This window comes from Pseudomonas sp. MPB23, assembly GCF_046605395.1.
In the GTDB taxonomy this organism is placed as follows: Bacteria; Pseudomonadota; Gammaproteobacteria; order Pseudomonadales; family Pseudomonadaceae; genus Aquipseudomonas.
This window is the reverse complement of the sequence record NZ_CP176771.1, coordinates 4743104-4799431: the sequence shown is the minus strand read 5'-3', so window position 1 is coordinate 4799431 and position 56328 is coordinate 4743104. Positions and strand designations below refer to the sequence as shown.

The 56328-nt window shown below is 61.0% G+C and carries 56 protein-coding genes, 1 tRNA gene and 1 pseudogene (2 of these 58 only partly in view); 31 read left to right on the top strand and 27 right to left on the bottom strand.

Annotation, left to right across the window (positions count from 1 at the left end):
* The 3 genes from ACLH0J_RS21595 to ACLH0J_RS21585 form a co-directional block, all read left to right on the top strand.
* Positions 1-89, top strand: a tRNA-Ser gene (locus ACLH0J_RS21595); it begins 2 nt to the left of the window's first position.
* A gap of 383 nt (positions 90-472) precedes the next feature.
* Positions 473-892, top strand: coding sequence for a hypothetical protein (locus tag ACLH0J_RS21590; RefSeq protein ID WP_411388946.1), 420 nt, complete (start codon positions 473-475; stop codon positions 890-892).
* Positions 893-1186: 294 nt separating this feature from the next.
* On the top strand, positions 1187-2674 hold the full coding sequence (locus tag ACLH0J_RS21585) for a methyl-accepting chemotaxis protein (RefSeq protein WP_411388945.1): 1488 nt from the start codon (positions 1187-1189) through the stop codon (positions 2672-2674).
* Positions 2675-2699: 25 nt separating this feature from the next.
* On the opposite strand, the gene ACLH0J_RS21580 is transcribed toward ACLH0J_RS21585, so the two are convergent.
* From ACLH0J_RS21580 to ACLH0J_RS21540, 9 genes are all read right to left on the bottom strand, one after another.
* Complete coding sequence (locus tag ACLH0J_RS21580; RefSeq protein WP_411388944.1) at positions 2700-2807, bottom strand: hypothetical protein; 108 nt, start codon at positions 2805-2807, stop codon at positions 2700-2702.
* Between the two features lie 17 nt (positions 2808-2824).
* Positions 2825-3658: an ABC transporter permease gene (locus ACLH0J_RS21575; protein WP_411392873.1), complete on the bottom strand. Its 834-nt coding sequence runs from the start codon at positions 3656-3658 to the stop codon at positions 2825-2827.
* 40 nt (positions 3659-3698) lie between these two features.
* Positions 3699-4946 (bottom strand): ABC transporter permease, encoded by a 1248-nt coding sequence (locus tag ACLH0J_RS21570; RefSeq protein WP_411388943.1) that lies wholly within the window; start codon positions 4944-4946, stop codon positions 3699-3701.
* Positions 4947-5028: 82 nt separating this feature from the next.
* Positions 5029-6057, bottom strand: coding sequence for an ABC transporter substrate-binding protein (locus tag ACLH0J_RS21565; protein WP_411388942.1), 1029 nt, complete (start codon positions 6055-6057; stop codon positions 5029-5031).
* A 38-nt stretch (positions 6058-6095) separates the two neighbouring features.
* Positions 6096-7196: an ABC transporter ATP-binding protein gene (locus ACLH0J_RS21560; RefSeq protein WP_411388941.1), complete on the bottom strand. Its 1101-nt coding sequence runs from the start codon at positions 7194-7196 to the stop codon at positions 6096-6098.
* Positions 7197-7424: 228 nt separating this feature from the next.
* Positions 7425-8687: an aspartate aminotransferase family protein gene (locus tag ACLH0J_RS21555; protein ID WP_411388940.1), complete on the bottom strand. Its 1263-nt coding sequence runs from the start codon at positions 8685-8687 to the stop codon at positions 7425-7427.
* Entirely contained in the window at positions 8684-9748 is a 1065-nt protein-coding gene (locus ACLH0J_RS21550; protein ID WP_411388939.1) for a phosphotransferase, read from the bottom strand. Before ACLH0J_RS21550 ends, ACLH0J_RS21555 begins: the two co-directional genes overlap by 4 nt.
* Positions 9741-10475, bottom strand: coding sequence for an SDR family NAD(P)-dependent oxidoreductase (locus tag ACLH0J_RS21545; protein WP_411388938.1), 735 nt, complete (start codon positions 10473-10475; stop codon positions 9741-9743). Before ACLH0J_RS21545 ends, ACLH0J_RS21550 begins: the two co-directional genes overlap by 8 nt.
* 83 nt (positions 10476-10558) lie before the next feature.
* Positions 10559-11236, bottom strand: coding sequence for a GntR family transcriptional regulator (locus ACLH0J_RS21540; protein ID WP_411388937.1), 678 nt, complete (start codon positions 11234-11236; stop codon positions 10559-10561).
* A 514-nt stretch (positions 11237-11750) separates the two neighbouring features.
* Between ACLH0J_RS21540 and ACLH0J_RS21535 the strand changes: the two genes are divergently transcribed.
* Both ACLH0J_RS21535 and ACLH0J_RS21530 read left to right on the top strand, forming a co-directional pair.
* Positions 11751-12050: a hypothetical protein gene (locus tag ACLH0J_RS21535; protein WP_411388936.1), complete on the top strand. Its 300-nt coding sequence runs from the start codon at positions 11751-11753 to the stop codon at positions 12048-12050.
* Positions 12051-12291: 241 nt separating this feature from the next.
* The gene (locus ACLH0J_RS21530) at positions 12292-12525 is read left to right on the top strand and encodes a hypothetical protein (protein WP_411388935.1); all 234 of its coding nucleotides are present in this window, start codon (positions 12292-12294) and stop codon (positions 12523-12525) included.
* Between the two features lie 122 nt (positions 12526-12647).
* Here ACLH0J_RS21530 and ACLH0J_RS21525 read toward each other — a convergent pair whose 3' ends face one another.
* Positions 12648-12857: a hypothetical protein gene (locus tag ACLH0J_RS21525; protein ID WP_411388934.1), complete on the bottom strand. Its 210-nt coding sequence runs from the start codon at positions 12855-12857 to the stop codon at positions 12648-12650.
* Between the two features lie 752 nt (positions 12858-13609).
* Between ACLH0J_RS21525 and ACLH0J_RS21520 the strand changes: the two genes are divergently transcribed.
* Complete coding sequence (locus tag ACLH0J_RS21520) at positions 13610-14323, top strand: hypothetical protein (RefSeq protein WP_411392872.1); 714 nt, start codon at positions 13610-13612, stop codon at positions 14321-14323.
* Positions 14324-14336: 13 nt separating this feature from the next.
* Here ACLH0J_RS21520 and ACLH0J_RS21515 read toward each other — a convergent pair whose 3' ends face one another.
* Complete coding sequence (locus tag ACLH0J_RS21515) at positions 14337-14468, bottom strand: hypothetical protein (RefSeq protein WP_411388933.1); 132 nt, start codon at positions 14466-14468, stop codon at positions 14337-14339.
* A gap of 237 nt (positions 14469-14705) precedes the next feature.
* Here ACLH0J_RS21515 and ACLH0J_RS21510 point away from each other — a divergent pair, with 237 nt between their 5' ends.
* Together ACLH0J_RS21510 and ACLH0J_RS21505 are read left to right on the top strand one after the other, a co-directional pair.
* On the top strand, positions 14706-14975 hold the full coding sequence (locus tag ACLH0J_RS21510; RefSeq protein WP_411388932.1) for a hypothetical protein: 270 nt from the start codon (positions 14706-14708) through the stop codon (positions 14973-14975).
* Between the two features lie 187 nt (positions 14976-15162).
* A complete protein-coding gene (locus ACLH0J_RS21505; RefSeq protein ID WP_411388931.1) occupies positions 15163-17274 on the top strand; it encodes a TonB-dependent receptor family protein in 2112 nt (703 codons plus the stop codon).
* A gap of 55 nt (positions 17275-17329) precedes the next feature.
* Here ACLH0J_RS21505 and ACLH0J_RS21500 read toward each other — a convergent pair whose 3' ends face one another.
* Positions 17330-19144 (bottom strand): sigma-54-dependent Fis family transcriptional regulator, encoded by a 1815-nt coding sequence (locus tag ACLH0J_RS21500; RefSeq protein WP_411388930.1) that lies wholly within the window; start codon positions 19142-19144, stop codon positions 17330-17332.
* 257 nt (positions 19145-19401) lie between these two features.
* Here ACLH0J_RS21500 and ACLH0J_RS21495 point away from each other — a divergent pair, with 257 nt between their 5' ends.
* The 6 genes from ACLH0J_RS21495 (at position 19402) to ACLH0J_RS21470 (ending at position 25381) form a co-directional block, all read left to right on the top strand.
* Positions 19402-20496 (top strand): ABC transporter ATP-binding protein, encoded by a 1095-nt coding sequence (locus ACLH0J_RS21495; RefSeq protein ID WP_411388929.1) that lies wholly within the window; start codon positions 19402-19404, stop codon positions 20494-20496.
* Positions 20496-21593, top strand: coding sequence for an ABC transporter ATP-binding protein (locus ACLH0J_RS21490; protein WP_411388928.1), 1098 nt, complete (start codon positions 20496-20498; stop codon positions 21591-21593). Before ACLH0J_RS21495 ends, ACLH0J_RS21490 begins: the two co-directional genes overlap by 1 nt.
* Positions 21590-22456 carry a carbohydrate ABC transporter permease gene (locus ACLH0J_RS21485; protein WP_124363238.1) on the top strand — a complete coding sequence of 289 codons (867 nt, stop codon included), beginning with the start codon at positions 21590-21592 and terminating at the stop codon, positions 22454-22456. The genes ACLH0J_RS21490 and ACLH0J_RS21485 overlap by 4 nt, the downstream gene beginning before the upstream one ends.
* A gap of 10 nt (positions 22457-22466) precedes the next feature.
* Positions 22467-23267: a carbohydrate ABC transporter permease gene (locus tag ACLH0J_RS21480; RefSeq protein WP_003174634.1), complete on the top strand. Its 801-nt coding sequence runs from the start codon at positions 22467-22469 to the stop codon at positions 23265-23267.
* Positions 23268-23278: 11 nt separating this feature from the next.
* Positions 23279-23551, top strand: coding sequence for a DUF2160 domain-containing protein (locus ACLH0J_RS21475; RefSeq protein ID WP_010567825.1), 273 nt, complete (start codon positions 23279-23281; stop codon positions 23549-23551).
* Positions 23552-23638: 87 nt separating this feature from the next.
* Positions 23639-25381, top strand: coding sequence for an ABC transporter substrate-binding protein (locus ACLH0J_RS21470; protein WP_411388927.1), 1743 nt, complete (start codon positions 23639-23641; stop codon positions 25379-25381).
* Here ACLH0J_RS21470 and ACLH0J_RS21465 read toward each other — a convergent pair.
* From ACLH0J_RS21465 to ACLH0J_RS21455, 3 genes are all read right to left on the bottom strand, one after another.
* On the bottom strand, positions 25375-25527 hold the full coding sequence (locus tag ACLH0J_RS21465; RefSeq protein ID WP_411388926.1) for a hypothetical protein: 153 nt from the start codon (positions 25525-25527) through the stop codon (positions 25375-25377). The two genes, ACLH0J_RS21470 and ACLH0J_RS21465, sit on opposite strands and share 7 nt — an antisense overlap.
* 8 nt (positions 25528-25535) lie before the next feature.
* Complete coding sequence (gene potE, locus ACLH0J_RS21460; protein ID WP_411388925.1) at positions 25536-26858, bottom strand: putrescine-ornithine antiporter; 1323 nt, start codon at positions 26856-26858, stop codon at positions 25536-25538.
* Positions 26859-26953: 95 nt separating this feature from the next.
* Positions 26954-27385 carry a hypothetical protein gene (locus ACLH0J_RS21455; RefSeq protein ID WP_411388924.1) on the bottom strand — a complete coding sequence of 144 codons (432 nt, stop codon included), beginning with the start codon at positions 27383-27385 and terminating at the stop codon, positions 26954-26956.
* A 164-nt stretch (positions 27386-27549) separates the two neighbouring features.
* Between ACLH0J_RS21455 and ACLH0J_RS21450 the strand changes: the two genes are divergently transcribed.
* On the top strand, positions 27550-28551 hold the full coding sequence (locus ACLH0J_RS21450) for an ABC transporter substrate-binding protein (RefSeq protein WP_411388923.1): 1002 nt from the start codon (positions 27550-27552) through the stop codon (positions 28549-28551).
* Between the two features lie 55 nt (positions 28552-28606).
* On the opposite strand, the gene ACLH0J_RS21445 is transcribed toward ACLH0J_RS21450, so the two are convergent.
* Complete coding sequence (locus ACLH0J_RS21445) at positions 28607-29395, bottom strand: AraC family transcriptional regulator (protein ID WP_411388922.1); 789 nt, start codon at positions 29393-29395, stop codon at positions 28607-28609.
* A gap of 86 nt (positions 29396-29481) precedes the next feature.
* On the opposite strand from ACLH0J_RS21445, the gene ACLH0J_RS21440 reads away from it, so the two are divergent.
* The 4 genes and pseudogenes from ACLH0J_RS21440 (at position 29482) to glsB (ending at position 33487) form a co-directional block, all read left to right on the top strand.
* A complete protein-coding gene (locus ACLH0J_RS21440; protein ID WP_411388921.1) occupies positions 29482-30480 on the top strand; it encodes a bile acid:sodium symporter family protein in 999 nt (332 codons plus the stop codon).
* An 88-nt stretch (positions 30481-30568) separates the two neighbouring features.
* Positions 30569-31753, top strand: coding sequence for a sugar transporter (locus tag ACLH0J_RS21435; protein WP_411388920.1), 1185 nt, complete (start codon positions 30569-30571; stop codon positions 31751-31753).
* A gap of 141 nt (positions 31754-31894) precedes the next feature.
* Positions 31895-32322, top strand: a pseudogene (locus ACLH0J_RS21430) (hypothetical protein); the annotation flags it as partial.
* 256 nt (positions 32323-32578) lie between these two features.
* A complete protein-coding gene (gene glsB, locus ACLH0J_RS21425; protein WP_321144082.1) occupies positions 32579-33487 on the top strand; it encodes a glutaminase B in 909 nt (302 codons plus the stop codon).
* A 38-nt stretch (positions 33488-33525) separates the two neighbouring features.
* On the opposite strand, the gene ACLH0J_RS21420 is transcribed toward glsB, so the two are convergent.
* The 6 genes from ACLH0J_RS21420 to ACLH0J_RS21395 all read right to left on the bottom strand — a co-directional run bounded on the left by ACLH0J_RS21420 (position 33526) and on the right by ACLH0J_RS21395 (position 38468).
* A complete protein-coding gene (locus tag ACLH0J_RS21420; RefSeq protein ID WP_411388919.1) occupies positions 33526-33765 on the bottom strand; it encodes a DUF6124 family protein in 240 nt (79 codons plus the stop codon).
* A 329-nt stretch (positions 33766-34094) separates the two neighbouring features.
* On the bottom strand, positions 34095-34871 hold the full coding sequence (mddA, locus tag ACLH0J_RS21415) for a methanethiol S-methyltransferase (RefSeq protein ID WP_411388918.1): 777 nt from the start codon (positions 34869-34871) through the stop codon (positions 34095-34097).
* A 135-nt stretch (positions 34872-35006) separates the two neighbouring features.
* Entirely contained in the window at positions 35007-36275 is a 1269-nt protein-coding gene (locus ACLH0J_RS21410) for an NAD(P)/FAD-dependent oxidoreductase (RefSeq protein ID WP_411388917.1), read from the bottom strand.
* The gene (locus tag ACLH0J_RS21405; protein ID WP_411388916.1) at positions 36272-37024 is read right to left on the bottom strand and encodes an amino acid ABC transporter ATP-binding protein; all 753 of its coding nucleotides are present in this window, start codon (positions 37022-37024) and stop codon (positions 36272-36274) included. The genes ACLH0J_RS21410 and ACLH0J_RS21405 overlap by 4 nt, the downstream gene beginning before the upstream one ends.
* A complete protein-coding gene (locus tag ACLH0J_RS21400) occupies positions 37021-37689 on the bottom strand; it encodes an amino acid ABC transporter permease (RefSeq protein ID WP_411388915.1) in 669 nt (222 codons plus the stop codon). The genes ACLH0J_RS21405 and ACLH0J_RS21400 overlap by 4 nt, the downstream gene beginning before the upstream one ends.
* The gene (locus ACLH0J_RS21395) at positions 37686-38468 is read right to left on the bottom strand and encodes an ABC transporter substrate-binding protein (RefSeq protein WP_411388914.1); all 783 of its coding nucleotides are present in this window, start codon (positions 38466-38468) and stop codon (positions 37686-37688) included. Before ACLH0J_RS21395 ends, ACLH0J_RS21400 begins: the two co-directional genes overlap by 4 nt.
* 215 nt (positions 38469-38683) lie before the next feature.
* Between ACLH0J_RS21395 and ACLH0J_RS21390 the strand changes: the two genes are divergently transcribed.
* On the top strand, positions 38684-39463 hold the full coding sequence (locus ACLH0J_RS21390; RefSeq protein WP_411388913.1) for an IclR family transcriptional regulator: 780 nt from the start codon (positions 38684-38686) through the stop codon (positions 39461-39463).
* A 133-nt stretch (positions 39464-39596) separates the two neighbouring features.
* Here ACLH0J_RS21390 and ACLH0J_RS21385 read toward each other — a convergent pair whose 3' ends face one another.
* The gene (locus ACLH0J_RS21385; RefSeq protein ID WP_411388912.1) at positions 39597-40841 is read right to left on the bottom strand and encodes a saccharopine dehydrogenase family protein; all 1245 of its coding nucleotides are present in this window, start codon (positions 40839-40841) and stop codon (positions 39597-39599) included.
* A gap of 28 nt (positions 40842-40869) precedes the next feature.
* Positions 40870-41967 (bottom strand): carboxynorspermidine decarboxylase, encoded by a 1098-nt coding sequence (locus tag ACLH0J_RS21380; RefSeq protein ID WP_411388911.1) that lies wholly within the window; start codon positions 41965-41967, stop codon positions 40870-40872.
* Between the two features lie 253 nt (positions 41968-42220).
* On the opposite strand from ACLH0J_RS21380, the gene ACLH0J_RS21375 reads away from it, so the two are divergent.
* From ACLH0J_RS21375 to metE, 8 genes are all read left to right on the top strand, one after another.
* Positions 42221-43240, top strand: a complete 1020-nt coding sequence (locus tag ACLH0J_RS21375; protein ID WP_411388910.1) for a LacI family DNA-binding transcriptional regulator — start codon at positions 42221-42223, stop codon at positions 43238-43240.
* On the top strand, positions 43224-44228 hold the full coding sequence (locus ACLH0J_RS21370) for an ABC transporter substrate-binding protein (protein WP_411388909.1): 1005 nt from the start codon (positions 43224-43226) through the stop codon (positions 44226-44228). The genes ACLH0J_RS21375 and ACLH0J_RS21370 overlap by 17 nt, the downstream gene beginning before the upstream one ends.
* A complete protein-coding gene (locus ACLH0J_RS21365; RefSeq protein ID WP_411388908.1) occupies positions 44229-45047 on the top strand; it encodes an ABC transporter permease in 819 nt (272 codons plus the stop codon).
* The gene (locus ACLH0J_RS21360; protein ID WP_411388907.1) at positions 45044-45838 is read left to right on the top strand and encodes an ABC transporter permease; all 795 of its coding nucleotides are present in this window, start codon (positions 45044-45046) and stop codon (positions 45836-45838) included. The genes ACLH0J_RS21365 and ACLH0J_RS21360 overlap by 4 nt, the downstream gene beginning before the upstream one ends.
* Positions 45835-46866 carry an ABC transporter ATP-binding protein gene (locus ACLH0J_RS21355; protein WP_411388906.1) on the top strand — a complete coding sequence of 344 codons (1032 nt, stop codon included), beginning with the start codon at positions 45835-45837 and terminating at the stop codon, positions 46864-46866. Before ACLH0J_RS21360 ends, ACLH0J_RS21355 begins: the two co-directional genes overlap by 4 nt.
* A gap of 10 nt (positions 46867-46876) precedes the next feature.
* Positions 46877-47710, top strand: a complete 834-nt coding sequence (locus tag ACLH0J_RS21350; RefSeq protein ID WP_411388905.1) for a phosphodiesterase — start codon at positions 46877-46879, stop codon at positions 47708-47710.
* 139 nt (positions 47711-47849) lie between these two features.
* Complete coding sequence (locus tag ACLH0J_RS21345) at positions 47850-49169, top strand: OprD family porin (RefSeq protein ID WP_411388904.1); 1320 nt, start codon at positions 47850-47852, stop codon at positions 49167-49169.
* A 168-nt stretch (positions 49170-49337) separates the two neighbouring features.
* Positions 49338-51626, top strand: a complete 2289-nt coding sequence (gene metE / locus ACLH0J_RS21340) for a 5-methyltetrahydropteroyltriglutamate--homocysteine S-methyltransferase (RefSeq protein WP_411388903.1) — start codon at positions 49338-49340, stop codon at positions 51624-51626.
* Positions 51627-52552: 926 nt separating this feature from the next.
* Here the strand turns inward: metE and ACLH0J_RS21335 are convergent.
* Complete coding sequence (locus ACLH0J_RS21335; protein WP_411388902.1) at positions 52553-53707, bottom strand: DUF1624 domain-containing protein; 1155 nt, start codon at positions 53705-53707, stop codon at positions 52553-52555.
* 194 nt (positions 53708-53901) lie between these two features.
* On the opposite strand from ACLH0J_RS21335, the gene yfcF reads away from it, so the two are divergent.
* Positions 53902-54534, top strand: coding sequence for a glutathione transferase (gene yfcF / locus ACLH0J_RS21330; RefSeq protein ID WP_411388901.1), 633 nt, complete (start codon positions 53902-53904; stop codon positions 54532-54534).
* On the opposite strand, the gene ACLH0J_RS21325 is transcribed toward yfcF, so the two are convergent.
* Positions 54509-54778: a hypothetical protein gene (locus ACLH0J_RS21325; RefSeq protein ID WP_411388900.1), complete on the bottom strand. Its 270-nt coding sequence runs from the start codon at positions 54776-54778 to the stop codon at positions 54509-54511. The two genes, yfcF and ACLH0J_RS21325, sit on opposite strands and share 26 nt — an antisense overlap.
* Before the next feature lie 146 nt (positions 54779-54924).
* Here ACLH0J_RS21325 and ACLH0J_RS21320 point away from each other — a divergent pair, with 146 nt between their 5' ends.
* Together ACLH0J_RS21320 and ACLH0J_RS21315 are read left to right on the top strand one after the other, a co-directional pair.
* On the top strand, positions 54925-55569 hold the full coding sequence (locus ACLH0J_RS21320; RefSeq protein WP_411388899.1) for an ATPase: 645 nt from the start codon (positions 54925-54927) through the stop codon (positions 55567-55569).
* Between the two features lie 34 nt (positions 55570-55603).
* Positions 55604-55945 (top strand): hypothetical protein, encoded by a 342-nt coding sequence (locus tag ACLH0J_RS21315; protein WP_411388898.1) that lies wholly within the window; start codon positions 55604-55606, stop codon positions 55943-55945.
* Positions 55946-55963: 18 nt separating this feature from the next.
* Here the strand turns inward: ACLH0J_RS21315 and ACLH0J_RS21310 are convergent, their stop codons facing one another.
* A protein-coding gene (locus tag ACLH0J_RS21310; RefSeq protein ID WP_411388897.1) for a creatininase family protein crosses the window boundary here: on the bottom strand, positions 55964-56328 show its end. The gene runs 382 nt beyond the window's last position; the window shows 365 of its 747 coding nt (coding positions 383-747); the start codon falls outside the window, past its right edge; it ends in the stop codon at positions 55964-55966.

The window sequence follows — 56328 nt, the reverse complement described above, 5'->3', positions numbered from 1 at the left end:
GAAATTGGCAGAGTGGTTGAATGCACCGGTCTTGAAAACCGGCGAACGTTAATAGCGTTCCCAGGGTTCGAATCCCTGGTTTCCCGCCAAGATTCAAACGAAAGCCCCGCACTGCGGGGCTTTTGTGTTTCTAGGGTTAGGGTGGCGCACGACGGTTTTTGATAGGCGTCCGAAACTTTTCCTATTTGGAGGGTTTAGCGGTGGCGTCAATCCGCCTGTAAACCCGCTTGGTGATCTCCTGTTTGCTATGGCCCAGTAGTAGGCTTGCATCGCTGATATCGGCAATTTCCGATGCTGCCTTGGGCCGGATGTCACGAAACTGAAACCCTCCAATTTTTGCTGCAAGCATAGGGTCGCCCTGATCCAGCAGCGTTCTGCTGCGCCTCTTCCCCTGCCTTGTCCCTGCGCAGATAGGCCCTGTATACGTCCTGGTGGTACCTGCTAGAGTCGCCAAAACACATGGAGGCTTGATATGCGGAAAATACTCATCGCCATGGCACTACTTGTATTGGCGGGATGCGCAACATCGCCAGTTCCGATCACCAAGGCTAGAAGTGCTCCCGCAGATAGATTGCTCGCCTATCAATCTGAGCAAGTTGGCTCAGGCAAGATCATCGTAATCAGGGACAGTGGATTCCTCGGTGGAGGATGCTATGCGACCATTTTCCTTAACGGTGAGCGTGTCGCAAAGATCGACACAGAGGAAAAAGCGACCTTTATCCTACCGCCTGGCGAATGGGTGATCGGTGCAGCTCTAGAAGGTAGTGGCCTATGCGGCGCAAATGAGAAACGGACCGAGGCGGAGACGACATTGAAGCAAGGCCAGGTTAAGAGCTTCAGAGTGTTCTCATCGCCAGATGCAGGGCTAGATGTCAGGCCCACCACCCTATAACAGACAACCAATCTACATGACCGCCTACGGGCGGTTTTTTATTGCCCGGAGAAAAGTATGAGTGATGTAGTCAGCTATAAATCCATGGCTACCCACCGCGTGCGGGCTATTCACGTTAGGAGCTTGTATGCCAATTACTCAGCAGCAGTTGCTGCAGATCCTTCCGAACGCCGGCCGCCAAGGGTTTGCTTCCGATATCCGCCCAGCTTGGGGGGATGGCGCGAGATGAAGAGTCACAGCTAAACGACCAAGCTAGATCAGCTTTGTTTGATCGCTAGCAAACGGACCTTGGACATGGTGCGACCCGCGCATTGGGGTAGGGATTTTCCTATCCGGTTTTCCAGCATTCCTACCCCAGAACAGGGATGTATCACCATCACTACCGACGAACAGCAGCGTCAAACCCGCATCGCTTCGTTGAGCGGCTACCGCAGCACGTTGCAGAACACCATCATCCATTACGAACCCTTGGTTACCGGGCCGGCAGAGCGTGAGCTCTACCAGCCAGTGAGCGATGATGCGCAGCAGTATTTGAAGCTGGTGGATGAACTGGAGCCGTTGTTGCGAAGTGGTGATAACGCCGCAGCCATTACCCTGATCAATACCCGCATCAGCCCGATGACCAATACCCTGCAGGACAAGCTGAACAAGCTCTCGGACTTTAATGATGAGGGCGCTAAGCGTTCAGGTCTGGATGCTGCCGCTACGTACAGTAATGGTGTGACGCTGGTGGTCGGTCTGCTGGTGGTAACTGTCATCCTCACCGCGGTGCTGGCTGCGGTGTTGACCCGCAGCATTACGTCGCCGCTAAGCGATGCCCTGGCCGTTGCCGAGCGGATCGCCGGCAGCGACTTGTCCCGGGAAGTTGGGATCAGTGGCCGCGACGAGGCCGGTCGCTTGCTGGCTGCTCTGGCGAAGATGCAGAGCAACCTGCGGGAAACCATCGCCCATATCGCCGATTCCTCTACCCAATTGGCGTCAGCCTCTGAAGAAATGACCGCGGTCACTGAGGAGGCTAGCCGTGGGCTAGTACGGCAAAACGATGAGGTCAATCAGGCCGCCACCGCGGTGACCGAAATGAGCGTCGCGGTGGACGAGGTGGCACGCAATGCGGAAGCCGCCGCCCAATCTTCCCGCGAATCAATGGAGTTCACCCGCTCGGGTATCGAGAATGTGGCGCAGACCCTCATGGCCATCGAAAGTCTGGCCAGCAACGTGGCCAGCACTGGGGACCAGGTTAAGGCCTTGTCCGGCAAAGCCCAGGACATCAGCAAAGTAGTCGAGGTGATTCGAGCAATTGCCGAGCAGACCAACCTGCTGGCGCTGAACGCGGCCATTGAAGCAGCCCGCGCCGGGGAGCAAGGCCGTGGCTTTGCGGTGGTAGCAGATGAAGTGCGGGCCCTGGCCCACCGCACCCAGCAGTCGACCCAGGAAATCGAACAGATGATCAGCTCGATTCAGACCGACTCGACCCAGGCTGTGGGCGCCATGAACGTCAGCGCACAGATGGCCAGCAGCTCAATCTCCGTTGCGCAGAGCGCCGATCTATCGCTCAAGCAGATCGCCGAGGCCATCACCAAAATCAACGAGCGTAACCTGCTGATCGCCACAGCCTCCGAAGAGCAGGCTCAGGTGGCCCGCGAGGCTGACCAGAACCTTACCAGCATCCGCGAACTCTCAATCCAGAGCTCGGCAGGCGCCAGTCAGACCGCCAGCGCCTGCAGTGAGATGGCCAATCTGGCGATTGAATTGAATCACCTGGTGGCGCGCTTCAAGGTCTGACATGCGGCGTTGTCGGGGCCTGTACTTACCTTGGCTCCAGGCGGCAGATCCCTTGCTCTTCGCGCAGGCGCAGCAGGCTGCTCTGCTGGTAGACCGGAAAGTACTCGACCATGTTGCGCAGGGCCCGACCCAAGGTGGGCGAAGAGGTTGTCAGGTAGCCCAGCAGCCCCAGCGCCCCGGCAACGCCTGATTTCCAGGTCGATGACCTCGAATAGATTCGTTACGGCGTCGAAGGGCCTCCATGGCCAGCAGTAACAGTAACGCGCCCAGAACCATCATGGTCGCCGCGGCGGCGATGGTGGGATTGAGGTTCTCCTTGATGCCCGCGAACATTTGCATCGGCAGGGTACGTTGGGAGGGACTGGCTAGAAACAGCGTCACGACGACTTCATCGAATGACGTGGCGAATGCGAACAGTGCACCGCTCAGGACGCCCGGTGCAATGAGCTGTAGCGTCACTCGCTTGAACCCATACCAGGGCGTTGCGCCAAGGCTGGCGGCGGCGCGTGTGAAGTTGCGGTCATAGCCTTCCAGCGTTGCATTGACGGTGATCACGACAAAGGGCACCCCCAGGACTGCATGCGCAATCACCAGGCCGAGATAGCTATTGAGCAATCCCCAACTGGCAAAAAAGAAGTCCAACCCGACCGCTACGATGACCACGGGCGCGATCATCGGCGAAATGATGATCGCCATGATGACCGCCTTGCCGCGAAACTCACCGCGAGACAATCCGACCGAGGCGAAGGTGCCAAATACCGTGGCGAGCAAGGTCGCGGCCGGAGCGATCTTGAGGCTGTTCAGCAGCGCAGGCATCCAGTCGCCGGAGTTGAAAAACTCGTGGTACCAGCGCAGCGAGAGACCACTCAACGGGTAACTCAGAAAAGACCCTTCATTGAATGACAGCGGCACGATGACCAAAATCGGAATGATCAGGAACATCAGCAAGGCCAGACTGTAGAGGCTCAAGAAGGGGCGCAGCAGGCGTATTTCGAACGGTTCGACATGCTTCATTGCAGACCCCTCAGGCTGGTCGATTGGCGGGGCGCGAGACCTTGGCGTAGACCCAATAAAGCAAAATGACGATGAGCAGCAGTTGACTGCCCAGCGCCGTCGCCATGCCCCAGTTGATGGTGGTGTTGGTGTAGTAGGCCACGAAGTAGCTGATCATCTGATCGCCCGGACCACCCAGAAGGGCCGGGGTGATGTAGTAACCGATGGCCATGATGAACACCAGCAACGCACCTGCCGCCACGCCGGCAAATGTCTGCGGCAGGTAGACCCTTCGGAATGCAGTGAACGGGTGAGCCCCCAGAGAAATCGCCGCGCGTTCGTAGCGGGAGTCGATGCCTTTCATGACGGCATAGAGCGGCAGGATTAAAAAGGGCAGCAGAATGTGGGTCATCGATATCAATACGCCTGCGCGGTTGAAGACCAATTGCAATGGCTTGTCGAGCAGGCCTAGATCAATCAACGTGTTGTTGATCAGGCCACCGGATTGCAGCAGAACGATCCAACTGGCCGTGCGCACGATCAGTGACGTCCAGAACGGCAGCAGCACCAGGATCAGCAGCAGATTCGCGCGTCGGGCCGGTTGCCGCGACAGCCAGTACGCCAGCGGGTAGCCCAGCAGGACGCACAGGACCGTGACCAGCCCGGCGATGGTCAGGGAGCGTTTCAGTACGTCGAGGTACAAGGCTTTATCCGGCGCTACCGCGCGGATCTGGCCGGCGTCCATCTTCAGGTCGAAGGCGGCCAGCCAGTAGAAACCGGTGTAGGGTCGCCCAAGCTGTTTGAGGGTCGCCCAAGTCTTGATGTCGGCCAGCGTCGGCACGCCTTTTATCAGCGCGTCACGCACATTGACGCCGTCGGCCGGCAACCGCCCCAACACGGCGGTCGAGAGGCTGCGCAAGCCGGTGCTTTCGTAACCCAATCGCCGATTGAGGGCGAATAGCTGACCATTGCTGCGCGCACTGCGCAGGTCTTCACCGAGGGCGCTGAACACGGATTCATCCGGCAGTGTCTGGTCATCCCAGTTGACCAGCAAGGCGAGGGTCTTGGGCAGGGCGGTGGCCACTTCCGGGTTTTCCACGCTCTTGGTCAGCAGCGATCCGATCGGTGTTAAAAACCCCACAACCAGCAAAGCCAAGAGCGGCAGGATGAGCAGCATCGAACGTCGTAGGTAAGCCCGTTTGGTAGCCTGTAGTTGCCTGTGCAAGCGTTGCGTCTGAACCTCTGACGACGTGCGGGCAAGGGCGAGCGTTTCGGACATGGGAGTCTCCTTTCGTCAACACGGCCCGGATGTGCCGGCAGTCATCGCCGACGCTATCCGGGCAGTCTGTGCGGGTAAGCGGTCAGCGCGCTGCCCAGGCATTGAAACGTTGCTCCAGCTCTTCGCCGTGGTCGATCCAGAAGTTGGTATTCACTTGAAGGGCGTTCTCGAGGTTGGCCGGTGCCGTCGGCAGTTGCTCGCGGGTTTTGGCATCGATCAGTGCCAGCGTGTCCTTGTTGGTCGGCCCGTAAGGGATGTTTTGCGCGAAGACTTTCTGGTGTTGGGGCAGGTTGGCGAATGCAATGAATTGCTCACCCATCGCCTTGTTCGGCGAGCCTTTGACGATGGCCCAGTTGTCGATGTCGTACAGGCTCTGATTCCATACCATCTTGAAATCATGGCCCTCACCCTGGGCGGCGGACACTCGACCGTTGTAGGCCGACGTCATGACCACGTCGCCGGCGACCAGCCATTGCAGGGGTTGGGCGCCGGCTTCCCACCATTGAATATCAGGCTTGATCTGGTCGAGTTTTTTGAAGGCGCGGTCAACACCTTCGGGCGTGCTCAATACCTGATACAGCTCGGCGGGTTTTACGCCGTCGGCCAGCAGGGCGATTTCCAGGGTGAATTTGGCGCTTTTGCGCAGCCCGCGTTTACCGGGATAGGTCTTGGTATCCCAGTATGCTTCCCAGCCTTTCGGCGCGGATTTGAGTTTTGCGCTGTTGTACGTCAGGTTGGTCGACCAGAGAAAAATCCCCGCGCCGCATTCACTGACGGCGCCACTGACAAATTTGCTGGCATCGCCCAGTGTGCTCCAGTCGAGCGGTTCAAACAGGCCTTCGGCGCAGCCGCGAACCAGGTCGGGGCTTTCGACCTCGACCACATCCCAACTGACTTGTCCGGTTTCCACCATGGCGCGGATCTTGGCCATTTCGCCGTTGTATTCCCCGGCCTGGACGGCGCCTTTGCCGGCCGCCGTGAACGGTTGATAGAACGCTTTTTCCTGGGCTTCCTTGTTCAGCCCGCCGAACGACACGACGGTCAGCGGTTGAGCATTTACCTGGCCGCCAAAGGCAGTCAGAACAGTCAGTGCAGCGAGACGCTTGAGCATGGCAAATATCCTGAGGTCATCAACAATGGAGGGGGGGATCAAGCTGGCATGGCATCGAGCGCCGAGGCGTCCGCGCTGTGCCAACAGACGGGGACACGCTGGCCTTCGCGCCAGTGGGATTGCATCTGGGCGATGGGCACTTTGACGTTGAAATCCGGGTTGCCCGCGACGTTCAGGCGGATACGCACGTGGTCGCCCAGATAGATGCACTCCTCGATGCAACCGTCCAGACGGCTGTCATAACGGGCGTCGCCATCGAGGGTGACCCGTTCGGAGCGAATCGAAAGCGAGGTGCGGCTGCCTGTGGTCAAGCCAGGGGTGGCGCGGGCCGTGAGGTGTGCGCCCTGATCGAGTTGCACCTGACAGCGCTCGGCACTGAATGCGCCCAATACGCCGGGCAGGACATTGGTATCGCCCATGAACGTGGCCACGAAAGCGTTGGCCGGACGCTCATAAAGCGCCTGGGGCGTGTCGACTTGCTGGATCACACCGTCGTTGAAAATCGCGATGCGGTCGGACAAGGACAGCGCCTCGGCCTGGTCATGGGTGACGAACACCACCGTCAAGCCAAGGTCGCGATGCAGACGGCGGATTTCTAGCTGCATCTGTTCGCGCAATTGTTTGTCCAACGCGCCTAGCGGTTCGTCCATCAACACCAGTTTCGGTTCGAAAACCAGCGCGCGGGCGAGGGCAATGCGTTGCTGTTGGCCCCCGGAAAGTTGTGCGGGGAAGCGTTTGGCGAGATCGCCCAGACGTACCATTCCCAGGGCTTTTTTGACCCGGGTTTCTATCTCGTGGCGCTTCATGCCCCGGACTTGCAGGGGGAACGCCATGTTTTCGGCGACGCTCATATGCGGGAACAGTGCGTAGTTCTGGAACACCATGCCGATGCCGCGACGATGGGCCGGGACGCTTTCAATGGCATTGCCTTGCAGAAAGATCTGCCCCTTTGTCGGGGTTTCGAACCCGGCCAGCATCATCAGGCTGGTGGTCTTGCCGGAACCGGACGGGCCGAGGAGGGTCAGGAACTCGCCCTGGGCAACATCCAGGTCTAACCGTTTAACCACGGTCTTCAGACCGTCGTAACTTTTCTCCACCCCTTTGAAGCGGACGAAAGCGCTGGCGTTGTTACCTGTCATCTCAGACCCTCCAAATGCGTTTCTTTTCTGAAGCATGATGCATCATGTTTTTATAAAAGCAGAATCCGTGCCATTGAACGTATCCAGCCTGGGATGAGGTTCTTCGGTGGGAAGCGCTCGTGAGGCCGCACTACAACTGTGCGAGGGGGTTTCAGCCGCTCCGGATTGGGAGCCTTGTACGGGCGTCGATGCAGGCTGCAACAAGCCTGCGAAGACAGGAGGTGATGCTTAGTTGAGGTCGCTCAGGGTTTGATCCAACCGTTCGAGCAGCAGATCCGCGTGTTCCCGAGCGAATACGAGCGGCGGACGAATTTTCAGAATGTTGGCCTGTGGCCCCGTGGCGCTGATCAATACCTGACGGCGGCGCATGCCGTTGACCACTGCTGCCGCGGCGGCTGTCGCCGGGGTTTTGGTCGCGCGGTCGGTCACCAGCTCCACGCCGATGAACAGACCCTCGCCGCGCACATCGCCAATCACTTCATGGCGCTCGGCCAATGCCCGCAGCCCGGCGTTGAGGTAGTCGCCGACCTTCAGCGCGTTGGTTTGCAGGTCTTCTTCGCGCAACACCCGCAATACTGCATGGGCTGCGGCGCAGGACACGGGATTGCCGCCGTAGGTATTGAAATAACGCTGTTGCCGACCGAATTGATCGAACAGCGCCGAACGTCCGACCACCGCCGCCACCGGGTGGCCGTTGCCCATGGGTTTGCCCAGCGTGACCAGATCCGGAATCACTGCTTCGCGGGCAAACCCCCAGCGTTGCCCGCCGGTACGGCCGAACCCCGGCTGCACTTCATCGGCGATGTAAAGCCCACCGGCGTCGCGCACGCATTGCGCGGCGGCTGCCAGTTCGCCATTCGCCGGGCAGAACACGCCGTCACTGGAGAAAATGCTGTCGACCAGCAGCGCTGCGGGTTTGATGCCTTGTGCTTGCAAGTCATGCACCGCCGCTTTGACGCTGGCGACGAAATCGCCTCGACGATAGGCGTCCGGCGCTTCCACCAGGCGCACGTGGCTGGCAGTCGGAAGGCCTGTGGCGAGCGATGGCGAGACTTCGGCCAATGCACTGGTCACACCGTGGTAGGCCCAGCGGGTAACGATGATGCCCGTGCCGCCGCTGTGGCAGCGGGCAATGCGCAGCGCCAGGTCGTTGGCCTCGCTGCCGGTGCAGGTCATGGTCATGTTATCGAGCTGCGGGGGAAACTCGCTGAGCAAATCTTCGGCGTATTCCACAATTGAGGGATGCAGATAGCGTGTGTGGGTATTGAGCCGGGCACTTTGTTCGGCAATGGCCGCCACCACGGCAGGGTGGCAGTGACCGATGGACGCCACGTTGTTATAGGCATCCAGGTACGCGCGGTTGTCTTGGTCGTAAAGCCACACACCTTCTCCTCGCACCGGGGCGAAGGGTTCTTCATAAAACAGTCGATAGCTGGCGCCCAGCGCGCGTTGGCGACGAGCGAGCAATTCCGCGGCGGTGGACGAACTCATTGGGCCTCCGGTGTGCAGGCGTTGATCAGGCTTTGGGTCAGCAACCCTTCGGGCAAGGCTGTGAGGCATTGCAGGTTGCGCCAGGTCGTGCGCAGGTTACGCAGGACATAGGTGCGGTTTTCCGGATACAGACTGGCGCGCCACTGGGCGATGGTGATGGCCATGGCCATGCGCATGGCGATCAATTCGCCCAACACCTCCAACTCCTCGCGCTGCAGCGTAATCCGCGCGTTGTAGGCGGCGACGAAGGCCTTGATCTGCCAAAGCGGATCGTTTGCGTCGGCGTCGAACTGATAAGAAAGTGCCGTCCCCAGCTCGTTGATCAGCGGCGCGTAGAGCGCGTCACCGAAGTCGATAATGGCCGAGACGCGGCTGCCGGTGGCGCAGTCGAGCATGACATTGTGCGGGTTCAGATCGTTATGAATGACCTGCGCACGGAGTTTGGCCAGGCGCGGTTTCACAGAGGTTTCGTGGTTGTCCAGCAGCCTGGCCACCAATGGCAGTTGGTCGGCATCCAAGGAGTCCAGATACGGCCTGACCCGCTCCGCGTGGCCGACATCCCAGAGCAGGTCACGGTGGGCCGCCGGATGCCGAAATGCCTTGAGGGCCAGATTGACGTCGGCAAGAGAGGTCCCAAGTTCGTGCATCAGTGCGACGCTGGGCGTACCCAGGTTCTGCGAAATACCGTCCAGGTAGCTAACGGTGCGCAGTGTCAGCGGCTGCCCGTTGACCCGCACGTTTGGCTCCACTTCGCCATTGCGCGAGGGCAGTACACGCGGAACCGGCAGGTGCGCGCCATGTGCCTTGATGTGCAGCAATACTTGGGTCTGGAAGCTGATGACGTTGGGGTCTTCGGCCGCATTGATAAATTTCAGGACGAAGGCGCCGGTGTTGGACTGGATGAGAAAGTTGGCATCGCGTTCGCCATTCAACGGCTTCAGCGTGCCTTTGAGGCCATAGACGCGCTCGGCGATTTCCAGCACTTCGTGAGTCGAGACGCTTGGCGCCTGGGTGGTCATCAAATCGGCGCAACACACCGTGTCTATGATGGCCTCAGACATGTTGGCCTCCATTGACGTGAATTTCCGCGCCGTTCACGTAGGACGCGCCGCTGGTGCAGAGGAAATAGATCAGCGAGGCGACCTCTTCGGGTTTACCCAGGCGCCCCATGGGCACGAGTCGCTCGACGATATCGGCGGTGCCCGGAGACAGTATGGACGTGTCGATTTCGCCCGGCGCAATCGCATTGACCCTCACGCCATGCGGGCCGAAGTCGAATGCCATTTCCCGAGTCAGGGCCGAGAGTGCTGCCTTGGAGGTGGCATAGGCGACTCCGGCGAAAGGGTGCACTTTGGAGCCGGCGATGGACGTGACATTGATGATGCTGCCCTGGGCGGCCTTGAGTTCATCGAACAGGCCACGAGCCAGGAGGGCGGTTGAGAACAGGTTGACGTTGAACACCTTCAGCCACGTGGCGTAGTCGGTCTCCAGCACGCCAAGTCGCTCACCTTCCGGGCCTTTGGGCGATACGCCGGCATTGTCCACCAGGGCATCCAGGCGACCACCGAGTTTTTCCTTGATGTTCGCCAGGCTGGCACTGACGCTGTCGATATCCTCAAGATCGAGGTGTATGTGGTTGAGCAAACCTTCCGCCCACGGGCATTCAGCGACCCAGTTCTGGCGTGAGGCGGTGAACACTTCCCAACCAGCTGCGTTGAAGTGCTTGACCGTCGCATGCCCGATACCACGACTGGCACCGGTCAAAAGAAGCTTTTTTTTCTCGCTCATGAGCTGATCCGATTTGATTGATGTTTGATGCATCATCAATTTGGGCGTCATCACTGTCAATAGCCATTCAGGGAAAACTGCCGCTAAGAGGCGGCTTCCTGACTGACTGCGATGAACTCCAGCATTTTCTGATTGCCATCAAGAATGTCAGTCTGGATGGCATGTTTAGCCGCCGCCGCGTCCTGACGTCGCAACGCATTGAGCACCTCCACATGGTGTTCGATGGCCATGGTCAGGGAAAAGTGCACGTATGCCTGAGCGATCAACGGACCTGCGCGCATCCACAGGCTATCCAGGTAGCTGCGAAGCAAAGGCATGCGCGCAGCCTCGGCGACTAAAAAGTGAAACTCACTGTTCAGGCGCAGGGCTTCAGGGAGGTCATTGTTATTGATGGCCTCAAGGTTGCGTTGGATGTTTGCATCGATGAGCGCCAGATCGCTTGACGTCGCGAGTCGCGCCGCAGTTTCGGCGCCCAGACCTTCGAGATTCAGCCGCAGCGTACGGATTTCAAGATAGGCGTCGCTGTCGAGTACGGGCACCCGGATGTCTTTAGGCGTTTTCAGTACCAGCGCTTTCTCTTTTGCCAGTTGCAGGATGGCGTCACGTACCGGTGTGACGCTCGTCCCAAGCTGACTGGCCAGGTCTCGGATACGCAGTCGGTCATCTGGCTTGAGCCCACCGGTGATTAACGCATTGCGCAGTTGAGCGTAAACATTGCTGCCCAAATAGGTGTGGGTGATAGCGTCGAGAGGGTAAGACATGGATCACCGAAGGCTGTAAAGCGGGTTGGTCGGTAACTATACAACATGATGCATTATCTTATTTTGAACATTTGCGATGGGGCAGTGCTGTATGTTTATTTCGCCCCTCGGGCTTGAGGTGTTCCTGAGACGTTGTCATTGCTTGCGGCTGGACAGCGTGTTTGAAAACCGACGGATAGTTCGCGCGGGAGCCCGTGCAACGTATTTCAGAGCATCGGATGGATGACTCACAGAGCGCTGTGCTCAAACATATCCTGGGTCGCCCTCGCGGTAACCATGACAGTCCGATTCTTTGATATCGATTTACCGGCCTGAGTTCGCCAGCTCGGCATAAAGACTTGGTGGATTTTGTCGATAGGGTGTGTGTTTGGAACGACAATTAACCGAGTTGTCGGGCTATCCCTTCAGTGCCATAGACATTTTCCATTCTTACGCCCGGTGATCACATCGAGTTTTTTATTTGTGCTCCGGCGTACGATCTCGTATAGGCACTTTTTTTCCTATGGAGCGTGATGTGGAACGAGATCAGAAGCTGTTAGTAAAAATCTTGGAAGTGTGCATCATGGATTCTGAAGAGTGGCGATTGAATATATCGGCAAAGGATATTCGCGACCACTTTTCCGTTGAGCAATGCGATCACTGGTCTCTGGTGGTCGTGAATGGCCATATCGAGTTGCTGGTCGATTTGGGGTGCGTCAATGTTCAGGGAGAAGCACCGGATATATTTATCCAGCGTGTTACAAATGCGGGATACAACTATATAGACCGCAGCAAAAGATTAAGCGGTCGGTACAATGAGCTACTTATCCACTAGATGACGATACGTTGAGCCCTGCCTGGTGCAGGGCTTTTTTTATTTGCACGCCCAAGCGATGACGATGAATGCACGGCCAGCTCTGGTATCATTGCGCCGCTACTCGTCAATCTACCCTCCATCCCTCTCATTGAGGGGCGGCGGGGGCGGGGGGGCTATCCCGACTAAGTCGGTTTTTTATTGCGCTCACATTGTTTGAGACCAGTAAACAGGGTCTCGGACTGCACACAGGGAGAGCGTCATGGTGTTACGTGGCATGGCACAGATGCATGTAGACGACTTGGCGGAAAGATTCAAGACGTTGGTGGTAAAGGCTTGCGGTAAGGCGGACATTCAATTTGCATGGGTTGTCTTTTACCAGGGACGAATGTTTGGCGCGTACGCGACTGCTGAGCAGGCTCTCCAGAAAATAACGGATATCGAGCACTGCATCAGCGTCGATGAGGCGCCGGTCCCTCAAGCCTCATCTGACTGATCCCTCATTCACGCCTTGCCGTGCGCAGGGCGTTTTCGTTTGCGGGCAAGGCAATGAAAAAAGAACGGCATGGCAGAATGCCGATCGGGTGAGTGATCCTGGTATACGGGGCACTGGTCAAGTTAACGTACAAGACCAGTGCCGGTGATGAAGCCAACCGCGTTTATATGCTTATGTAAAAGCACTTTCTTTTCATTATGCTCAATCTCAACCAGCACGTAATCTTCTGCGACGACTGCTATTCTTCCAGGAAATAAGTGACCGGCGAATTCAAAAAGTGCTTGTATGTCCTGATTGTGCATGTACTCAAGCTTGTCGGTGAATGCTGACATGATATGCGCCTCTGCCTGGGTCTGAAGCTCCGTGCTCGTTGTCGACTCACTGTCAGTATGTTCGTACCCGGCTTCAAACGAAGCCGGGTACTTAGCAGACGATTAGGGATTTTTCTTGCTATTGCTATCAAAGGTTAAATTTTGTCCAAGTTCCGCTGCTTAGCCTCTCGCCAAGTCGACGGCTGCAATAATTGCGGTGCGGGCTTGGGGATTGTCACTTGAACAGTCAGGGAGTTCCCTAGGCTGATTGGATTGATGGGTCATTGCGAGGGGGGTTGCCCTGCAAGCTGCTTGATTAAGGGCGCTACATCGAGGCGGATGAAAGGCAATACCTTCCCACGCCGCAATCGCAGCTTAAATCAGGAAGCCGTCACGCGGTGCTCAGAAAAACAGCTGAGCCACCGATATCAGGCAAATAATTTGCACAACCACTTGAGCTCGAATGGGGTGTTTCATTGCGGATACCCTCCTGTCCAGCTGCTGGTAAGAGTGCAGTGGGCAATGTAGATCCCCCTTGGATCGCCAGTCACACTCGCAACTGTGCGTTGAGTATAGATACAGAAACGAACTTTTCACGCTTGAGCGGTCCCAACCGCCCAGCGGCGTTGGTTACAACAATCTGCCCACCGCCTGCGCACTTTTTTTGATTTCTTCGATCTATCTCTGTCTCAGCCCCGTCGATCACCGCTCGGGCACAAGAACCAGATCGGGTGCCGATGGCTCGCACGTTACTTTCATTCAATATTCGACGAATGCGCCGGCCGCTGTTGCTGGCGGCGGTGCTATCGCTTTGTGTGGGCGGTTGCACCCAGCAGCAGGGCCGGGATATCGCCAAGCAGTTCAGCAACGGCAAGCCCGATGAGTTCTTCCAGACCAGTGTCGATCGCATGGCGACCCTGGGCATGCGTGACAATCTGCAAAGCCTGTATTTGTTGATGAACAAGCTCTACCTGCGCAATCCCAACCAGTGGCGACAGTCGGGTTATCCGGATGCGGTGAGCGCTGCGCGGGAGATTCGCCAGGCGATCGAGCAGCGCCGATCACTGCCTGCCCTTGGCGATCGACATGACCTGGCGGCCCTGAGTTACTCCTTGAGCCCCGAGTTCAAAGGCGACCGGGTCGGCGCGTTTATCTACGCCATCGGCAGCATGCTCGTGACCGCCCACGGCGGGCGTACCGAGTTCTACATCACCGATTCGATCAACCCGCAATTCGTCAGCAACGCCGCGCGCAATATCGAGAAGGCCACCTGGTTGCTCAGCCAGCGCCAGGATGCGAACGGCGTGCTGCTGCTGTTCTCCAACGAGATCTCGGAGGAGGGCAGCAACCTCAGTTTTGCCGTGGAGTTCGGCAAGATTGTTGCGCGCCTGGATCTGTTGACCCAAATGCTCGATGAGCGCTACCGGCGCATTGGCGTCAATTACGCGCAGAGCTTGTTGTTGATGAATTTCCTGCCGGTGCAGTAAAGGGCTTCTTGGCTCAGCCGTCGCCGATCAACAGCCAGAAAACGCCAATGATCAGCAGGGCCATCGACAGGCCGTCGAACAAGGTCGGTGGCCCCGGCGGCTTGGGCGGGTTGGTAAACAGCGGGTTGGGAAAAAGAGGACTCATGGTCGATGCCTTCGATAGATTTCACGGCGACTGGGTCATTGGATACCAACCCCGGAAAACATCTACCGATTCACTTCCCTTGCAACTGTAGGACGTTTCTCAAACCTTCGGTGCTGTGGGTTTGGTGCGCTATTTCCGTAACAAATGTAGGAAACGGCCTATCTTGCTTTCCGATGCTTGAAACGCCCTGCTGTGCGCAATAGCCTCGGATTTTTCCGAAAAAAATGAGGCTCTCCCTTGGGTAAGCGAAAAACGGTTTGGCCGACCGACCGCGAAATACGCCTGCGCTTTATCCTTTTTTCCGTGATTGATGCCGCGAGTATCCAGGGTGTTGCTGCCGAGTTGTTACTGCCTGCGCACAAGCTGCTGCGCAATTCACCGACAGAAGCGCAGTTGCTCGGCACCCTGGATGAAATCCTCGCCACTGATGAAATGCACGGGTTCAGATTTCCCCTCGGGTCAGACGCGGAAGAGTTGATGCGAACGCTGGAAGCGTCCGCTCGCTAGGGCTGTCCGTTAGATCGTTTTTTTTGCATCCATCCAAGCGCTCAGGATAAGTGATCAGCAGGAACGCCATCGCCTTGCTGTCCGCCGTGTCAATAAGGCGTGACCTGAAGGACGTCCCCGCCTTCCCATCACTGTTCGCGTGCCTGGCCCGGCCTTGCACGCCCCCGAACTCCAAGGATTTGCCCCCATGCTGCTGCGCCGCCCTCCGTTCCTGTTCGCCGCTCTGACCTTAAGCTCGCTGGTGCACGCCGAAGACCTGCAATTGGCCCCGGTCGAGGTCACCGGCAGCGAAGCCAGTGCCGGCGAGGCGGCTCAGGCGCAGCTCAAGAGCGTGCCCGGCGCCACCAATTACATCGACATGAACAGCGTGCAGCAGGGGCGGGTGAGCACCAACGAGGATGTGTTCAAGTACCAGGCCGGGGTGTACGCCAAAGCGGCGAATAACGAAGGGGTGAAGCTGTCCATTCGCGGTTCGGGCCTGAACCGCAGCCCGGGCGCCCATGCCTCCGGTTTATACGAAACACTCGACGGCTTGCCGCTGACCGGCCCCGGCGGCACGCCTTACGAACTCAAGGATCCGTTGTGGCAAAGTCGCGTCGAGGTGTTGCGCGGCGCCAACGGCTTTGATCGCGGTGCGCTGGCCTTGGGCGGCGCGGTCAACTATGTCACGCGCACCGGCTACGACGCGCCCAAACTGCAAGTGCGCTATGAGGCGGGCAGCCGCGGCTACGCTCAGCGCGAGATCAGTTCGGGCCAGGTGCTGGGGGATGCCGACTACTACATCAGCCTCACCGACTCGGCGTCCGACGGCTATCAGCACCAGAGCGCCGCCACCGGCAAAGGCGTTGCCGCCAACTTCGGCTACCGTTTCAGCCCGGAGCTGGAAACCCGCTTCTATTTCCGCTACCGCGAAACCACCAACGACACCCCCGGCAAACTCACCCGTGCGCAGATCAGCCACGACCCGCGCGCTGCCAACAGCCTCAACGCCGCCCGCGACTCCAAACGCCTGCAACCGGGGTCGACGTGGATTGCCAACAAGACCACCCTGCAGTTGGACGACAGCTCGCGCCTCGAAGTCGGCCTGGCCTATCACGATTACCCGATGGACCTGCGCGAAGGCACCAACCGCCTGAAAGTCGCCTACACCGACATCAGCGGTACCCTGAATTACATTCGCCAGGACACGCTGTTCGGCCACGACAGCACCACCACGGTCGGTCTGCGCACCACCCAGGCGATGCCCAACAACGGCGCGTCGGAATACGTGCGCACACCGGCCGGCAACACGGCTACCTACGCTCCCGGCACCAAGACCCGCGACTACAGCTACCTGGGCTCTGACACCGTGCTGCATATCGGCAACGACCTGGAACTGGTCCCGGACTTGTGGCTGACCACTGGCCTGGCGGCCATCTACACGCGCCGCGAAACCCAGGTCACCTACCCCGAGGGCCAGGCGCCACTGAGCCAGCACGATTGGGACTACGCGCCGCGCATCGGCCTGCGTTATGAGTTCAGCCCGCAACTGCAGGTGTATGGCAACCTGAGCCGCTCGGTCGAGCCGCCGCATGCGTGGTCGATGATCTGGGGTTCCAACAAGTATTTCGCCAGCGGTGCGGCCAAGGGCTTGGCCCGTGAAGGCGTGAGCCTGAAAAACCAGACCGCCACCACCCTCGAAATCGGCGGCCGGGGCGAGGCCGTGTTCGGCCAGTGGGACCTGGCGCTGTACCGCTCCGAAGTGCGTCACGAACTGCTCACCGTGGAAACCCAGGCCCAGACCCAGACCAGCAACGCCATCGTCGCCGAGTCCAACGCCAGCCCCACCGTGCACCAGGGCGTGGAACTGAGCCTGCTCAGCCCGCTGTGGGACGGCGGTCGCAGCGGTAAGCTCGATATGCGCCAGGCCTACACCTTCAGCGACTTCCACTACCGCGACGACGATCGCTTCGGCGACAACACCTTGCCGGGCATCCCCAAGCACTACTACCAGGCGCAAGTGCGCTACAGCCACCCGACGGGTTTCTACACCAGCCTCAACACCGAGCATTCCTCGCGCGTCGCGGTGGACTACGCCAATTCCTACTACGCCGCGGCCTACACCATTTTCGGCGCGACCTTCGGCTACGACGCGCCGAAGCAGGACTGGCAGGCCTGGGTTGACCTGCGCAACCTGACCAACCGGCGCTACGCCAACACCGTCACGCCGGGCTACGACGACAAGGGCCTGGATGTCGCCCGTTCCACCCCGGCGGACGGCCGAGGCGTCTACACCGGCGTGTCATGGAGCTGGCGCTGAAGCGCGGGGCTTGCTCGCTACGGGAAGGCCCACGACCGGCCGGAGCTGAGCCTCTCTAGGCGTCGTTCTGGCGCAGACGCTTGTACAGGGTATTGCGGCTCACCCCCAGTTCCCGCGCCAGGTGGGAAATATTCCCGCCGACGGCCTTCAAGCGCTGGCCCAGGTCGACGCTGTCGTCCAGGTCCTCACCGGCGGGCGGCGGCGCCAGGTTCAAATCGACAAAGAAATCATCCGGCAGATGCTCCGGGCGGATCGGTTGCTCCTCGGCCATTGCCAGCGCCACCTGGAGCACGCTGCTCACCTGGCGCAAATTGCCCGGCCACGGATGCTGCTCGAACAGCCTCAGCACCTCGGCGCTGAGCCCGGCCCATTGGGTCGGTTCGCGGTGTTGCTGCCACAGATGCTGGAACAGCGCCTGCTTGTCACTGCGCTCGCGCAGGGGCGGCAGCTCCAGGGTCAGGCCGCCGATGCGGTAGTACAAATCCTCACGAAAGCGCCCGGCCTGCACCTGCTCGCGCAACGCGCGGTTGGTGGCCGAGATGATGCGCAGATCCACCGGGAACACCTCGCTGCTGCCCACCGGCTGCACACAACGCTCCTGCAATACACGCAACAGTCGCGCCTGGGTCGGCAGCGGCATATCGCCGATTTCATCGAGAAACAGCGTGCCCTTGTCCGCCTTGCGGATCAGGCCGATGCTGCCTTTCTGGTTGGCGCCGGTGAACGCGCCTTTTTCGTAGCCGAACAGTTCCGATTCCACCAGCTCAGCGGGAATCGCCGCACAGTTCACCGCGATAAACGCCTGCTGGCTGCGGGAACTGGCCTGGTGCAGGGCTTTGACGAACACCTCTTTGCCCACACCGGTTTCGCCGTGGATCAGCAGCGGAATGTCCTTTTCCAGCAGACGCTCGGCCTGGCGCACGGCTTTTTCCACGCGAGCATCGCCGAAGTGCAGGGTCTGCAGGCCAATCGCGGCCGGCTTTGGCGCCACGGGCGCGCTGAACACCCGCGCCTGCACCGGCATCTGCTTGGGCCGCTTGAGCAGGCACTGGAACCGATTGCGTCCCGCCGCCTGCAGCGAAAAGGGCAGGCCCTCCGGCTGATTGAGCAGCTCCAGCAGCGACACCTTGAACAAACTGTCGATCATCACCCGCGACAAACTGATGCCCAGCAGGTTGTCGGCGCGGCGGTTGGCCGAGAGCACCTGGCCGCTTTCATCAAAGATCAGCAGGCCTGCCCATTGGCTGTCGAGGTTGCTCAGGCCGGTGTTGAAGGTCAGTTGGAAATGTTCGCCGCGAAACAGGTTGAGGATCAGCCGGTTCTCCACGGTCTGGCTCATCATCTTGACCATGCCCAGGGTGTGGGAGGGCGGCAGGTAGCTGTCGCTGGACACGTCCAGCACCGCGATGATTTCGCGCTGGGCATCGAAGATCGGCGCCGCCGAACCGGTCATGAAACGGTTGGCCTTGAGAAAGTGTTCGTCATGTTCGATATGCACCGCCTGGGCACAGGCCAATGCGGTGCCGATGGCATTGGTGCCGCTGGAACGCTCCCTCCAACTGGCACCGGCGCTGAAACCCCGGGCCAGCGTGGGCTCGATAAAGCGCTGGGTGCCCCAACTGGTCAACACCTGGCCCTGGTTGTCGGCCAGCATGATCAGGCAGTTGGAATTGCTCAGGATGTTTTCGTAGTAGGGCAGCACCTCCTGATGGGTGGTCTGTACCAGGGAATGCTGGCTTTCCAGCAGTTGGCTGATGCCCTCGGCGGGCAGTTGGTCGAAGCTGGGCGTGCTCTGGTGGTCCAGGCCGAAGGCGCGGCAACGGCGCCAGGATTCCTGGATAAGGGTGTCGTGCGCCAAGGGTTCGGCCATGGGAATGGGCTTCCGGTTTTTATTGTTCTTATGGATGCACGCCCCCTACAGGGGGGTGAAGCCTATTGAGTGTTGTTCATAACTGTTCATTGTCAACCGCCAAATTGTTCAGTTGTTCAGCCCAGACTGTTCATTTCTGTTCACTCCTGAACATGCCCCGGCGCCCATTTCCTTGTGAATCAAACACCTGCCATTTTTGGCACGAAACTCGCTCTGACGAGCGGGCAGATTCATTCCAATAATAAAAAGGGCGTGTCATGTCATTGACCCTGGAACATGTCTCCCGCGTTGTTGATGGTCAGACTTGGATCGACGATGCCAACCTGCGTTTTGAAGCCGGTTCCTTCAACGTATTGCTCGGCCGTACGCTTTCCGGCAAGACCAGCCTGATGCGTCTGATGGCCGGCCTGGACAAGCCCGACAGCGGCCGCATCCTGATGAACGGCGTGGATGTCACGCAAAAACCGGTGCGCCTGCGCAACGTGTCGATGGTGTATCAGCAGTTCATCAACTACCCGACCATGACCGTGTTCGAGAACATCGCCTCGCCGTTGCGCCAGGCCGGTGTGGCCAGTGAGCTGATCCACAGCAAGGTGCTGGAAACCGCGAAGATGCTGCGCATCGAAAAATTCCTCCAGCGCCACCCGCTGGAGTTGTCCGGTGGCCAGCAGCAACGCACGGCCATGGCCCGGGCCCTGGTGAAAGACGCCGAGCTGATCCTGTTCGATGAGCCCTTGGTGAACCTGGACTACAAACTGCGCGAAGAGCTGCGTCAGGAAATGCGCGAGCTGTTCGCCGCGCGGCACACCATCGCCATCTACGCCACCACCGAACCCAACGAAGCCCTGGCCCTGGGCGGCACCACCACCATCCTCCACGAAGGCCGGGTGATCCAGAGCGGTAAGGCGGCCGAGGTCTATCACCAGCCGCAGAGCGTATTGGCCGCCGAGTTGTTTTCCGAACCGCCGATCAACCTGATGCCGGGGCGTATCAGCGGCAACGAAGTGAGCTTCGCCAATTTTGTGCATTTCCCACTCAATGTTGACCTGCGTCCCATCGGCGACGGTGAGTTCCGCTTTGGTGTGCGCCCCAGCCATATCAGCCTGGTGCCAAGCAACGACGATGACCTGGAGCTGGCGGTGACCGTGGAAGTCGCCGAGATCAGCGGCTCGGAAACCTTCCTGCATGTGCGCAGCGAACACTTCCTGCTGGTGCTGCACCTGCCGGGGGTGCACGAGTACGACGTCGACGCGCCGATCCGCGTGTATATCCCCACCCATAAACTGTTTGTGTTCGATGGTCAGGACCGTTTGGTCCAGGCCCCCGGGCGCCGTGTCGCGAGGGTTGCCTGATGGCCGAGATCCATTTGCAGAACCTGGCGCACAGCTACAGTCCTTCGCCGAACGGCCCTGAGGACTACGCCATTCGGGAAATGAACCACGTGTGGGAGCAGGGCGGTGCCTACGCCTTGCTCGGGCCTTCGGGCTGCGGCAAGTCGACCCTGCTCAATATCATCTCCGGCCTGCTCAGCCCGTCCGAAGGCCAAGTGCTGTTCGACCATAAAGTGGTCAACGAGCTGACCCCGGAAAAACGCAATATCGCCCAGGTGTTCCAGTTCCCGGTGGTGTACGACACCATGACGGTGTTCGACAACCTGGCCTTTCCGTTGCGAAACCAGGGCATGGCCGAGGCGAAGATTCACAGCAAGGTGCAGGAAATCGCCGAAGTCCTCGACCTGCAAAACCTGCTGAGCAAAAAGGCGCGCAACCTCACCGCCGACGAAAAACAGAAAGTCTCCATGGGCCGTGGCCTGGTGCGCGACGACGTGTCGGCGATCCTGTTCGACGAGCCGCTGACGGTGATCGACCCGCACCTCAAATGGAAGCTGCGGCGCAAGCTCAAGCAGATCCACGAGCAGTTCAATATCACCATGGTCTACGTCACCCACGATCAGTTGGAAGCCTCGACCTTCGCCGACAAGATCGCGGTGATGTACGGCGGGCAGATCGTGCAGTTCGGCACGCCCCGCGACCTGTTCGAGCGGCCGAGCCATACCTTTGTCGGCTATTTCATCGGCAGCCCGGGGATGAATCTGATCCAGGTGCAGGCCGAGGCGGGCGGGGTGCGCTTTGCCGGCACCCATCTGCCCTTGTCCGAAGCGCTGCAGCGACGCATTGCCCATACCGACTACCAGACACTGCAGGTGGGTATCCGCCCGGAATTCATCCACGTGTGGGACGAGTACAACCCTGACGCCCTGCAGGCCGACGTCACACATGTCGAAGACCTCGGCACCTACAAGATCCTGACCCTGAGGCTGGACGGCGTGCCGCTGAAAATACGCCTGGCCGAAGACAAGCCGGTGCCCGATGGCAAGGCCTCCCTGAGTTTTCCCGCGCAATGGCTGATGGTGTATGCCGACGATTACCTGCTGGAGGTCCAGCCATGAACAAGGTGCAGAACAACAAGGCCTGGTGGCTGGTGTTGCCGGTGTTCCTACTGGTGGCGTTCAGTGCGGTGATCCCGATGATGACCGTGGTCAACTACTCCGTGCAGGACATCTTCGACCAATCCAGCCGCTACTTTGTCGGCGCCGACTGGTACAAGCAGGTGCTGCTCGACCCACGCCTGCACGACTCGCTGCTGCGCCAGTTCATCTATTCGGCCTGCGTGCTGCTGATCGAAATCCCACTGGGCATTGCCATCGCGCTGACCATGCCGACCAAGGGCCGCTGGTCGTCGCTGGTGTTGATCGTCCTCGCCATTCCGTTGCTGATCCCGTGGAACGTGGTGGGCACCATCTGGCAGATCTTCGGCCGCGCCGATATCGGCTTGCTCGGCTACAGCCTCAATGCCATGGGCATCAGCTACAACTACGCGGCCAACACCATGGACGCCTGGGTCACCGTGCTGGTGATGGACGTGTGGCACTGGACGTCCCTGGTGGCGCTGCTGTGCTACTCGGGGTTGCGCGCCATTCCAGACGTGTACTACCAGGCGGCGCGGATTGATCGGGCTTCGGCCTGGGCGGTATTCCGACATATCCAGTTGCCCAAGATGAAAAGCGTGCTGCTGATCGCGGTGATGCTGCGCTTCATGGACAGTTTCATGATCTACACCGAGCCCTTCGTACTGACTGGCGGTGGACCGGGTAACGCCACCACCTTCCTCAGTCAGACGCTGACCCAGATGGCGGTAGGCCAATTCGACCTGGGCCCGGCGGCGGCGTTTTCCCTGGTGTACTTCCTGATCATCCTGTTGGTGTCCTGGCTCTTCTACACCGCCATGACCCATTCCGACGCCAACCGCTAGGGCCGCCGACATGAGCAAGCGCAAAGTCATACCGCTGCTGATCTACATCCTGTTCCTGCTGGTGCCGATCTACTGGCTGCTGAACATGTCCTTCAAGAGCAACACCGAAATCCTCGGCGGGCTGACCCTGTTTCCGCAGGATTTCACCCTGGCCAACTACAAGGTGATCTTTACCGACCCGAGTTGGTACACCGGTTACCTCAACTCGCTGTACTACGTCAGCCTGAACACGGTGATATCCCTGAGTGTGGCGCTGCCGGCGGCGTATGCGTTTTCGCGCTACCGCTTCCTCGGCGACAAGCATTTGTTCTTCTGGCTGCTGACCAACCGCATGGCGCCACCGGCGGTGTTTCTGCTGCCGTTCTTCCAGTTGTATTCGTCCATCGGCCTGTTCGATACACACATCGCCGTGGCCCTGGCCCACTGCCTGTTCAACGTGCCGTTGGCGGTGTGGATTCTGGAAGGTTTCATGTCCGGCGTGCCCAAGGAAATCGACGAAACCGCCTACATCGACGGCTACTCGTTTCCCAAGTTCTTCGTGAAGATTTTTATCCCGCTGATCGGCTCCGGCATCGGCGTTACCGCGTTTTTCTGCTTCATGTTTTCCTGGGTCGAGCTGTTGCTGGCACGCACGCTGACCTCGGTCAACGCCAAGCCCATCGCGGCGGTGATGACGCGCACGGTGTCGGCGTCGGGCATTGATTGGGGCGTGTTGGCGGCGGCGGGGGTGTTGACCATCCTGCCGGGCATGCTGGTGATCTGGTTTGTGCGCAACCACGTGGCCAAGGGCTTTGCCCTCGGCCGGGTCTAGAGGAGTCGATGATGGAATGGATGGCCTGGACCACCCCCACTGCGCTGTTCTTTGGCGGCATTGCCCTGATTCTGGCGGGCATGACCACCTGGGAACTGCGCGCGCCGAGCATCCCCCGGCGCGGGTTTCTGCCGATCAGTACCACCCGTGGTGATCGTTTGTTTATCGGTCTTCTCGGAAGCGCCTACCTGCACCTGCTGGTGATTGGCGTAACCGACTGGAGCATCTGGGTGGCGTCCGCGCTCTCCCTTGTATGGCTGTTGTGTGTGATGCGTTGGGGCTAGGCATGGCCCCTGTAGGCGCGAGCAAGCTCGCTCCTACAGGGGGGTGTGGCGTTTGTAGTCCCTTTTGAAATCAACCAGGAGGTCTCTATGTTCGATAAAAACAATAAGCTGCGACATAGCATTTCATTGGCCGCCGTATTGGCCCTCAGTGGTTTGAGCGCCACGGCCTGGGCCGATGCGTATGAAGAGGCGGCGAAAAAATGGATCGGCAGCGAGTTCAAACCGTCGACCCTCACCGCTGACCAGCAGCTCGAGGAACTCAAGTGGTTTATCAAGGCCGCCGAACCGTTCCGTGGGATGAAGATCAACGTGGTGTCGGAAACCCTCACCACCCACGAGTATGAATCCAAGGTGCTGGCCAAGGCCTTCAGTGAAATCACCGGGATCAAGCTGACCCACGACCTGTTGCAGGAAGGTGATGTGGTGGAAAAGCTGCAGACCCAGATGCAGTCCGACAAGAATATCTATGATGGCTGGGTCAACGATTCCGACTTGATCGGTACGCACTTTCGCTATGGCAAGACCGAATCCATCACCGACCTGATGGCCAACGAAGGCAAGGCCTTCACCTCGCCGACTCTGGACATCAAGGACTTCATCGGCATCTCCTTCACCACCGCGCCGGACGGCAAGATCTACCAGTTGCCCGACCAGCAGTTCGCCAACCTCTACTGGTTCCGCGCCGACTGGTTCGAGCGTCCGGAGCTCAAAGCCAAGTTCAAGGAAAAATACGGCTACGACCTCGGCGTGCCGGTGAACTGGTCGGCCTATGAGGACATCGCCAAGTTCTTCAGCGAAGACGTCAAGGAAATCGACGGCAAGCGCATCTATGGGCACATGGACTACGGCAAGAAAGACCCGTCCCTGGGTTGGCGTTTCACCGACGCCTGGTTTTCCATGGCCGGCGGCGGCGACAAAGGCCTGCCCAATGGTTTGCCGGTGGACGAGTGGGGCATTCGTGTCGAGGACTGCCACCCGGTGGGCTCCAGCGTGACCCGTGGCGGCGACACCAACGGCCCGGCCGCCGTGTTCGCCACGCAAAAATACGTGGACTGGATGAAAGCCTACGCGCCACCGGAAGCGGCAGGCATGACCTTCTCCGAATCCGGCCCGGTGCCGTCCCAGGGCAATATCGCCCAGCAGATCTTCTGGTACACCGCCTTCACCGCCGACATGACTAAGCCGGGCCTGCCGGTGGTGAACGCCGATGGCACGCCGAAATGGCGCATGGCGCCGTCGCCGGTCGGGCCGTATTGGGAAAAGGGCATGAAGAAGGGGTATCAGGACGTGGGTTCCTGGACCTTCCTCAAATCGACGCCGGAGAAACAAAAACTCGCAGCCTGGCTGTACGCGCAGTTCGTGACCTCGAAAACCGTGTCGCTGAAGAAAACCATCGTCGGCCTGACGCCGATTCGCGAGTCCGACATCAACTCCCAGGCCATGACCGACCTGGCGCCGAAACTCGGTGGTCTGGTGGAGTTCTACCGCAGCCCGGCGCGGGTGGAATGGACCCCAACCGGCACCAACGTGCCGGACTATCCTCGCCTGGCGCAACTGTGGTGGAGCAACATCGCCGCAGCAGCCAGCGGCGAGAAAACCCCGCAACAGGCCCTCGACAACCTGGCCAAGGAACAGGACGCGATCATGACGCGCCTGGAGCGCTCCAAAGTGCAACCGGTATGCGGCCCGAAAATGAACCCCGAGCGTGACGCGCAATACTGGTTCGACCAACCGGGCGCACCGAAGCCGAAACTGGCCAACGAGAAACCCAAAGGCGAAACCGTGGGCTACAGCGATCTGCTCAAGCAGTGGGAGGCAGCACGTCAATAACCCCATCCGGGCATGAACGACAAAACGGCACCCAGCGTGCCGTTTTGCTTTGCCCCCTCTGTAGGAGCAAGCTTGCTCGCGAAAAACACCCAGGCAACGCGGACTCGCTGAAGCGCTGCATTATCGTTGACGATCTTCGCGAGCAAGCTCGCTCCTACCGGGGATTTTGCGGGGCTGCGACAAAGCGCCTGGCCAGGAAGCCATAGAGCAAGTACCCGAACGCCAGCACCAGCATCGCGCCAAATACCGCCTCTTCGCCGCAGGCATAAATCGCATACAGCGAATACCCCACCGCCACCAGCACCACCAGCGTATTGCGCGCCTGCACCGACGGGCTGGCATGGGCCTTGTCCATCATCACCAGCAAGCCGGTGAGGGCGGTCACGTAGGGCACCAGGTTGGTCACCACCGCCAGGTTCACCAGCTTGCTGAACTGTGCGCTGGCCGTGGGCGAGATGGTCGACAGGGCAATCAGGCTCTGCAGCGTCGCACACGCCAGCAGCCCCAGTATCGGCGCATTCGCCTGGCTGACCCGGCTGAAAAATCGCGGGAACAGACGCTGGTCGGCCGACATCTTGGCCGTCTGCGCCAGGGTGAATTGCCAGCCCAGCAGCGAGCCGATGCAGGCCACCACGGCCAGCGCCATGATCACCTTGCCGACCGCAGGGCTGAACATCTGCGTGTAGGCCAGCGCAAATGGCGCCGAGGACGCGGCCAATTCGGCATGGGGGACGATGCCCTGAATCACCGCCGTCGACAGCACATACACCACGGCCACGCTCAGGGTACCGAGCAGGCACGCCAGGGGCACGGTGCGCGTGGGGTTCTCGACGGCGTCATAGCCCTGGGCGGCCGTCTCCATGCCGAGAAACGCCCACAGCGTCAGCGGAATACTCGCGCTGATGGCGTCCCACAGGTGCCGATCGTGAGGGTTCCAGGCCGCGCTGAACACCTCGGGTTTGAAAGAGAACCAGCCGATCACACACAGCCCCGCGACCGGAATGATCACGCCCCACACCGTCACCACACCGATGCGCCCAGTGATGCGCGGGCCGCCGAAGTTGGCCGCGGCGGTCAACCAGATCAACCCCAGGCTGCCGACGAACAAAGGCAGCGGCCCACTGCCCAGCCACGGAATAAACGCCGACAGGTAACCCACCGCCGAAATGGCGATCGCCACATTGGCGATGATCAGCGAGAGGAAATACAGAAACGAGCACATGAAGAACCCGGACTTACCGTGGGCCTCTTCGGTGTACGCCGACATGCCGCCGCTGCGCGTGCAGAACAGCCCGCATTGGGCAAAGCCATAGGCAATCGCCATCGAACCGATTGCCGTGACCCCCCACGACAGCAACGAAATCGCGCCCAACTGCGCCATGCTGGCGGGCAACATCACGATCCCCGAGCCCATCATGTTGATCGCCACCAGCGTGGTGAGGCCCAGCAGGCTCATTTTTTTGCTTGGCTCGGCCATTGGGGTTCCTTGTGGTGGACGCGCGCAGAGCAGGCTAGCACGGCGTCACCGCTTATGGGCGGCTCGCCCCATCCACCTCACCTGTCAGACCGCGGTCAGGCGCTCGCTTGCGGCTGGAGGTGCAGGTCGCCCTCCACATCCTTGACCAACCCACTGCCCAGAAACAGCGGCACCAGGCGCTTGTGCAACTGCGGTTCGACAAATTCCTTCACCGTGTCCAGCGCCAGCGCACCACTGGGCGGCAGCTCGGCCTTGGTGTAGGACAACCAGGCCTTCTTCAGTGCCATCAACACATCGCTGCCCGTCGTGGACGCAAAGCGGCGGTGGGCAGGTTTGCCGTCGAAGCTGAAGGTGTGCTGGAACTCAAAACCGGCTTCATCCCCGCCACGGGTGGTGCAGCGGACGCAGGTGCACGCGCCGTCGCCGAAGGCACTGCGCAGGTAGGCGTTGAAGTCCACCACGGGTTTGAGTGACAGGCGCTTATCCACCTCGAACAGGTCCCCGGTCATTTTTTCGTCAGTGTTCAACGTCCATTTCCTCGCAGTGTGTGGCTGTTTTACAAAGCGCGGCACAATACCAGCCACACGCCGATTTGGGGATTATTTGCATAACAATAGATCCCGATATTCTTTTCCAGTCTTAAAAATCGTAGCTAGGCTCCATCATCTTCTTAAAAACGCGGCAGATCCCCATGACTTTCAAGCGATCCTCTCTGACCCTGCTGGCGGCTGCGACAGCCTTGACCAGCCTTGGCGCCCAGGCCGAAGGCACGATCAGCATCGCCCAGCAATTCGGTATCGGCTACCTGATCCTCGACGTGGTGCGCGACCAGCACCTGATCGAAAAACACGGCAAACAACAGGGCCTGGCTATCCAGGTGGAGTGGAACAGCATCTCAGGCGCCACCGCCATGAACGAATCGCTGCTGGCCGGCGCCCTGGACGTGGTCTCGGCCGGCGTGCCGCCGATGCTCACCCTGTGGGACCGCACCCAGGGCAAGCAGAACGTCAAGGCCATCGCCTCCCTGGGCTCGATGCCCAACTACCTGCTGACCAACAACCCCAACGTGAAGACCCTCAAGGACTTCACCGAAAAAGACCGCATCGCCGTGCCGGCCGCCGGCGTGGGCTTCCAGTCGCGCACCTTGCAGATCGAAACCGCCAAGCAGTTCGGCGACGCCAACTACAAGAAATTCGACGACATCTCCATCAGCCTGGCCCACCCAGACGCCACGGCAGCTTTGATTGCCGGCGGTTCGGAGATCAACGCGCACTTCTCCAGCCCGCCGTTCCAGTACCAGGAACTGTTGAATCCCAACGTGCACAAGGTGCTCAGTTCCTACGACATCCTCGGTGGCCAGGCCACGTTCAACGTGCTCTATACCACGCAGAAATTCCACGACGAAAACCCCAAGACCTACAAGGCGTTCTACGACGCGCTGGCCGAAGCCGAGCAGATCATCAAGGCCGACAAACCCGCCGCCGCCAAGGCGTACATCCGCGTCGAGCAGTCGAAGTTGCCGCTGGACCTGGTGGAGAAAATCGTCCAGGACCCGGAAATCGACTTCACCATCGTGCCGCAGCGTACCTATATCTATGCCGAGAAATTGCAGGAGTTGGGGGTGTTGAAAAACAAAGCGGCGAGCTGGAAGGGCTACTTCTTCGAAGAAGCCCACGGCGGCAACGGTAGCTGATAGCCCCTCCGAATCCCATACTCGCCCCCTCTGTAGGAGCCGGCTTCTACGGGTGTCAGCGGAAAAACTCCCCGGGTGTGGCATCGAACTGCTGGCGAAACGCATTGATAAACGCCGAGGTGGATTCATATCCGCAGCTCAACGCCACGTCCGTGACCCGTTCGCCTTGCTCCAGGGCGGGCAGGGCGCTCAGCAGGCGCAGGCGCTGGCGCCAGGCGCGGAAGGTCAGGCCGGTGTCGCTCAGAAACAGGCGGCTGAGGGTTTTCTCGCTGACCGCGAGTTTGCGGCTCCAATCCCCCAGCGTCGTCTGCTGCTCCGGGTGCACATTCAAACTGCGATAGATCTGCCGCAGGCGCGCATCCAGCGGTAATGGCAGCATCAGGTCCACCTGGGGCGCGGCGGCCAATTGGTCCAGCAGCACCTGGGCCAGCCTGCCATCCGGGCCGTCCTCGGCATATTCCACCGGCACTTCGCTGAAGCGGCGGATCAACTCGCGCAGCAAGTTGCTCACCTCCAATACGTGACAATGCTCGGCCGCCCACGCGGTGACGCTGCAATCCAGGTACAGGCTGCGCATTTCCGTATGGGGCGAGCTGTACACCCGATGCGGCATGCCCGCTGGAATCCACACCGCGCGCTGCGGCGGCGCGACGAAGCGACCGGCGCTGGTCTGGATCTCCAGCACCCCGGAAATCGCGTAGGACAATTGCACCCACGGGTGGCTGTGCCGGCGGGTCAGCGCACGGTTGGGCAGCGACTCGGTGCGCCCATACACCGGCCGTGGCAGGCTGGACAGCCCGGGAATGCTGCGGCGTACGGTGTTGGCATGTCCTTTAGGCGGCATTTACTGGCTCATTGGCGTTAGTCGGTAATAAGTGGTTACGTTAGAGTCGCCCAGACGCGCTTGGCAACCCCCCGGATGATCTGCTTATGACTCGCCCCCGTTTTCTGCCCGACAACTTCACCCTGACCTTGATCGCCACGGTGATCCTCGCTTCCCTGCTGCCCGCCAGCGGCCAGACTGCCGTGGCCTTCGGCTGGTTGACCAACCTGGCGATTGCGCTGCTGTTTTTCCTGCATGGCGCCAAGCTCTCGCGCCAGGCTATCGTCGCCGGTGCCGGCCACTGGCGTTTGCACCTGCTGGTGTTCAGCCTGACTTTTGTGCTGTTCCCGCTGCTGGGGCTGGCGCTCAAGCCGCTGTTGTCGCCGCTGATCGGCAAAGACCTGTATATGGGCATGCTCTACCTCTGCGCGCTGCCGGCCACGGTGCAATCGGCGATTGCCTTCACTTCGCTGGCGCGCGGCAATATCCCGGCGGCGATCTGCAGTGCGGCGGCTTCCAGCCTGTTCGGGATTTTCCTCACGCCGTTGCTGGTGACGCTATTGCTCAATGTGCACGGCGAGGGCGGTTCCACCGTGGATGCGATCCTGAAAATCAGCGTGCAACTGCTGCTGCCGTTTATCGCCGGGCAGATCGCCCGCCGTTGGATCGGCGAGTGGGTCGGCCGCAATAAGTCCTGGCTGAAGTTCGTCGACCAGGGCTCGATCCTGCTGGTGGTATACGGCGCGTTCAGCGAAGCGGTCAATGAAGGCATCTGGCACCAGATCCCGCTGTGGGAGCTGGGCGGTCTGGTCGTCGCCTGCTGTGTGTTGCTCGGCCTGGTGCTGGTGGCGTCCGCGGTGTTGGGCAAGGCCTGCGGTTTCAACCAGGAAGACCGCATCACCATCCTGTTCTGCGGCTCGAAGAAAAGCCTGGCCACCGGTGTGCCGATGGCTCAGGTGCTGTTCGCCGGGGCAACCATGGGTGTGCTGATCCTGCCCTTGATGTTGTTTCACCAGATTCAATTGATGGTGTGTGCGGCCCTGGCGCAGCGCTATGCCAACCGCCCGGAGTCGATCCCGGAACTGATGGGACAGGTCGATCCTTGAAGCGTCGTGCTACTATTTTTCCGCGCAACTCGAGGGTCGGCACTGGGTCGGCTTGATCTGCGCGGAAACCGAGTACGACAACCTGTCAATGAGCCATTCAGCCGTAACCCCCCAAGCCAATTGGCAACCGGTCATCGCCCTGGCGCTGGCCGCGTTTGTGTTCAACACCACCGAATTCGTGCCCGTCGGGCTGCTCAGCGCCATCGGCGCCAGCTTCGACATGCCCATCGCCAGCGTCGGCCTGATGCTCACCATCTATGCGTGGATCGTATCCCTGACCTCGCTGCCGGTGATGCTGCTGACCCGTAACGTCGAGCGGCGCAAATTGCTGATCGTGTTGTTCGGCCTGTTTATCGCCAGCCATATCCTCTCCAGCGTCGCCACCAGCTTCGGCATCCTGATGCTCAGCCGGGTCGGCATCGCCTTGTCCCATGCGTTGTTCTGGTCGATCACCGCATCCCTGGCAGTGCGTCTGGCGCCGGAGGGCAAGCAGGTGCAAGCCCTCGGCCTGCTGGCCACCGGTACCTCGCTTGCGATGGTCTTGGGCATTCCCCTCGGGCGCCTGCTCGGCGAAGCCATGGGCTGGCGCACCACGTTTTTGGTGATCGGCGCGTTCGCCGCCGCCCTGGTGTTCTGGCTGGCGCGCACCTTGCCGCTGCTGCCGAGCCAGAACTCCGGCTCGCTGCGCAGTCTGCCACTGCTGTTCAAGCGTCCGGCGCTGGTGGCGCTGTACGTGCTCACTGCAATGACAGTGACCGCGCAATTCACTGCCTACAGCTACATTGAACCGTTCGTCGAAGGCGTGGCGGGCATGAGCGGCAGCACGGTCACTTTGATCCTGCTGGTGTTCGGCGGCGCGGGCATCATCGGCTCGCTGCTGTTCAGCCTGGTGCACCGCTTCAACCCCCACCTGTTCGTGGTCGGTGCGGTGTTCCTGCTGGCGGCGTGCCTGGCGCTGTTGCTGCCGTTGAGCGGCGCCGAGTCCTACCTGGTGATACTGAGCATCGTCTGGGGCATGGCGATCATGGGCTTCGGCCTGGCCATGCAATCCAAGGTGCTGGTGCTGGCCCCGGACGCCACCGACGTGGCCATGGCGATGTTCTCCGGCATTTACAACATCGGCATTGGCGGCGGCGCCTTGATGGGCAGTTGGGTCGGCAGCCACTTCGGCTTCGCCTGGATCGGCGCGGCGGGCGGCTTGCTGGCGGCGGTCGCCTTGATCGGCTATTGCCTGGCGATCCGGCGGTTTGGGACGGGGGTGACGCAACACTGACGTAGGAGCCGGCTTGCCCGCGAAAAACGCCCAGGCACCGCGTTCATCCTGGCGACGCGCGTCATCGTTAACGACCATCGCCGGCGGTCATGGTTTCCAGGTCTGTACGTCCTTGGCATCCACCGCCTTGGGCAATAACCCCGCCACCTGGAGCACGACCTGCGCCACGACCGCGCCGACGAGTTCGTCGAAGTCGCGCTCAAGCTCTGGAACAGTTGGGGCAAGGGCGCGCTGAAGTTGGATCGCGAGCGTGGGGGCTGGCCGACCCGGCACTGATCCAGGCCGGCTCGTCCGGGCGCGGTCGACGCTTCGGGGCGCGTTGGGCCGAGGCGATTTTCACCATTCACCTGCACCTGTCGCCGTTCGCGCTGAGTGCCGACCAACTGGCCGAACTGTTCGAGCAGGGCGGTTGCGACGGCTTTGTGATTTCACCGGCGTACCTGCCGGGTTCGTTCACTGAATTTGTCGAGAGCGTGATTCCACCTCTGCAGCGCAAGGGCGTGTTCCGCAAGGCCTATGAAGGGTCGACGTTGCGTGAGCATTTGGGGTTGCGGGCGTTGAGCGATTGACGGTGTGGTGAGCTGACTTGCTGTGGCCAGTGGGCTTGGTGTGGCGAGCCCCTGGGCAAACTCGACTCGCTGACGCACATCCCCCGAAGGTGGTCGACGGCAAGTTGCAGGCCATGCTTCGCGTCGAATGGGAGCAGCCGTTGCCGCCAGTGACGGCGTTCGCGTTGTCGGTATTTGTGGCCGATTGACCCGCGCGTTTGAGGTATCCTCCGCGCCCCGCAGGCCACTGACTCAAACACCGATGACAGGACAACACATGCAGGCGCTGCTTTCGTCGATTCTCGAGGAAGTGCGTCCACTGATCGGCCTCGGCAAAGTGGCGGACTACATTCCCGCGCTGGCCGACGTGCCCGCCAACCAACTCGGCATCGCCGTGTACGGCAACGACGGCGCCTCCTACTGCGCCGGCGACGCCGATACGCTGTTCTCGGTGCAGAGTATTTCCAAGGTGTTCAGCCTGGTGCAGGCCATCCACCACGGCGGCGAAACCCTTTGGGAACGCCTGGGCCATGAGCCGTCGGGGCAGCCGTTCAATTCCCTGGTGCAACTGGAATTCGAGCGCGGCCGCCCGCGCAATCCGTTTATCAACGCCGGCGCGCTGGTGATCTGCGACATCAACCAGTCACGCTTTGCCGTGCCGATCCTGTCGATGCGCGACTTCGTGCGGCGGCTGTCGGGCAACCCGCAGATCCTGGTCAACAGCGTCGTTGCCGAGTCCGAAGCCCAGCATGGTTCGCGCAGCGCGGCCATGGCCTACCTGATGAAATCCTTCGGCAATTTCCACAACGACGTCGACGGCGTGCTGCACAGCTATTTCAACTACTGCGCGTTGCAGATGAGCTGCCTGGATCTGGCCCGGGCCTTCAGCTTCCTGGCCAACGGGGGCGTGAGCGCCCACAGCGGCGAGCAGATTTTGACCGCGCGCCAGACCAAGCAAGTCAACTCGATCATGGCCACCAGCGGGCTGTACGACGAGGCGGGCAATTTTGCCTATCGCGTCGGCTTGCCGGGCAAGAGCGGGGTAGGGGGTGGGATCGTTGCGGTGGTGCCGGGGCAGTTCACGGTGTGCGTGTGGTCGCCGGAGTTGAATGCTGCGGGGAATTCGCTGGCGGGGATGAAGGCTTTGGAATTGTTGAGTGAGCGGATTGGGTGGTCGGTGTTTTGAGATCGCTCCCGCGGGTGGGGGAACGATCTTCACAGGCATTACGCGGCGGGATGGGTTTCATCCAGGGCCTTTTCCACCAGCAGTTGCACGCCTTCGAGCAGGCGGCAGATATCCAGCGCCACATTGCATTGGGCGCCGTCGATTTCAAAGGCGAGGTGGGTGGCAATGTCGGTGATGGAGGCCAGGTCCTGGGAGGCGTTGACCAGCAGGGTTTCCGTGCCCAGGTTCGGGCGTACGGTGAAGAGTGATTCTGGGGGATTGGGGGCGTCTTTAATCATGGTGAAACTCCGTCGATAAATGGAGCTGCCACTGATCGCGGTCAAACGAATGGGGTGGCAGCTGTACGCGGGTTGACCGACCGGTTATCAACGAACCCGGCATACCCGAAGGTATCCCGCGTACAGCCGCCGCGACACGATACCTCAGGCACAAAAAAAACGCCTGGAATAGGCGTTGGGCGTTGCGAGTCGTTGAGTGTTCGGACGGTCAAATCCGGTCGCTGAATAGGCAGCGACGGTGGAGAGGTTAGTCAGCGAAGTTCCGAGCGACAACCTGAAAGCCTTGTGGGAAAGCTCCTAGAGCGTTCATGACCGCGTGCGTTGTCAGCCTATTCAGGGCCTTTTTTGCGCGCCTTCGACCACGGCAGAATCATGCCCACTTCCTGCTGATACCGCCGATACCGCTCACCAAACAACGCCACCAGATCCTTCTCTTCAAAACCGGCGCCAATGAAGACATAAACCGTCATCGCAAGCGCAAATAACAGATGCCCCGCCGTCATGTGCGGCGTTGCCCAAAAGGCGATCAGAAACCCCAGGTACAGCGGGTGACGAACGACCTGGTAGAACCACGGGGTTTTGAAGACTGGTGCGTGTTGGGCCCTATCGCGCCAGCGATCAATGGCCTGCTTGAGCCCAAAGAGTTCGAAGTGGCTGATCAATAACGTCGCCAACAACACGATGCCCCAGCCCAGGCAGAACAGCCCCGTCAACAGGGCCCGTGCCCAGCTCGCTTCAACGCGCCACAGCGTGTATGGCATGGGTTGCCACAGCCAGAACAACAACGCGAGTACCAGGCTGCTGAACAACACATAGGTGGAGCGTTCCGCTGCGGCGGGGATGAGGGTGACCAGCCTGCTCTTGAAGCTTTTACGCGCCATGCCGCTGTGCTGGATGCCGAACAGAATGATCAGCAGACCATTGATCAACGCTGCCAGTGGCCAGTCGATGGGTGGGCCGTCGTTGATGTTCTTCGGCACTGTCACGCCAGCCACGAAGCCTACCAGGTATAAAAACGTGACCAGGAAAATCAGGTAGCAGCCAGCGCTGTATACGAGCCCGAGCAGGCGCGCCGGTAAGTTGTTCGAGCTGTTTTGCAGGTTCATGGACGATTCCTTTCGCGCATGGTGAAGGGGTCAGCCAGTCGACGATTGAGGTGCGACTGGCCAAGGCTAGCGGTGTTTGGGGGGGCGGTAACCTGTGAGAGTTGACAGTCGCTTAGACTGTTTGGCGATTGATCTTCAACTGATGTGCAAGCGATCCAACAAGCTGTACCACGCCACGCCCGCCCCAATGTAAAACCGCTGCAACCCATGCAACGGCAAGCGCTGCAACGGTGTTATCGGGTAGTTGAACTCCGCCTTGCTGTCATACAGCCGTCCCGCCAATTGCTGCCCCAGGCTGGTACACAATGCGATGCCTCGCCCGTTGCATCCCAACGCCAGGGTCAGCCCCGGTGCCGGTTCGTGCACGTGGGGCATGAAGTCACGGGTGATCGCGATACGCCCGGCCCAGCGATATTCGAACGCCAACGGCCCCAATTGCGGAAACAGCAACGCCAGGGAACGTTCCAGGTGCGCAAAATCGGTGGGCGATGTGGGATCGTTGAACAGGCCGCGCCCGCCCATGAGCAAGCGCCCGTGGCTGTCCTTGCGAAAATACAGCAGCAACCGTTGTGCCGTGGACACGGTTTCCTGCCCCGGCAAAATGCTGTCCGCCGCACGCCCGCTCAGTGGCTTGGTGGCGACGATGAAACTGTTCGCCGCGAGGATGCTCTGGGCCATGCCCGGCCATAGGTTGCCGCTGTAGCCATTGGTCGCCAGCACCACTTGATCGGCGGTCACCTGCGCTCCGCCGGCCGTGTGCAATTGCCAGCCGGCACCCTGGCGCTGTAGCCCTGTGACCGCGCTGTGGCCGTGGATGCGCGCGCCCGCCGCCAACGCCGCGCTCACCAGCCCACGGGCGTATGCCAACGGTTGAATCGCCCCGGCGCGGCCATCCAGCCAGCCGCCGGCAAACGCCTCGCTGCCCAGGCGCGAAGCCACCGCTGCCGCGTCCAGCCGCTGCACCGGTACACCGCGCCTGGCCCATTGATCAGCCCGTGCATGCAGCCCGGCCACGCCTTTGTCGGTGTACGACAGCTGCATCCAGCCCTTGCGCACCGGCGTGCAGTCGATGCGATGGCGTTCGATCAACCTGAACACCAGGTCCGCCGAATTCGACACCGTGGAGATCAATGGCTCGGCCCGCTCCGGCCCGTACATCTGCACCAGTTGCTCCGGGTCGTATTTGAGCGTCGGGTTGACCTGCCCACCGTTACGCCCGGATGCACCCCAGCCAGGCTCGTTGGCCTCCAGCACGCACACGCTGACGCCACGCTCGGCCAGGTGCAGGGCGGTCGACAGGCCGGTATACCCGGCGCCGACAATTGCCACGTCCACCTTCACCGATTCACTCAACGCGGGCGTCGCCACCACCGACGGCGCGGTCGCCGACCATAAGGACTTCATGACAGGCTCCGTGCAGTACCCGTGGGGTGCAGCACCCTGCGCAGAAAATCCTGGGTGCGCGGGTGTTGCGGGTGGCCCAGCACCTGTTCGGCCGGGCCGCTCTCGACGATGTAGCCGCCGTGCAGGAAGCACACGCGGTCGGCGACTTCCCGCGCAAAGCCCATCTCATGGGTGACCACGATCATGGTCATGCCTTCGTCCGCCAGGGTGCGCATCACCGCCAGCACATCGCCGACCAGTTCCGGGTCGAGGGCGGAGGTGGGTTCGTCGAACAGCATGGCGTCGGGTTTCATCGCCAGGGCGCGGGCGATGGCCACGCGTTGCTGCTGGCCGCCGGATAGCTGTTCCGGGTAGGCGTCGGCCTTGGCGCTCAGGCCGACTTTTTCCAGCAGCACCAGGGCTTCTTCGCGGGCCTGTTTGAGTGGCTCGCCTTTGACGTACACCGGGCCTTCCATGACGTTTTCCAGCACGGTGCGGTGGGGGAACAGGTTGAAGCGCTGGAACACCATGCCCATGCGGCTGCGCAGGGCGTGCACGCTTTTGCTGGCGCGCTGCACGGTTTGGCCGAACACGTTGATGTGGCCGCCGTCGTAGGCTTCCAGTGCATTGATGCAGCGCAGCAGGGTGGATTTGCCCGAGCCCGACGGGCCGATCAGGCACACCACTTCGCCCTTGGCCACGTCGAGGTCGACGCCGTGCAGCACGTGGTGGCCGCCGTAGTGTTTTTGCAGTTGGCGAATCTCGATCATGCTTTTTTCCTCCGGCCCAGGTGCTGTTCCATGCGCCGCAGGCCATACACCAGCGGCAGGCTCATCAGCAGGTAGAGCAGGGCGACCAGGGTGTAGACGGTCATGTTCTGGAACGTGGACGAGGCGATCAATTGGCCCTGGCGGGTCATCTCGGCCACGGTAATGGTGGACACCAGGGACGAGTCCTTGAGCATCATCACCAGGGTATTGCCGTAGGGCGGCAGGGCGATGCGAAACGCTTGCGGCAGGACCACCCGGCGCATCATCAGTGCCGAGCGCATCCCCAAGGCTTCGGCGGCTTCGCGCTGGCCCTGCTCCACGGCGATGATGCCGGTGCGGAAGTTCTCGGCCTGGTACGCCGAATAGGCGATGCCCATGCCGATGACTCCGGCGTAGAACGCGGTCAAGTGCACGCCCATGTCCGGCAGCACGAAGTAGATATAGAACAGTTGCACGATGATCGGCAGGCCCCGGATCACGTTGATGACGGTGCTCGCCGCCCACGACAGCGCGCGGATCGGCGACAGCTTGAGCAACGCCAGCACCAGGCCGATGGCGCTGCTGAGCAGGAACGACAGCACGGTGATCTGAATGGTTACCCACGCGCCTTGCAGCAGGATCGGCAGGAAGTCCGTGGCGTTTTGCAGGAATTCAGACAGGTTCATGGTGCCACCGGGGTTTGGAGTCCCCACTTCTTGAGGATGCTGTCCAGGGTGCCGTCGGCCTTGATGCTGGCGATGGCGGTGTTCAGGCGTTCGAGGGTTTGTGCATCGCCCTTGCGCACCACCAGGCACACGTCGCCGACATGGGTGGGCTTGTAGTCAGGCGCCAGCTTCACGCCTTTGAACAGCTGCTGGCTGATCTGGTAGGCGACCACCGGCTGGTCGCCCACGGCGGCCTTGATGCGACCCAGGGACAGGTCGCGCACCATCTCGCCGATGGAGTCGTAGGTGCGGATTTCCTTGAAGATGCCCAGCTTGTTCAGTTGGTCGTAAAAGACCGTGCCGGCCTGCACGCCGACCACCTGGTCTTTGAGCGGGGTGAGGTCGGGGTAGGCGCTGTTGTCGTCGGCGCTGATGATCAGGCCTTCGCCGTAGGCATACACCGGGGTACTGAAGTCGACGACCTTGGTGCGCTCGTCGGTCTTGAGCATGCCGGCGGCGATGAAGTCGAGCTTGCCCGAGGTGAGGGACGGGATCAGCGCGGCGAAGTTGGTCTGTTCGATCTGACTGGTAAAACCGCCGGCCTTGCCCACGGCCTGGGCCACATCGACCATCACCCCCTGGATGCTATTGCTTTTGATATCGAGGAAGGTGAACGGCGAACCGCTGGCCGTTGCACCGACTTTGTACGAGGGCGCACTTTCTGCGTGCACCGCCGTAACACACAGCGCGGCGCAGAAACCGAAGGCAAGGCGGCGAAACAAGGGCGAAAGACTGTTCATCGGGTTACTCCAGAAGGAAAACGGATCGTCAGTACCGCAAGCGGCTACCGATGAAACCGCAAGCTCTGTGCCATTTCGATTGAAATAAATCGATTATCGCTATACAAAATCGACAAAATGAACCTTTTGTATCGATATGCGATATTTAGTGGTCTATTTTTGTGATCTGGAGTAGAAATAGCGCCACGCCTGATCGATCTGACCGTGAGTCCGCCATGTCCGAAGAACGCAACAGCTTGCACAACCAATCCCTGGAAAAAGGCCTGTCGGTGCTCAAGGCCTTCAGCGCCCAGCGCCGTAGCATGAGCCTTGCAGAGGTGGCCGAGGCGGCCGGCATGACCAAAAGTTCGGCCCAGCGCATGGTGTTTACCCTCGAAAGCCTGGGTTACCTTCGGAAACATTCGCGCACCCGACATTACCAACTCACCCCTCATGTGCTGGAGCTGGGCTTCAGTTACCTGGATGCGCATTCGCTGATCGAAGTGGCCAACCCGTTTTTGTCCGAGCTGACGCGGCTGACCGGCGAGACGTCGTGCCTGACTGAACCGGCGGGCTACGACATGACCTATATCGCGCGGTTCGTCAGCTCGGGTTTTGTGCCGGTGCACATGCCGATCGGCTCGCGGGTGCCGATGTACTGCACGGCGTCGGGGCGTGCGTATTTGAGCGCGTTGCCAGCCGACGAGGCGTTGGTGCTGATCGAGAACAGCCAGCGGGTGGCGCACACCAGCCATACGCTGACCGATGTCGACAAGATCGTGGCGTCGCTGCAACAGGTGCGCGAGCAGGGTTATGCGGTGAATAGCCAGGAGTTGTTCCTGGGCGACATGACCATCGGCGCTCCGGTGCTGGGCGCCAATGGCCGCCCGGTGGCGGCGGTGCATGTGGTGGCGCCGACCAGCCGGTGGAGCAGGGCGGACGCGGAACGGCAGTTGGCGCCGGCGTTGTTGCAGTGTTCGCGGGCGCTGAGCAACTCGGCGCGCAACCTGGAATAACAGACACCCTGAAACCAACTGTGGGAGGGGGCTTGCCCCCGATTACAGTGTGTCAGTCAATACAGCTGTGACTGATCTACCGCTATCGGGGGCAAGCCCCCTCCCACATTTTGGTTTGGTCTGCTATCGCCTATCAGGCAATCGCATCCCAGGCACGATCACCGTTCTCGTCTTTGATCCGAGTCGGCAACCCCATCACATCCAGCGCTTTCAGGAACGGCTCAGCCGGCAGTTCCTCGACGTTAACCATGCGCTTCACATCCCACTGACCACGCGCTACCAGCAGCGCAGCGGCGACCGGCGGCACGCCGGCAGTGTAGGAGATGCCCTGGCTGTCGGTCTCGGCGTAGGCTTCTTCGTGATCGGCCACGTTGTAGATGAACACCTCGCGCGGCTGGCCATCCTTGGTGCCTTTGACCAGGTCGCCGATGCAGGTCTTGCCGGTGTAGCCGGGGGCGAGCGACGACGGGTCGGGCAGCACGGCCTTGACCACTTTCAACGGCACCACTTGCAGGCCTTCGGCGGTGGTGACCGGTTTTTCGGAGAGCAGGCCGAGGCTGTTCAGCACAGTGAACACGTTGATGTAGTGCTCGCCGAAGCTCATCCAGAAACGCACGTTGGGCACGTCGAGGTTTTTCGACAGCGAGTGCACTTCATCGTGGCCGGTGAGGTAGAGGTTCTGCGAACCGACCACGGGCAGGTCGTCGGTGCGTTTGACTTCGAACATGGTGTTGCTGGTCCACTGGCTGTTCTGCCAGCTCCACACCTGTCCGGTGAATTCGCGGAAGTTGATTTCCGGGTCGAAGTTGGTGGCGAAGTATTTGCCATGGGAGCCGGCATTAACGTCGAGAATGTCGATCGAATCAATGCGGTCGAAATGCTGTTGCTGCGCCAGCGCGGCATACGCGTTGACGACACCCGGGTCGAAGCCCACGCCAAGGATGGCGGTGATGTTCTTCTGTTTGCACTCTTGCAGGTGGTTCCATTCGTAGTTGCCGTACCACGGCGGGGTCTCGCAGACCTTGCCCGGCTCTTCGTGGATGGCGGTGTCGAGGTAGGCAACGCCCGTGTCGATGCAGGCACGCAGTACCGACATGTTGAGGAACGCGGAACCCACGTTGATGACGATCTGCGATTGTGTCTCGCGGATCAGGGCCTTGGTCGCTTCCACGTCCAGGGCGTTCAGCGCGAAGGCTTGGATGTCGGCGGGAACCTTGAGACTACCCTTGGCCTTGACGCTGTCGATGATGGCCTGGCATTTGGAGATGTTGCGCGACGCGATAGCAATACGACCGAGTTCGTCGTTGTGCTGCGCGCACTTGTGGGCCACCACCTTGGCGACACCTCCTGCACCAATGATAAGAACGTTCTTTTTCAATTGCTTTATCTCTCCTTTATCCGCCAGCTTACGAAAGGCTGGACAGGTAGTCGTCGTAACCAAATTCACGAACCACCTCGACTGTACCGTCGAGTTGTTTCACTACGATGGACGGCATTTTCAGGCCGTTGAACCAGTTTTTCTTGACCATGGTGTAGCCTGCGGTGTCGATGAACGACAGCCGATCGCCGATGGCCAGCGGACGATCGAATTGATACTCGCCGAAGATGTCCCCGGCCAGGCAGGATTTGCCGCACACCATGTAGGTGTGTTCACCCTCGCTCGGCGCCAGCTTGGCGTTGAGGCGATAGATGAGCAGGTCCAGCAGGTGGGCTTCGATGGAGCTGTCGACCACGGCCAGGTGCTTGCCGTTGTAGAGGGTGTCGAGCACGGTGACTTCCAGGGAAGCGCTGTTGGTGATCGCCGCTTCGCCGGGTTCCAGATACACCTGCACGCCGTACTTCTCGGAGAACGCCTTCAAGCGCGCGCAGAAGGCGTCCACGGCATAGTCTTCACCGGTGAAGTGGATGCCGCCGCCGAGGCTGACCCACTCGACCTTGTGCAGCAGCGCGCCGAAGCGTTCTTCGATGGTGCCGAGCATGTTGTCGAACAGGCTGAAGTCGTCGTTCTCGCAGTTGTTGTGGAACATGAAGCCGGAGATCTGTTCGATCACGCCTTCGATCTTCACCGGGTCCCATTCGCCCAGGCGGCTGAACGGACGCGCCGGGTCGGCCAGCAGGTAGTCGGAACTGCTCACCTGCGGGTTGACGCGCAGGCCGCGGGTCTTGCCTTCGCTGCGTGCGGCAAAGCGCTGTAGCTGGCTGATGGAGTTGAAGATGATCTTGTCGCAGTTTTCCAGCATCTCTTCGATTTCGTCGTCGGCCCAGGCCACGCTGTAGGCGTGCGCCTCGCCTTGGAATTTCTGGCGACCGAGCTTCAATTCATACAGCGACGACGAGGTGGTGCCGTCCATGTATTGCTGCATCAGGTCGAACACCGACCAGGTGGCAAAGCATTTGAGCGCCAGCAGGGCCTTGGCGCCGGACTGCTCGCGCACGTAGGCGATCTTCTGCATGTTGACCAGAAGCTTCTGTTTGTCGATGAGGTAGTACGGCGTTTTGATCATTTTTGAGAGCCTGCGGCGGTGCCTGCCAAAAAAGGACACGCATTGTGCCCTCACTTGGAGCAGATCGAAAGGTTAGTGGGCGGAATTTGCGCGTCGGGTTTTCCAAGCATAGCCATGCAATATGACTGTCCAACGGCATGCACCGGCCCAATGTGGGAGGGGGCTGACATCAAACCGTCATCTGCCCACCACGTGCCTGCCACATTGCGCCGCTAATGTCCTCGCCAATGAGATCGATCTCAAGCGAGTAATCATGACTGACCTGAAAGACGTTGCGCGGCTGGCCGGGGTGTCCCGTGCCACCGCCGCCCGCACCTTTGCCACCCCCGACCAAGTGCGCCCGGCCACCCGTGAGCAGGTGTTCGCCGCCGCCCGCGAGCTGGGGTTTCGCCCCAACTTACTGGGCCGCCAACTGCGTTTGCAAACCACCCAGTTGATCGGCGTGGTAGTGCCCAACCTGCTCAATCCGGTGTTCGCCGAACAATTCCAGGCCATGGAACGTGCGGCGCGGTTGCGCGGCTACAGCCTGTTGCTGGCGACCACCGACTACAGCAGTGAGCGCGAATGCATTGTGGTGGAAGAACTGCTGCGCCAGCGCGTCGATGGCCTGGTGCTGACGGTCACCGATGCCGAAAGCAATAGCGTGCTCAGCAGCCTGAACAGCGAAAAAACCCCATTCGTGCTGGCCTATCACCAACCCAGCAACCCCAACTACAGCGCGGTGTCGGTCGACAATCGCGCGGGCATGGCCTTGGCGACCCGCTATCTGCTGGACGCCGGGCATCGCCGCATCAGTATGGTCGCCGGCCCCGCCTTGCAGTCCGACCGCGCGCGGCTGCGCTATGCCGGTTACTGCGACGCCATGACTGAATACGGCCTGCACAGCCGTCCGGTGATCGAGATGCCGGCCCATACCGAGGCCGAATTCGCCGCCATCGCGCCGTTTTTGCAGGGCCCCGAGGCGCCCACCGCGCTGGTGTGCTCCAACGATTTCCTGGCCATCAGCCTGATCGCCGAACTGCGCCGCAACGCCTGGCCTGTGCCGCAGCAGTTGTCGGTCGTGGGCTTTGACGGCATCTCCCTGGGCACCCAGATGCACCCGACCCTGTGCAGCGTGGTGCAGCCCATCGCGCTGCTGGCCAACACCGTGATTGACCAACTGCTGGCGCAAATCGCCGGCAACGCCCCGACGTCCCATTGCCTGCCTTGCCATATCCGGCCGGGCGAAAGCACCCAACCCCTTGAGGAGACCCCTGATGCGCGCATTCAGTAAAACCCTGGCCGCCGTGCTGCTGTGTGGCGTGGCCAGCCTGGCCCACGCCGCCGAGACCGCAATTTGCTACAACTGCCCGCCGGACTGGGCCGACTGGGGCACCCAGCTCAAGGCCATTGCCGCCAGCACCGGCGTGCAAGTGCCGCTGGACAACAAGAACTCCGGTCAGTCCCTGGCGCAACTGGTGGCCGAAAAGGCCGCGCCGGTCGCCGACGTGGTGTACTACGGTGTGACCTTCGGCCTGCAGGCGCAAAAGGCCGAGGTGGTCGGCACCTACAAGCCCGACGGCTGGGAGCAGATTCCCGCCGGTTTGAAAGACCCCGCCGGCCACTGGTTCGCGATCCACTCCGGCACCCTGGGCATCATGGTCAACGTCGACGCCCTCGGCGGCTTGCCCGTACCGCAGAGCTGGGCTGACCTGCTCAAGCCACAATACAAAGGCATGGTCGGTTACCTGGACCCGTCCAGCGCCTTCGTCGGCTACGTGTCGGCGGTGGCGATCAACCGCGCCATGGGCGGCGACCTGGACAACTTCGCCCCGGCCATCGACTACTTCCAGAAGCTGGCGAAAAACGCGCCCATCGTGCCCAAGCAAACCGCGTATGCGCGGGTGTTGTCCGGTGAGTTGCCGATCCTGGTGGACTACGACTTCAACGCCTACCGCGCGCGCTACAAAGACAACGCCAACGTTGCCTTCGTGATTCCCCAGGAGGGCAGCATCAGCGTGCCCTACGTGATGAGCCTGGTGGCCAATGCCCCGCACCGCGCGAATGCCGAGAAGGTCCTCGACTTCGTGCTCTCCGATCAAGGCCAGGCGCTCTGGGCCAAGGCCTACCTGCGCCCGGTGCGCCCGGTGAAGATGCCGGCCGAAGTCGCCGCGCAGTTCCTGCCCGACAGCGATTACGCGCGCGCCGGCGTGGTGGACTACCAGAAAATGGCCGCAGTGCAGGAAGCCTTCGCCGCCCGCTATCTGAACGAGGTCAAGTAAGTGGCCGCATCGGCAAAACATGCCGCCTGGGCCCTGGCTCCGGCGTTTGCGCTGCTGCTCGCATTCTGGTTGCTGCCGCTGGCACACCTGATGGTGCTCGGTGCCGAACGTCGCGACAGCCTCGGCAGCGGCTACTGGCAGGTACTCAGCAGCGCGCAGTATCTGGGCAGCCTGGCGCAAACCTGCGCGTTGGCGGTGTTCGTCACGCTGGTGGCGCTGCTGATCGGCGGCATCAGCGGGGTGTTTCTGGCGCGCCAGCGGTTTTTCGGGCGCTCGGCGCTGGTGGCGTTGCTGACCTTTCCGTTGGCGTTCCCCGGCGTGGTGGTGGGCTTTCTGGTGATCCTGTTGGCCGGGCGCCAGGGCTTGCTGGCGTCTTTGGGCCTGCAACTGACCGGTGAGCGCTGGATCTTCGCTTACTCGTTGGCCGGGCTGTTTGTCGGCTACCTGTACTTCTCGATCCCGCGGGTGATCCTCACGGTGATGGCCGCGTGCGAAAGCCTCGACCGCAGCCTCGAAGAAGCCGCGCATTCCCTGGGCGCCGGGCACTGGCGCGTGGTGTGCGACGTGATCGTGCCGGGCCTGGCGCCGGCGTTGGCGTCTTGCGGCGCGATCTGCTTCGCCACGTCCATGGGCGCCTTCGGCACCGCCTTTACCTTGGGCACACGCCTGAACGTCACCCCGGTGGCGATCTACAACGTGTTCACCAACTACGCCAATTTTGCCGTCGCCGCCGCGTTGTCGGTGGTGCTGGGCGCGCTGACCTGGGCCGTGCTGCTGCTCACTCGGCGTCTGGTGAAGAATGCGGGGACTGTCCTGTGAAACGCTCATCGCTGTTCGTGATGCAACTGCTGTTTACCCTGTTGGTGTGCGCCTTCATGTTGGTGCCGGTGTTGATGTCGTTGCTGGCCGGACTGACGCGCAATTTCTTCGTCGGCCTGTCCAGTGGCCTGACCTTCGACTGGTTGATCCAGGTGTGGCAGGCCTATTCGTCGACGGTGTGGCTGTCGCTGCAACTGGCCCTGGCCTGCGCGGTGTGCGTCTGCGTGATCGGCGTGCCGGCGGCCTACGCCCTGGTGCGCCTGAACAACCGCTTCAGCCGCGCCTTCGAGGAATTGATGGTGCTGCCGGTGGCGATGCCGGGGCTGGCCAGTGCGCTGGCGTTGCTGCTCACCTACGGCCAGTTCGGCACGTTTCGCAGCAGTTGGTTGTTCATCCTTGTCGGCCATGTGCTGTTTACCTTGCCGTTTCTGGTGCGCCCGGTGATGGCGGTGATGCAACGCCAGCACTTGCCGGTATTGGAGGAGGCGGCGGCCAGCCTCGGCGCCGGTCCCATTAAGCGCTTCTTCAGTGTGGTGGTGCCCAATTGCCGGGCCGGGATTCTCGCCGGGGTGCTGATGGTGGTGACCTTGTCCCTGGGTGAATTCAACCTGACCTGGATGCTCCATACGCCCATGACCAAGACCCTGCCGGTGGGCCTGGCCGACAGCTACGCCTCGGCGCGCCTGGAAATCGCCAGCGCCTACACCCTTATCTTTTTGCTGATGATCGTGCCGCTGCTGATTGCGCTGCAGGCCATCAGTGCCCGTCTGTCCCGTGGAGAGCGTCGATGACCGCTATCACTATCCGCCTGCAAGGCTGTCGCAAGGCGTTCGCCGACGGCACCGTGGCCGTGCATGACTTGAACCTGAGCGTCGAAGGCGGCGAGACCCTGGCCATTCTCGGCCCGTCCGGCTGCGGCAAAACCACGACCTTGCGCCTGATCGCCGGTCTGGAACGCCCGGACGTGGGCCAGGTGTTTTTCGGCGACCAGGACTTCACGCGCCTGCCCATCGAGCGCCGCGACGTGGGCATGGTGTTCCAGAACTACGCGCTGTTTCCCAACCTGGATGTGGCGGGGAACATCGTCTACGGCTTGAAGATACGCGGCCTGTCGGTGCGCGAGCGCAACACCCGTTGCGACGAGCTGCTGGAGCTGGTCGGCTTGCAGGCTCACGGCCAGCGCAGCATCCACGAATTGTCCGGTGGCCAGCGCCAGCGCGTGGCGCTGGCCCGTGCATTGGCGCCGCGCCCCAAGGTGCTGTTGCTGGACGAACCGCTGGCGGCCCTCGATGCGCAATTGCGCGAGCGTCTGCGCAGTGAGTTGGATCAACTGCTGCGCGGCCTGGGGATCACCGCGGTGTTCGTCACCCATGACCAGGGCGAAGCCATGGCCCTGGGCGATCGCATCCTGGTGATGGAAAAGGGCCGTGTCGCGCAACTGGCCAGCCCCCGGGAAATCTACCAGCAGCCGGCCAATGCCTTTGTCGCCGGGTTCGTCGGCAACCTCAATGCCTTCCCGGTGCTCGCGCACTCGGTGCAGGGTTTGAAAGTCTACGGCGGCGAACTGCCGTGGCATCAGGCCAACCGGCCGGACACCGTGTACTGCCGCCCCGAACACCTGCGCGTGATGGACGGCGAAGGGCACCTGCACGGCCATCTGTTGGCGCAGTTTTTCCAGGGCGCGCAAAGCCGTCTGCTGGTGGAGGTCGGCGGCCCGCAACCGTTGCTGGTCGACAGCAGCGACAACCCGTTGTACGCCGTCGGCGCGCCGATTGCCCTGGCCGTCGCGCCGCACATGTTGTTCACCCTGAATGCGTGAGAATTGCCTTGTGAACCGTCCGTTTCTTGTCGCGCAGATCAGCGATCTGCACCTTAAAGCCGGCCAGCGCCTGACCTACGGCGTGGTCGATACATTGGCCGCGCTGCGCCGTGCGGTGGAGCAGTTGAACGCCAGCCATCCGCGCCCCGATATCGTGGTGATCAGCGGCGACCTGGTGGACTTCGGTCGCGCCGATGAATACGCCGTGCTGCGCCCCGAACTCGCACGCCTGCACATGCCGGTCTACCTGGTGCCGGGCAACCACGACAGCCGTGGGCCGTTGCTCGATGCATTTGGCGATCACACCTATTTGCCGGTGTCGGCCGACGCCCCGTTGGACTGGGTGGTGGACGAACATCCGCTGCGTCTGATCGGCCTCGACACGACCATCCCCGGCGACCACGGCGGCCAGTTACTGGACAGCCAACTGCAATGGCTCGATGAGCAACTGGCATTACGGCCGGATGCCCCGACCTTGCTGATCCTGCATCACCCGCCGTTTATCAGCGGCATCGGCCATATGGACCGCGAACCCTTCATCAACGCAGCGGCCCTGGAACGTGTGGTCGCTCGCCATCCGCAAGTGGAACGCCTGCTGTGCGGTCACCTGCACCGCCCGATGCAGCGGCGTTTCGGTGGCAGCCTGAGTTGTGTATGCCCCGGCACGTCGCACCAGATCGTGCTGGACCTGCAAGACGCCGCGCCCGCGCATTTCAACCTGGAGCCGGCGGGTTATCTGTTGCATCGCTGGGATGCGCAACACGGTTTGATCAGCCATAACGGCGTATTTGGAAAATACCCCGGGCCTTATCCGTTCTATGACGCTCAAGGATTGATTGACTGAAGTTTCCCGGAGGTCCACTTCGCTCGACTGACCACCTGAATCACCGTTAACGCCCCGGCCAACATCCCGTGTGGCCGACGGCATCCTGCTGCCCTTTTTTTGCGCCCGGAACTTGGATTCCGCGCCGGAGCTCGTCCTGATGAAAGCCACTTTGAATGTATTAAGCGTATTGACCGGCAGCCTGGGCATTGCCCTGAGCCCCTTGGCGTCGGCCGATTTCTTGAGTGACAGCAAAGCCAACTTGAGCCTGCGTAACTTCTACTTCAATAACGACAACCGCGACGGAACTGCCGCACCGTCGAAGACTGAGGAGTGGGGCCAGGCATTCATGCTCAACTACCAGTCGGGCTTTACCGACGGCACCGTGGGCTTTGGCCTCGACGCCGTGGGCATGTTCGGCATCACCCTCGACAGCAGCACCGCCCGCCATGTGGGCAGCTCGATGATCCCCACCGACGACGGCAAGGCCGTGGACAGTTGGACGCGCGGCGGCGCCACGGCCAAGGCGCGTTTCGCCAAGACCGAAGCGCGCTACGGCTACCTGCGCCCGAACCTGCCGATCCTGGTGAGCAACGACGGTCGCCTGTTGCCGCAGTCGTTCGAAGGCGGGCAAGTCACCAGCAAAGACATCGACAACCTGACGCTCACCGGCGGCCAGCTCCAGCACACCACCGGCCGTGGCTCCAGCGACAGCAGCGGCCTGGCGGCGGCAGGCGGCACCCGCGAAAGCAATAAATTCAACTACGCCGGTGCCGACTACCAGGTGAGCAAGGACCTGATGGTCCAGTACTACTACGCCAACCTCGAAGACTATTACCAACAACACTTCGCCGGCCTGATACACGTATTGCCGCTGGGCGACTTCGGCTCGTTGAAAACCGACCTGCGCTACTTCAAGACCACCTCCGACGGCAAAAACAGCAGCGCCGCCGGCCGTGCCGAAGGCTACAAAATCAGCGGTTACACCAAGAACGGCAGCGGTGAAATCGACAACAACACCTGGAGTGCCGCGTTTATCTATTCCCTGGGGCCCCACGCGATTACCGCCGGTTACCAGCAAGTCTCGGACGACAGTAACTTCGCGCAGTTGAACCAGGGTGGCCTGGTGAACAAAGGCGAGGGCGGTTCCAGCCTGTACCTCTACACCGACCGCACCGTACAGACCTTCATCCAGGCCGGCGAACGCACCGCGTTTGCACAGTACGCCTACGACTTCGCGGCGCTGGGTGTGCCGGGCCTGAAGGCTTCGCTGATGTACCTCAAGGGCGAGCATATCCTCACCACCAGCGGCAACGATGCCAGCGAATGGGAGCGGGATATCTCGTTGGATTATGTGGTGCAGAGCGGCACGTTCAAGAACGTCGGGTTTGGCTGGCGTAACGGCGTGTCGCGCAGCGAAGTCGCGCGGGACCAGGATCAGAATCGCGTGTTCGTGAGCTACTCAATCCCCTTGATGTAACCCCCCGCCCCTTGTAGGCGCGAGCAAGCTCGCGCCTACAAGGGGACGGTGTTCAGGGTTTTTTAACATGAGCGAATCTTGTGATGATCTGGAATAAAATGAGTTTGTCTCACTATCGTCCTCTGCCGACAATGGCCGCCATTGATACCTACAGTGGAGTTGTAAGTCATGGCAGTCGCTCATTCCCTTGGATTTCCGCGCATTGGACGCGATCGTGAACTGAAAAAAGCGCAGGAAGCGTTCTGGAAAGGTGAGCTCGACGAAGCCGGCCTGCGTGCCGTGGGCCGTGATCTGCGCAAGGCCCATTGGGACCTGCAGAAACAGGCGGGCATCGAGTTGTTGCCGGTGGGTGATTTCGCCTGGTACGACCAGGTGCTGAGCCACTCGCTGATGTTTGGCGTGATCCCCGAGCGTTTCCGCCCGGCCGATGGCCAGGCCACCCTGCAGACACTGTTCGGCATGGCCCGGGGTGTCAGCGACAGTTGCTGCGGCGGCGCCCACGCCCAGGAAATGACCAAATGGTTCGATACCAACTACCACTACCTGGTGCCTGAATTCAGCGCTGACCAGCACTTTCACCTCGGTTGGGACCAGCTCTTCGAAGAAGTGCAGGAAGCCCTCGACCTGGGCCACACCGTCAAGCCGGTGGTGATCGGCCCGCTGACCTACCTGTGGCTGGGCAAGGCCAAGGGCGGCGATTTCGACAAACTCGAGCTGCTCGAGCGCCTGTTGCCGTTGTACGGCCAGATCTTCCAGCGCCTGGCCGATATGGGCGTGGAGTGGGTGCAGATCGACGAGCCGATCCTGGTGCTGGACCTGCCGCAAGCCTGGAAAAACGCCTTCGAGCGCGCCTACAACCTGATCCAGCGCGACCCGCTGAAAAAACTCGTGGCGACCTACTTCGGTGGCCTGGAAGAAAACCTCGGCCTGGCCGCCAACCTGCCGGTGGACGGCCTGCACATCGACCTGGTGCGCGCGCCGGAGCAGTACCCGACCATTCTCGACCGCCTGCCGGCGTATAAAGTGCTGTCCCTGGGTGTGGTCAATGGCCGTAACGTCTGGCGTTGCGACCTGGAAAAAGCCCTGGCGACCTTGCAGCACGCCCATGAAAAACTCGGCGATCGCCTCTGGGTGGCGCCGTCCTGCTCGCTGCTGCACAGCCCGGTGGACCTGGGCCGTGAAGACCAATTGGATGCCGAGCTGAAAAGCTGGCTGGCGTTCGCCGTGCAGAAGTGCGCCGAAGTCGCGGTGCTGGCGCAAGCGGTCAACCAGCCCGACGCGCCACAGGTGCTGGCGGCCCTGGCGCAAAGCCGCGCCGTGCAAGCCGGTCGTGCCGCGTCGCCGCGTATCCACAAACCGGCGGTGCAAGCGCGTGTCGCGGCCATTACCGCCAGCGACAGCCAGCGCCAATCGCCGTTCACCCAGCGTATCGAGACGCAGCGCGCCGGCCTCAACCTGCCGCTGTTCCCGACCACCACCATCGGTTCGTTCCCGCAAACCGCCTCGATCCGCCTGGCGCGCCAGTCGTACAAGGCCGGCAAGTTGAGCGAAGCCGAATACGTCGAAGCGATGCACAGCGAAATCAAGCACGCCGTCGAAGTGCAGGAACACCTCGGCCTGGATGTGCTGGTGCACGGCGAAGCCGAGCGTAACGACATGGTCGAATACTTCGCCGAGCAACTGGACGGCTATGTGTTCACCCGCTTTGGCTGGGTGCAGAGTTACGGTTCGCGTTGCGTGAAACCGGCGCTGATCTTCGGTGACCTCAGCCGTCCGAAGGCGATGACGGTGGAGTGGATTCGCTATGCGCAAAGCCTGACCGGCAAAGTGATGAAGGGCATGCTGACGGGCCCGGTGACCATGCTGATGTGGTCGTTCCCGCGCGAAGACGTGAGCCGCGAGGAGCAGGCCCGTCAACTGGCCCTGGCGATCCGTGACGAAGTGCTCGACCTGGAAGCCGCCGGGATCAAGATCGTGCAGATCGACGAAGCGGCGTTCCGCGAAGGCCTGCCGTTGCGCCAGGCGCAGTGGCAGCCCTACCTGGACTGGGCCACCGAAGTGTTCCGCCTGTGCGCCTCGGGCGTGCGCGATGAAACCCAGATCCACACCCACATGTGCTACAGCGAGTTCAACGATGTGATCGAGTCCATTGCGGCGATGGATGCCGACGTGATCACCATCGAGACGTCGCGTTCGGACATGGAACTGCTGGACGCGTTCGAAGCCTTTGCGTACCCCAACGACATCGGCCCGGGCGTCTACGACATCCACTCGCCACGGGTGCCCCAGGCCTCGGAGATGGCCAACCTGCTGCGCAAGGCGGCCAAGCGGATTCCGGCCGAGCGCCTGTGGGTGAACCCCGATTGCGGCTTGAAGACCCGCGGCTGGCCGGAGACCGAAGCGGCGTTGATCCACATGGTGACAGCCGCCCGCCAACTGCGCGCCGAACTGGCCTGACCCAATCAACCCTGTGGAAGGGCTTGTGTGGTGTATTCAGGCGAGCTGTTGGCAGGTTCGTGGAGCGTATACCGACCACAAGCCCTGAGTTGAAATAGACGCCTCAAAACAATGCAAATCCAGGTGTGGGGGCTTGCTCCCGATGGCGGAGTGTCAGTCAACGGTGATGTTGAATGCGCCACCGCCATCGGGAGCAAGCCCCCTCCCACAGTTTTGATGCAGTTGTGCTTTAGAAGTGTTTGAGCAGGAGCATCTTCAATACCCGGCACTTCATGCAGCACCTGCCCAGGTCCTGAGCTGTAAACCCAATCCAATGTGGGAGGGGGCTTGCTCCCACAGTTTTGATGCGGTTGTGCTTTAGAAGTGTTTGAGCAGGAGCATCTTCAATACCCGGCACTTCATGCAGCACCTGCCCAGATCCTGAGCTGTAAACCCAATCCAATGTGGGAGGGGGCTTGCTCCCACAGTTTTGATGCGGTTATGCGTTAGAAGTGTTTGAGCAGGAGCATCTTCAATACCCGGCACTTCATGCAGCACCTGCCCAGATCCTGGGCTGTAAACCCAATCCAATGTGGGAGGGGGCTTGCTCCCACAGTTTTGATGCGGTTGTGCTTTAGAAGTGTTTGAGCAGGAGCATCTTCAATACCCGGCACTTCATGCAGCACCTGCCCAGGTCCTGAGCTGTAAACCCAATCCAATATGGGAGGGGGCTTGCTCCCACAGTTTTGATGCGGTTGTGCTTTAGAAGTGTTTGAGCAGGAGCATCTTCAATACCCGGCACTTCATGCAGCACCTGCCCAGATCCTGGGCTGTAAACCCAATCCAATGTGGGAGGGGGCTTGCTCCCGATGACGGAGTGTCAGTCGCAACAGTCGTGACTGATCCACCGCCATCGGGAGCAAGCCCCCTCCTACAGAGGTCGATGATCAGAAGTATTTGAGCCAGGCAATATCGCGTCGCCGGGCTTTGAGCCTGGCGAACCAGCGTACCGGTGGGTAGAGCGCCAGGGGCAGCAGCAGCGCGAGCAGCCAGACCGTCTGGATGCTGTCGAAGCCGAAGTAGTCGCCGTGGTTGAGGCCAAACAGCGCGACACAGGCGACGTACAGGAGTTTCAGCACGTACAGGTGCAGCAGATAGAAGAACATCGGTGCCGCCCCGAACACCGCCAACACCCCGATCCAGCGCCGATGTCCCGCGCGCTCGAATGCCAGCAACAGCAACAGGCCAATGCCCAGCGTCAACGCGAGGAACAACAGCGACGGCGGGTACTTAGTCACGTTGAAAAAACTCATCAGCGTCTGCACACCGCTGTCATACACCTGCCAAGGCTTCTCGCCATAGCCGTTGGCCGCCCGCAACAGCCCGAACCCGAGCAACGCACCCACGCCGCCGAGCAGCAAATAGCGCTGACGCAACGCCGCCGGCAGGCCAGTGGCGAACCACGGGCCCAGGCCGTAGCCCAGGGCAATCACGCCGATCCACGGCAGCACCGGATAGGTGGTGCGCAGGCGCAGGCTGTCACCCACGTCGATCCAACTGCGCTCGTGCAGGATTGTCCAGGGAATGTGCAGCACCGACCCCGCATCGACGTGCAGACCATCCAGCAGGTTGTGCCCGGCCATGATCGCCAGCGCCAGCACGATCAACAGTGCACGCGGCAACCACACCAGCGCCGCGAGGGCGAGCATGCTCACGCCAATCGCCCAGATCACCTGCATGTAAATCACGCTGGGCGGCCACTGGAAGGTCCAGGCGAAGTTGACCAGGGTGAACTCCAGCACCACCAGAAACAGCCCGCGCTTGAACAGGAACGCCGACACATCGCGCCGGCCCTGGTATTTCTGGCCGTACAGCCAGGCCGACAAACCGGTGAGCAACACGAACACCGGCGCGCACAGGTGGGCGAGGGTGCGGCTGAAAAACAACGCGGGTTCGGTGCTGTCCAGGTTCATCGGGTCGCTGACCTGGCGGTGCAGCAGGAAGGTTTCGCGCACGTGGTCCAGCAACATGAACAGGATCACTAAGCCGCGCAGGGCGTCGATGGACAACAGGCGTTGGCGCAGGGGAACAGCATCGGACATGGGCAAGCATCGCAGGGCAGGGTGGGTAGGGAGCGTTATCCTATAACATTAATCCGCGCGTTGCCGTCCCTTGAACGCTGGCGTGTCACGTCGCAATGGACTATTCCCCCCAGGAATGCCCCTATAAAAACACTGCATTGTCTTTCTGGCCGAACATCTCGTAGCGTGGGGCTTCACATCCAAGGAGCCCCGCCATGCACCCAGCCCCGTTGCGCCTCTACGTTGATTCGCTCTACACCAGCCCCTACGCGATGTCGGTGTTCGTCACCCTGCGGGAAAAGGGCCTGGCCTTCGATACCGTCACCCTGGACCTGGACGCCGGGCAAAACCAGGCGGCTGACTTTGCCCGGCTTTCCGTGACCCAGCGCGTGCCGACCTTGGTGGAAGGTGATTTTGCGCTGTCGGAGTCTTCGGCGATCACTGAGTACCTGGAACAGGTCTATCCCGACACGCCGGTGTATCCGGCCGAGCCCCGGCAGCGGGCGCGGGCGCGACAGGTCCAGGCCTGGCTGCGCAGCGACTTGCTGCCGATTCGCCAGGAACGTTCGACGCTGGTGGTGTTCTGCGGGCAGAAGCGGCCGCCGCTGTCGCCCGAGGCTGAGGCTGCGGCGAATAAGTTGATCGGCGCCGCCGAGGCGCTGTTGGTGGGCAGTCCGGCCAACCTGTTCGGTGAGTGGTCGATTGCCGATGTGGACCTGGCGTTGATGCTCAATCGCCTGATCCTCAATGGCGACCGCGTGCCGGCTGCGTTGGTCGACTATGCCCAGCGCCAATGGCAGCGGCCATCGGTGCAGGCATGGGTCAATCTGCCAAGACCCGCGCTTTAGCCGGCCACTCTTGTTCCACGCGGCGGTCCAGCTCTTCCCAATCCGCCATGCCCAGCACCCGCATGGTATTCAAGCCGCGCAGGTAACCGCGCAATTGCTGGGCACTGGCGTAGACCAGGTCCGCGTCCGCCGCTTCGTCCAGCAATACGTTTTCATAGTCGGCCAGGTAATCGGCGACGCGGTCGCGAAACTCCGGCAATACGGCTTCGCGGATGCGGTCGAAGGTCTTCTGGTGGGGCTTCATGGCGGAGTCCTTATAGGTTTTATGTCGGCACTGTTGGTTCATGACTATCGGTTCAGATAATAGTCACCATCACGTAACGCAAGTTCTGTTTTTGCAGGAAAAGCGCAGAATCACACCCATCGAAACGCTGTTCAAGGAAATACGTGATGAGGACGTTGATTCTGCTGGGTTTAATGGTGCTGAGTCTCGGCACGGTGGCGCTGGACAATGCGGCCAATGCCGACGATTCGACTAATAGCCATTTGCTACCTATTGTCGCTAGCGTAGACTCTTTGCAGCGTGCGCAATCGGTAGGTGTATTACTCAGCGACAACACCCGCGACAATCTCAGCTACCTTGAACGCTACCACGACATGGCCTTGAATGGCGCCAAGGATGCACTCGACGAGCGTATCCGCCGGGCGTTCGTCAACAGCTCCGACCCGGAACTGGCCATCGATTGGTTGATGAGTTCGCTGCAAGGCACCTTCCTGTCGGTCACTGTCTACGACAACCTGGACGCCCTGCTGCAGGCTCACCCCGATGTGGTGGTGATGCTCGACACCCATAACCAACTGCTGACCCAGCGTAACGATCAGGTCGAGGCGCAGTTTGTGGCGCGGTTCTATGACGCGAACCTGCAATACATCGCCAAGGCCGAAGGCTCGGTGCACAAGCAGGTACCGTCGGTGTGGGTGCGCGACCAGGCAGCACCGCAGATTGCCGCGCAGATCGAGCAGCAGCAGGATGTGCAACTCGATGCCTTGAAGCAGTTCGATGCCTCGCTCAAGGCGCTGATTCGTGCGGGTTGATGTGACCCTTTATTTTTAAACTCAGGATTTTTTCATGCGTTCTTTTTTCGTACCGGCCATGGCTTTTGCTTCCTTGTTGTTGACCGGTTGTGTCACCGCGCCCAACGCGCCCACGTTGACCCTGCAAACCGGCAAGGACCCCGAGACCTATCTGAAATGCGTGCTGCCCAAGCTGGAAATGCACGGGATCAGCTCCACCGTGACCCAGAACTCGCGTCACGCCAAAGTGGTCTTGACCAGCAAGATCGCCGCCGATGACGTGCTCGAAGCCTACAAGTCCCAGGCCGGCGCCAAGGTGTTTTTGTATGAGCGCAAGCCGCTGGCGTCGACGATCACGCCGTCGCGATTGGAGCTGGCCGCGCAGGAGTGCAAATAACGCGTGTCGGATGCGCTCTCAGGGTTTGGCTTCGTTGCTGAAGGCATTGACGGTCTTGACCAGTCCTTGTGCCGCCAATGCCACCAACTCAGCGCCTTTCTCCACCGTCGCCAACGCCGGATCCGAACCCATGCGGCCGTCGGGGAAGCGTGCGCGGAAGTCCAGGGCTTCGCGGATCGGCCCGGTGTTGGCGATCTGCGGCGCGTAGTCGGCTGACTTGATCGACTCCGGGTACGCCCACTGCGTCACTGCAATTTCCGACGGCGTGGCATGGCTGCCATGGCCCACCGGGAATTGCCGGTGCGCCAGCTCGGTAACGCCGTCCAGATCCCACCAGTTCACCAGCTTCAACGCGAACCCGGCCGGGCGCCGGGCGAAGCTGG

Bases quoted from the DNA above. Each gene is read 5' to 3' on its own strand.
- ACLH0J_RS21500 (WP_411388930.1), bottom strand. From the start codon at position 19,144: ATGGCCGAACCCTTGGCGCACGACACCCTTATCCAGGAATCCTGGCGC.
- ACLH0J_RS21555 (WP_411388940.1), bottom strand. From the start codon at position 8,687: ATGAGTTCGTCCACCGCCGCGGAATTGCTCGCTCGTCGCCAACGCGCG.
- ACLH0J_RS21585 (WP_411388945.1), top strand. From the start codon at position 1,187: ATGGTGCGACCCGCGCATTGGGGTAGGGATTTTCCTATCCGGTTTTCC.
- ACLH0J_RS21520 (WP_411392872.1), top strand. From the start codon at position 13,610: ATGCGCCGGCCGCTGTTGCTGGCGGCGGTGCTATCGCTTTGTGTGGGC.
- ACLH0J_RS21505 (WP_411388931.1), top strand. From the start codon at position 15,163: ATGCTGCTGCGCCGCCCTCCGTTCCTGTTCGCCGCTCTGACCTTAAGC.
- ACLH0J_RS21480 (WP_003174634.1), top strand. From the start codon at position 22,467: ATGAGCAAGCGCAAAGTCATACCGCTGCTGATCTACATCCTGTTCCTG.
- ACLH0J_RS21540 (WP_411388937.1), bottom strand. From the start codon at position 11,236: ATGTCTTACCCTCTCGACGCTATCACCCACACCTATTTGGGCAGCAAT.
- ACLH0J_RS21395 (WP_411388914.1), bottom strand. From the start codon at position 38,468: ATGAACAGTCTTTCGCCCTTGTTTCGCCGCCTTGCCTTCGGTTTCTGC.
- ACLH0J_RS21355 (WP_411388906.1), top strand. From the start codon at position 45,835: ATGACCGCTATCACTATCCGCCTGCAAGGCTGTCGCAAGGCGTTCGCC.
- ACLH0J_RS21560 (WP_411388941.1), bottom strand. From the start codon at position 7,196: ATGACAGGTAACAACGCCAGCGCTTTCGTCCGCTTCAAAGGGGTGGAG.
- ACLH0J_RS21450 (WP_411388923.1), top strand. From the start codon at position 27,550: ATGACTTTCAAGCGATCCTCTCTGACCCTGCTGGCGGCTGCGACAGCC.
- ACLH0J_RS21405 (WP_411388916.1), bottom strand. From the start codon at position 37,024: ATGATCGAGATTCGCCAACTGCAAAAACACTACGGCGGCCACCACGTG.
- ACLH0J_RS21525 (WP_411388934.1), bottom strand. From the start codon at position 12,857: ATGTCAGCATTCACCGACAAGCTTGAGTACATGCACAATCAGGACATA.
- ACLH0J_RS21530 (WP_411388935.1), top strand. From the start codon at position 12,292: ATGGTGTTACGTGGCATGGCACAGATGCATGTAGACGACTTGGCGGAA.
- ACLH0J_RS21345 (WP_411388904.1), top strand. From the start codon at position 47,850: ATGAAAGCCACTTTGAATGTATTAAGCGTATTGACCGGCAGCCTGGGC.
- ACLH0J_RS21420 (WP_411388919.1), bottom strand. From the start codon at position 33,765: ATGATTAAAGACGCCCCCAATCCCCCAGAATCACTCTTCACCGTACGC.
- ACLH0J_RS21440 (WP_411388921.1), top strand. From the start codon at position 29,482: ATGACTCGCCCCCGTTTTCTGCCCGACAACTTCACCCTGACCTTGATC.
- ACLH0J_RS21545 (WP_411388938.1), bottom strand. From the start codon at position 10,475: ATGAGCGAGAAAAAAAAGCTTCTTTTGACCGGTGCCAGTCGTGGTATC.
- ACLH0J_RS21410 (WP_411388917.1), bottom strand. From the start codon at position 36,275: ATGAAGTCCTTATGGTCGGCGACCGCGCCGTCGGTGGTGGCGACGCCC.
- ACLH0J_RS21470 (WP_411388927.1), top strand. From the start codon at position 23,639: ATGTTCGATAAAAACAATAAGCTGCGACATAGCATTTCATTGGCCGCC.
- yfcF (WP_411388901.1), top strand. From the start codon at position 53,902: ATGCACCCAGCCCCGTTGCGCCTCTACGTTGATTCGCTCTACACCAGC.
- ACLH0J_RS21335 (WP_411388902.1), bottom strand. From the start codon at position 53,707: ATGTCCGATGCTGTTCCCCTGCGCCAACGCCTGTTGTCCATCGACGCC.
- ACLH0J_RS21550 (WP_411388939.1), bottom strand. From the start codon at position 9,748: ATGTCTGAGGCCATCATAGACACGGTGTGTTGCGCCGATTTGATGACC.
- ACLH0J_RS21565 (WP_411388942.1), bottom strand. From the start codon at position 6,057: ATGCTCAAGCGTCTCGCTGCACTGACTGTTCTGACTGCCTTTGGCGGC.
- ACLH0J_RS21490 (WP_411388928.1), top strand. From the start codon at position 20,496: ATGGCCGAGATCCATTTGCAGAACCTGGCGCACAGCTACAGTCCTTCG.
- ACLH0J_RS21445 (WP_411388922.1), bottom strand. From the start codon at position 29,395: ATGCCGCCTAAAGGACATGCCAACACCGTACGCCGCAGCATTCCCGGG.
- ACLH0J_RS21370 (WP_411388909.1), top strand. From the start codon at position 43,224: ATGCGCGCATTCAGTAAAACCCTGGCCGCCGTGCTGCTGTGTGGCGTG.
- ACLH0J_RS21315 (WP_411388898.1), top strand. From the start codon at position 55,604: ATGCGTTCTTTTTTCGTACCGGCCATGGCTTTTGCTTCCTTGTTGTTG.
- potE (WP_411388925.1), bottom strand. From the start codon at position 26,858: ATGGCCGAGCCAAGCAAAAAAATGAGCCTGCTGGGCCTCACCACGCTG.
- glsB (WP_321144082.1), top strand. From the start codon at position 32,579: ATGCAGGCGCTGCTTTCGTCGATTCTCGAGGAAGTGCGTCCACTGATC.
- ACLH0J_RS21325 (WP_411388900.1), bottom strand. From the start codon at position 54,778: ATGAAGCCCCACCAGAAGACCTTCGACCGCATCCGCGAAGCCGTATTG.
- ACLH0J_RS21590 (WP_411388946.1), top strand. From the start codon at position 473: ATGCGGAAAATACTCATCGCCATGGCACTACTTGTATTGGCGGGATGC.
- ACLH0J_RS21495 (WP_411388929.1), top strand. From the start codon at position 19,402: ATGTCATTGACCCTGGAACATGTCTCCCGCGTTGTTGATGGTCAGACT.
- ACLH0J_RS21390 (WP_411388913.1), top strand. From the start codon at position 38,684: ATGTCCGAAGAACGCAACAGCTTGCACAACCAATCCCTGGAAAAAGGC.
- ACLH0J_RS21320 (WP_411388899.1), top strand. From the start codon at position 54,925: ATGAGGACGTTGATTCTGCTGGGTTTAATGGTGCTGAGTCTCGGCACG.
- ACLH0J_RS21570 (WP_411388943.1), bottom strand. From the start codon at position 4,946: ATGTCCGAAACGCTCGCCCTTGCCCGCACGTCGTCAGAGGTTCAGACG.
- ACLH0J_RS21400 (WP_411388915.1), bottom strand. From the start codon at position 37,689: ATGAACCTGTCTGAATTCCTGCAAAACGCCACGGACTTCCTGCCGATC.
- ACLH0J_RS21475 (WP_010567825.1), top strand. From the start codon at position 23,279: ATGGAATGGATGGCCTGGACCACCCCCACTGCGCTGTTCTTTGGCGGC.
- ACLH0J_RS21515 (WP_411388933.1), bottom strand. From the start codon at position 14,468: ATGAGTCCTCTTTTTCCCAACCCGCTGTTTACCAACCCGCCCAAGCCG.
- ACLH0J_RS21380 (WP_411388911.1), bottom strand. From the start codon at position 41,967: ATGATCAAAACGCCGTACTACCTCATCGACAAACAGAAGCTTCTGGTC.
- ACLH0J_RS21485 (WP_124363238.1), top strand. From the start codon at position 21,590: ATGAACAAGGTGCAGAACAACAAGGCCTGGTGGCTGGTGTTGCCGGTG.
- mddA (WP_411388918.1), bottom strand. From the start codon at position 34,871: ATGAACCTGCAAAACAGCTCGAACAACTTACCGGCGCGCCTGCTCGGG.
- ACLH0J_RS21435 (WP_411388920.1), top strand. From the start codon at position 30,569: ATGAGCCATTCAGCCGTAACCCCCCAAGCCAATTGGCAACCGGTCATC.
- ACLH0J_RS21375 (WP_411388910.1), top strand. From the start codon at position 42,221: ATGACTGACCTGAAAGACGTTGCGCGGCTGGCCGGGGTGTCCCGTGCC.
- metE (WP_411388903.1), top strand. From the start codon at position 49,338: ATGGCAGTCGCTCATTCCCTTGGATTTCCGCGCATTGGACGCGATCGT.